Source organism: uncultured Roseibium sp. (genome assembly GCF_947494555.1).
Taxonomy (GTDB): Bacteria; Pseudomonadota; Alphaproteobacteria; order Rhizobiales; family Stappiaceae; genus Roseibium.
In genome coordinates, this window is record NZ_CANLVF010000001.1 from 804,252 (window position 1) to 860,750 (window position 56,499).

Consider the following 56,499-nt stretch of genomic DNA (forward strand, 5'->3'; position numbering starts at 1 on the left):
TTCGACCCGGACCATTGGCAGGCCTGGGCTTTCGGAACCGACCGGTTCAAGCGCTGCGTGCCGCTCATCACCCGGCATATGTCGAGCATACGGCCGGTTGTCGAACGGGACTGCCGGCGGCTGCAAGTGATCAGCTACCGCGAACACGACATTGCGCATGGCTGGATAGAGGCACTTGGCGGTGAACGGGAGGGGCTGCTGCGCGCCTACGGCAGGAATGGCGAGGATTTTTTTGTCTATGGATGGGTGCGCAAAAACGCCGCTTTCGGCATTTCAAGTGACCTTGATCACAGTGCTTGAGAAGCGACAATGTCGAGACTAGAGTGTGCTCTCATTATTATTTTTACGCGCGTTTTCAATTTTTGCATCCTGGAGTTCCAAAGTGTCATTAACAATTGGCGATATCCTACCGACCATTTCGGGCAATGTGACCCAACTTAAGGCCGTGATCCTGGCTGATTTTCGCCAGACGGAAATTAATATTGGCTATCACGCAGGAAGACTGTCGCAAGGCTACACGCTCTTGCTCCTGAAAAGTATGCCGCAGCCGGACGATTTCGAACTGCACGGGACGACCTTGCGTTCCGGCGGCAGGTTCGGCTTGCCGGGTGAAACGCAGGCCCAGGAGGATCTTCGGGGCTCTGTGCATGGCTCCATCCTGCAAGAACGTGGCGCGCATGGATACCGGAACATGCAAGAAGGCGGGCTGAGACATGTTGCGTTAAACGGCCCGGACCGGCTGGTGAAAATATTGCCCACAACGCGTCACGACGGCGGGATGAGCGCAGCGGCGCAGTACCCTATGGGAGGCGGTTTTTTGCAATGGGACCTCAAGAAGCCGGGCCTTCCGTTTCTTTGCGCGGCCGAATTCAGGAGCGACGGAACCGTCAAGACGAAAGATCAGGTATACCGGATCAACTCCGGCGACTTTCTGACTGACTATCCTGAACGGGAAAAGCTGCAGCGGTTTCTGCAGCAGGCGTGAAACCAGAGGAATTCACCCGCTCCCGAACCGATGCTTCCATGTCGTGTAACTCTCACCAACCCGCGAGGGGAGTGGGCTTTGTCTGTTCGCGATCGTGCGGCAGGTGCCTGCGGTCCTGGGGCGCACCAAGCCGTAGCGAAGGCGTGATTTTCATATCCGGAAGCACGCCGCCATCGATTGCCGAAAGCCCCATTTCCGCTTTGCCGGCTTGGTAGCGCTTACATGTCTGTTTGCACACAATCGTGTGCGCGATCAGAACAGACATTGAAGATGATGCCTTGTACATCATGTCTAATTTTTGCACAGTTGCGCGAGTTGAATTCAAAAAAACGCAAGCGCATCAACGCACTTGGCGAGCTCGTTGGGGGGGCATGATGGACGCAATTCTCACAATCATCATTTCATTCGGTATTCTGTTAGCGCTTGGGCTGGTGGTGTTTTGCGTTTTCAAATGGTGGGACATGCCGGTCATTGGCGTCACGCCGGTTCCGCTCTTCACCTTCATTGCCATCCTGTTCACATCCGGACTGGATGTCGGCTTGATCATGTTCCCGCTGGGAGAGTTCCCGACCTATGCCAACACGGCGGAGAACCCCGAGTACGGGTTCACCAATCCGCTGGCAATCGAGTTCGGGTTCTGGGGGTTCCTGATCTGGGGGTTCTACTTCCTGACAAGCTTCTATTTCTGTGCGATTGAACCGCGCGTGAAGTTTTTCGAAATACCGTTCGTTCGGGTCCTCAACAATGTCGTCATTATTGGAACCTGCGCGTTCACCGCGAGCCTGTTTCTTGTCTATCTGCCGTTTTATATCCCTGAAATCGGCGATGGCGAGACAGTGGTTTTAACCTTCTATGTGATTGTGTTCTGCGTGATCCTGGCAGCTGCCTACTCAAGTACGGACATCAAATTCGTCCGGATCCTGAGCGTTGGCTCAACGTTCCTGTTCATCGGGCTGATCGCCCTGATGTGGGCAATCGGAGACCTGGGTCTGTTCGGGCTTGCCGGAACGCTGGCGAATATCGGCGGCTACTTCACGAACCTCCACAAGTTCGTAATTCCGCTGAATGCCTATCACGAGTTCTACCTGTTCTGGTGGTTCGCATGGTCGATCATGATCGGACAATTCACCTCGCGTTTTGTCGGTGGACTAAAAACGCAGCATCTTCTGCTGGCGCTCCTGGTCATACCGTCGATCCCGTTGGCCATCTGGTTCTCGGTCCTTTACCACTACTACACGAACGAGATCAGCACAGCGGGGCTGCTCAATGTCGCGATGGTGGTCGTTGGCGTGACCTTCGTGATCAACTCCCTGGACAGTCTGATCCGGCTCTATTCCGACAATCTGAACATCACGACACAGCGGTTCGGCAAGCTTTGGTACATTGTCGGCAATGTTGCCGTGTTGTTCGGGCTTACGCTGCTGTTCAAGAGCCAATGGCTGCAGATCCAGTGGATCGGCGCTGTTGTGGTCGCGATCTATCTCGCCTGCGTCATCTACATTCTGTTCAAACACCGCGATGGCGTCATGACGATCACAACGTCACCACCGGAAAACGAGTTGGATTTCGAGAAGATCAAGGTCTCGCACTAAACACGGCGTAGCGGCGTTGCTGTTTTGAAAGCGTCGACCGGACGCAGTCGATTGTTGATTTCTTGCCAGACGGCGGGCAGGTTGGGTTGCTCCTGACTGCGCGGGTGCGAGGATGAGGCACGTGGCCCTGTGTCCAGGCTCTCTCGCTCTTTTGCCGTGCGGGCTATTCCCCGCTCGGCAATCGCCAGAGACGCAATGACATCAAACCGTACGGAATGTGATCATGATCGATACAGCCACCCTGATTGCCTATGTCACCATTGTTCTGAGGTTTGTGTTCATTCCCGGACCGGCGACGCTTTTGACCGTGGCGCGGGCGACGAGTTCGGGAACCAGGGTGGGTATTGCGACCGGCGCGGGGATTGCCGCCGGGGACGTGGTGCACACGTTCATGGCGATTGTCGGCGTTTCGGCGATTATCGCGACATCGGCCGTGCTGTTCAGCCTCATCAAATATGCAGGTGCAGCCTATCTGATCTATCTCGGGATCGTCGCCATCCTCGACAAGACGCCGCTGGATCTTGCCCGCGGCAGCGCGCCGATAACAGCGAAGAAAGCCTTCAGCCAGGCCATTATCGCAGAAGTTCTCAATCCGAAGACAGCGCTCTTTTTCCTTGCCTTCCTGCCGCAATTCGTCAAGCCGGAAAACGGCTCGGTAATGCTGCAGCTGACGGTTCTGGGTGCGATTTTCGTGCTGCTGGGGCTCTTGAGTACGGTGGTGTTTGCGGTCGGCGCCGGCAGCCTTGGCGGATTTCTGCGCCGTCACCCGGCGGTGGTGAGATGGCAGGGAAAGGTCGTCGGAACCATCTATTGCGCACTCGGTGCGCGGCTGGCCCTGCAGGAGCGGTGAAGCTGTCATTCTGCTGTCGCCGGACGCATTGAATGTCGGCGCCATGATGCACGCGAACGAGATCTTTTCAGACGAAACCACGACAAAGCGCCTCATTGACGAGCAAGTGCCGGATCTCGCCGGTTTGCCGGTGAAAAAGCTGGAGACTTCCGGTACCGACAATGCGCTCTACCGCGTGGGTGCCGAACACGTGATGCGATTGCCCAGGCGGCCGGAGGCCGTTCCGCTTCTTGCTAAGGAAATCGCGTGGCTGCCGCATTTTGGCGGTCTGCCTCTGGAGGTGCCGGTGGTGTGCTACACCTGCCGGGCGAGCAGGGTCTTTGCGCATGATTTTGCAGTCTTCAAATGGATCAACGGGGAACCGGCGGCAATTGAAGCGGTCGGGAACGTGGAGCAAGCCGCGCGGGATCTGGGCGGGTTCTTGAAGGACCTGCATCGGGTAATTACAGCAGGCGCCCCTGCCGCCGGCAGCGGCAACCACAATCGCGGTGTTGCGCTTGGAGAGCTCAATGAAAAGACCTACCGGTCGATCGAGATCCTTGAAGATGAAATCGATGCAGCGGCGGCAAATGCGCTCTGGCTGGACGCGTGCCATAACCCCTTCCAAGGCCCCGGGTCCTGGCTGCACGGGGATCTGAAAGCGGACAATATGCTCACGCGGAATGGCAGGCTTTGTGCCGTGCTTGATTGGGGACTGTGCGCCGTCGGTGATCCGGCGGCTGACTTTGCCGCAGCATGGTCCTTCGTCGCGCCGGAAGCGCGGGACGCTTTTCGCGAGGCGGCAGGCGCAGACGATGCACAGTGGCGGCGTGCGAAGGGATGGGCGCTATATGGCGCGGTGATCGCGCTCAGTTACTATCGTGGCGGGAAAAATGAACCGCTCTGCCGGCAATGCCGTCAAACGCTGAAGCGGTTGGGGCTTGTGCGGGCAGGCGGTTGATCCCACTGGATCACGCAGCTCAATAGGTGTCGGTCGCCGTGTCGAGCAGGATGTATACTGGAAGCGGAAGCACTTCTCTCTCGCATGGCCTAATACTCTATGCCGGGCCTGACATCTCCTCACTAACGGAAATCAGCAGATCTTCAAACAATAACAACTCTGGTGATGGTGTTGCGGGGATAATCCCTGATGGGTGGTTCTATCGAGTCAATCGAGTTAACGGCGCGACACTTGTCGCCTGGAACGAACTCAGGAAGGCAACATTATGACAAGGTATGGGTTCTATGAGCCGTCTAGAGGCTATTGGCAAACAACAGGTTATCCATCTCAGGAGTACTTAGATCGATATCCTGCCGGTTGGGTCCAAGTGCCTCTCCAACCAAGTGCCGATCATATCTATGATCCGGTGAACAAGGTCTGGCAGCATAGTCCGGCGGCACCGACACAAGAGGACGTCCGTGTTGAGCGCGACCGGCGTCTTGCGCTCGGTTTCGACTACGACTTCGCTGATGCGCGGGGCACTCACACCTTTGCGATGACCGAAAGCGATATGATCGGTTGGGACGAGGTCACCAAAGGTGCCCAAGTGGCCATAAACCTCGGTCGTCACGGCGATCCGTTCAACATCGTTACGGAAACCGGTGCCGCGACAGTGACTGCCAATGAATGGCAGCAGATCCTTGTTGCGATGACTACACTCCGGCAGGTCATTTGGCAGGCAAGTTTCGCGTTGCAGGCAATGGATGCAATTCCATCGGATTATGCTGATGACAGCCATTGGCAAACCCGAACAATCTAGGCTTCGGACCGCATTCATTGGTCGCTTCATTCACAAGAAACTTCAGGATGACAGGTCGCGGTTTGGGTGCGCTTAGGTGCACAACCAAACAGTTCTAATAACTCGAAAAATGGTCCAGACACACCGCCCGTGAGGCGGTTTTTTTGTATCTGAAAGGATCTTCATGAAGACCAGTCACTCTGGCATAGACTTCATCGAGGCGCATGAAGGGTTTGTGTCGCGCGCTTATCTTGATCCAGTCGGCGTTTTGACAATTGGAACCGGCTTCACCAATCGAAGCGGGGTTTTCCGCAAAATGTGGGGCCGGAAGCTCAAGCCTGGCGACACGATCACGCGGACACAAAACCAGCGGATCTTGAAAGAAGCGCTGGCGAATGAATACGAACCACCAGTCGAGTCGGGTACGCCGGCAGATGCCAAACAGCATGAATTTGACGCAGCCGTTTCGGCAACCTTCAACCTCGGCGCACGGTTCATGAGCTGGAAGGCGGCACAGCTATGGAAGGCAGGAAACCGATCCGCTTCAGCGGAGCATTGGGCGAACAATTACAACAAGGCGGGCGGTCGGAAACTGCCCGGCCTTGTCCGCCGGAGGAAGGAAGAGGCGCATCTCTTCCTGACCGGTGAGTATGCCGGTGTCGGTGAGGGAACGCAGCGTAAGGAGATTGCTTCCCGGCCTGCGAAGCCGGATCCGGTCGTCAAGGAGGCTCAAGTGGCATTGAAGCGGTTCGGCTTCGATCCCGGCGAAATTGATGGCTGGATGGGCAGGAACACCAAGGCCGCTGTGATGGCCTATCAGAATACGCACCCGCATCTGACCAATGATGGGATCATTGGACCTGCGACCATGGCGCAACTTCGCAGAGACGGGATTGCGGTCCGCGACGCTGCACAGAAGGGCGGCGGGCTCTCTTTGGTGTCTGGTATCGGCGCAGCTGTTGCTGGTTTTCCTTGGCTCGAGGCTACCGCGTTTGTCGCTGTTCTGGCGGCCATCTACTTTGCCTGGCGCTATCGGGATGTCATCCAGCGTCGTTTCAACAAGCTGTTTCGCCGCGAGGTGGCCTGATGTGGGGCAAGATTACATCCATGTTCCTGGGCGGTCCATTCTCTCGGATCTTTGACAGTGTTGACCACTATGTGAGCAACGACACTAAGCGCCAGGACATCCGGGCCAACGCGGTTAATCGCTATGCGGAGACCGCAGCTGAAGAGCGGGCGGACGCTCGCAGATATCGGGCATTCTGGGTGATCTGGTGCCTGTTCTCCGGGTCGGTCGGGCTTTGGTTTACCGCAATCACCATCGACACGATTTTTGATTTCTCGTGGTCGGTGGCGGACTACCCGCCATCGGTGAAGCCGTATGTCGACACCATTGTTGCCTCAATCTTCGGATCGGGCGGTCTCGTCGCAACGGCACAAGCAATTTCAAGCGCGATCCGGGGGCATCGTTGAACAAGCAAGATATGATTACGGCGCCTGTTGCGCTGACAGCGCTCAGCTGGTCGCAAGTACATAAGGTTGTGGAGTGGATCGCCGGTGAAGCGCAGCTTGTTCTGCCGGTTCTGGGCGCAATCTGGTTGATCGTCCAGATCCTCGCGAAAATTCACAGTACCTGGTTCAAACCATTCAATAGGAAGGATAAATAATATGCCCGCTGAACTGGAAGTGACGATTGCCCCTGTTTCAGGCCGATCGTCAAATGGCTCCGCGATGCCTGCTTTTGACGGCAGTGCAAGCGCCTCTGAAACAATGGTTTCACCTGCAACACCGTCCAACATAACGGCAGGAATGCAGGATTTCGTCCGCCTGGTGAACTCCGGTGACGCGGCGCTTTACGTTGCCCTGGGCAATAGTCCGAACGCTGCAGCAACCCCTCGCTGGTTCCTGGGCGTTGGCCAATCTCTGATCTTGAGCTGTGGTGAAGGTGAAAAAGTGGCGTTTGTCGCGAAGTAAGGTTGGCCGCTCGGTCTCAATAGGATGTTTTCAAATGGAACTTGGTTTTGAATTCGGGTTATCGATCCCATCAGCCGCCGCGAGTGCGCCATCCTTGGCGACAGACAATATGATTTCGTCTCTCGTGATCTCGACGGACGGCTGGCAAGCAACCATGACGATCGATCAAGCGGTCGACGGCGGGACCTATAGTGATCTCAATAACGTCGTTTCGCCTGGGCTCGAACTTACTGTCTTGTCAAAGTCCTGGGATGAGGCAGGCGTCGAGACCAGGCTCCAACGCAAGGTGATCGCGACATCGGTCATTCGTCTACCGTTTCCGAATGGTGCGCTTTTGCAGGAGATGGAAGTCGCAGGCGGCCTCAATGTCGTTATGTCCCTGTCCGACAGGATCTATTCCAACGATACGGTCACCGCGATAGCCGCTGCATCGCTCTTTACCAACAACGGAACAGGTGGAGGCGGTGAAGTCAATTCTGGCGGCACCGTGGCTGTCACGAACAATTCGGCGCTTCCTTACTACACTCCGCAGCTTGCGTGGTTGGAAGAGGAAGATCAGGAAGTCACCTCCGCTTCGTGGGCACCGAAGCTCTGCGTATACCATCGCCACGCACAACAGGGACGGCCTGTTCGTGCGGTCCAATTCATTGCTTCAGACGGAACGAATTCGGTCACCAGCACCGTTTCTACTCTATCCACGAGTCAATTCAGTGCATCGGGTCTCTACGCTAACTATTTCCAACCGAGTTGGGACCTTTCGTCTCTTACAGACGGCGAATACATCACGGTAGATGCGATAATTTTTCCTTGGGTTGGCGATTCCTTCCAAGTATCACTTAATGGTGAAGCGTACCTATCCGGAAACATCTCCACGCTTCGCGCAATCTGCAACATTGGCGGAACCTACTACACACCCGTCTACGTCTTCATCGACGGGATCGGTGCTGGGTCTCCCGACGCGAACACGAACGAGGCGACCGCCCGTGTAAACCCGTTTGCAGACATTTCCAGTGCCGCCGTTGCCGCAAAGGCGGAAAACCTCGTCCAGAATGGGTGGAACAACCTGTCTGGCGTGCGTATGAAGTTCAGCGCGGGCGTCACCTATGAGGGAGCAATGTCAGGCAACATGATCGGCGCGATGGACAAACTCCCCATTTTCGTTTCTGGTGACGATGCCGCATCACGTTGGGGGGATCCGGGTATCCATCACACTTCCGATAACATCCCCCGGAAGATGGTCATTCACGATCTGCGCCTTCGCAAAAACTCGCAACTCATCTGGATGAACGGGAACAACCAGTCATCGAGCTTGCTCGTTGCCAAGAACTGCACATTCGAGCTCAGCGCCGGTCAGGGCGCTTACACAGCTTGGACGCTTCAATTCGGGCGGTGCCAGATAATAAACTGTAGCGGGGGTAATACCGGATTTGGAACTCAGTTCACCTCCAACGTTGGCAATACAACCCTCGTTGCAGGTTGCACATTCTCTCCGGGTACACCTTACAACATTGTCGCTTGTAAGGCAGAAGGTTGGCGGATACTCCCGACCACGGTTCTCGGCTTCCCCAATGGCAGCCTTTGTATGTGGAACTATTTCTCCAAACCGGGGAACAGCGGCCCCGCGCTTTCACTTGAAGACACAGCTGTTGGCTCGATGGGTTGGGCTGCGGTGGGGAATGTGGTCGAGATCCACGGCTCCGTAGGTGTCCAAGCTGCCGTCTACATCTCCGGCGACAGCGACGTGACTTCCATCACGAATATTACCGAGAGCGGTAACACCGTCGTCGGGCAACGCACGAACATCGCGTATCAGGATGATGCGATAGCCTTCGTCCTCAAAGACGTGGTCAGCCGTTTTTCCTATCACTGGCAGTGGAATTGTAAATCGGACTACTTCGACGGCGGCGCTTCGGCCAGGACCGGCAACTGGGCAATTCGTCATGGTGTTGATACGGGTCCTATGGCCATTCGAGCGGTTGCTGACGGCACGAGCTATGGCTATTCGAATTGGCTTGGTGAAGCGCTCGGTGACGCCAAGGCCAACACAGAAGGGCCGAACGGTCATGTCTTTGGTGGAACGTCTACGCTCACCCCGGATTGGGTCAACGATCAATCAAGCGATGTGGTTGGAACGGGCGATGGAGACTATACGCCAGGGCCTTTGAACAACCTGCCAACCATCCCGGCAGGACAAACAGAATTCTTGGTCGATATGTGGGGCCGGTCGATCCCGACTGACGGCACGGCTGTTGTCGGGGCGCTTCAGCCGGCAACGTGAGTTCGTCATATCATGCAAGTTTGAGAGCTCTCCTCCGGTCAGTCATGGTGCCTGCAGTGCCCCGGCGGCACTCCAAATTCCTGCCGGAAGGCGCGGATCATCGCACTGGTGTTCTGGTAGCCGCACCGTGCTGCAATTTCCGCAATGCTCAGTGTCGACAATTCCACCAGGCGGCGCGCTTCGCGAAGTCTTATGCCTTTGTAGACAGACAGCGGCGTCATATTCATCTCGTTTTGGAAGCGTTTCTCAAGTGTGCGCTGGTTTGTCCTAAGTTTGCTGGCGAGGCCGGGGATCGACAAAGGCACCTCGATCGTTCGGCGCATGAGTGTCGTCGCACTTCGCACAAGCGTATCGGTCGACCAACGCTCGAGGGGGTTCTGCATTTCCAGCTTGTCGCCATGCATGAAGAGCGCTGCGATTTCGAGTGCAAACATCGGACTGTGTTCCTGTCTGATCAGTTCCAGCGTCAATTCGAAGGCGGTCGATGCCCCGCCACAGGTCGCAGTGCCCTTTTCAACAACGTAACGATCTTCAACCACATGCACTTCAGGAAAAGTTTCCATGAAACTTGTGATTTCGTCCCAGTGAATTGTCGCCCTTAGACCATCCAACAGCCCCGCTTTCGCCAGCAGCCAAGCACCGGTATCCATCCCGACAAGGTTGGCGAAACGATTGCGTGCCGCACGCAGTGTTTCGCCCATCCTGGGATTTGCCATTTTGGTATAGCCGTAGCTCGGCATTGCGAAAAGATAGTCGCCTTTCGGAGCGAGTTTGGACATGGACAACGTCTCAACGGGCAAGCCGCTGGAAGACCTCACGGTTCCTCCATCCAGACTGAAGTGCTCCCACGTATAGAATGTTTGCCGCGCAATCGTGTTTGCGGCTCGAAAGGGTTCGATTGCATTTGCAAGGCAATGATTTGAAAAGTTTTCAAAAAGAAGCACGCAAACGGAGCGAACTTTAGCTGAATTTTCCGAAAACCGCATATCTTTCTACCAAAACTGCATATCGCTAAATGCTATCTTGTCTCACTCTTCCGAAGCGGAGACAAGAGGAGTTATCAGATGCATTTTGGTCTGGGCGAAGAGCGGGAAATGATCGTCTCGACGGTACGCTCGTTCGTCGAAAATGAGATCTATCCGCATGAAGCTCTGGTTGAAAAGACCGGACAGGTGCCCTCGGAGCTAGGTGAAGAGATTAAGCGGAAATGCATCGACCTCGGGTTTTACGCGTGCAATTTCCCGGAGGAGGTAGGCGGCGCAGGCCTGAGCCATCTCGATTTTACGTTGGTGGAGCGGGAACTCGGGCGCGGTTCGATGGCGCTGACACATTTTTTCGGTCGGCCGCAAAATATTCTGATGGCATGCAAGGGCGATCAACGCGAACGGTATTTGCTTCCGGCCGTGCGAGGCGAGAAAATGGACGCGCTGGCCATGACAGAACCAGACGCAGGCTCGGACGTCCGCGGCATGAAATGTCAGGCGGTGCGTGAGGGGGGCGACTGGGTTATCTCGGGCTCGAAACATTTTATTTCAGGCGCAGAACACGCTGACTTCTTTATTGTTTTTGTTGCGACCGGTGTCGACGACACACCGAAAGGTCCCAAGAAACGGATCACATGTTTTCTTGTTGACGGGGGAACGCCAGGGTTTGAAGTCCGCAACGGATACAACTCCGTCAGCCATCGTGGATACAAAAACTACATCTTGTATTTTGACGGTTGTCGGCTCCCGGACTCTCAGGTCCTCGGTGAGGTCGACGGTGGATTTGCTGTCATGAATGAATGGCTATACGCAACACGCCTTACGGTTGCTGCGATGAGCGTCGGGCGTGCGCGACGCTGTTTCGACCACGCCGTTTCCTATGCGGCAGAGCGTAATCAATTCGGTCAACCCATCGCGAAGTTTCAGGGCGTTGGGTTTCAGGTCGCTGATATGATTACAGAAATCGACGCAGCAGACTGGCTCACGCTTGCTGGTGCGTGGCGGCTTGATCAGGGCCTGCCGGCAAACAGAGAAATTGCCAGCGCAAAACTATATGCGACGGAGATGCTCGCCAGAGTCACTGATACCACCTTGCAAATTCATGGTGGAATGGGGTTGATGGAGGATTTTCCGATTGAACGGTTCTGGCGGGATGCTCGCGTGGAGCGCATCTGGGACGGAACGAGCGAAATCCAGCGGCACATTATAAGCCGCGACATATTCAGACCGCTTGGGGCGTGAGGTATGCGGAGTCTGGAACGTTTGTTTCGCCCCGAATCCATTGTCGTCGTCGGGGGAGGGTTCTGGTGCGAGAACGTGATACGGGAGTGCCGCAAGTCCGGTTTTGACGGCAGGATTTCTGCGGTTCATCCGACGAGAAACGAAATCTGCGGCAGTCCGGTTGTCCGATCGGTTTCGGAGCTTTCCTTTGTTCCGGATGCGGCTTTCATTGGCGTCAATCGACACGCGACAATCGAAACTGTCCGCGCTTTTTCAAAGTCCGGGGCCGGTGGCGCGGTGTGCTTTGCATCGGGATTTCGGGAAGCCTCCGCTGAATTGGATGACGGCGTCTCTCTGCAAAACGCCCTCGTGGAAGCTGCTGGTGGCATGCCGTTTCTGGGCCCCAATTGTTACGGGTTCATCAACGCACTTGACGGCGTTGCGCTTTGGCCCGACCAGCATGGACTTGCAGGTGCGAACAAAGGTGTTGCTATCCTCACCCAGTCGTCGAACATCGCCCTTAATCTGACCATGCAGACGCGCGGTCTGCCGATTGCCTACCTGGTAACGGTGGGAAATCAGGCACAGACGGGTTTGTCTGCGATCGCCGAAGCACTTTTGTCCGATGAACGCGTGACCGCGATAGGGCTTCATATCGAAGGTTTGGACGATCTGGCGGAATTTGCAGGCTTTGCGCAGCGCGCACATGCGCTGGGCAAACCGGTTGTTGTTTTGAAGGTTGGCCGGTCGCAGCAAGCTCAAACAGCAGCCGTTTCTCATACGGCATCGCTTGCTGGTAGCGCGGCGGGGGCGAGCGCACTGTTCAAGAGGCTGTGGTTTGCGGAAGTCACCAGTCTTGCAGCATTTTTGGAGACGCTGAAACTCCTGCACACTGTTGGACCGCTCAGTAACTACAAGATCGCCTCAATGTCATGTTCAGGAGGCGAAGCGAGCTTGATCGCTGACGCGGCCATGGAAAGGCGGCTCGAGTTTCCAGCGTTGAGCGACGCGCAATCAAGAACGCTGCAAGAAGCGCTGGGCGCCAAGGTCGCGCTGGCAAATCCACTCGACTATCACACTTACATCTGGGGCGACGTTGACGCCATGGGACGTGTGTTTTCCGCAATGATGGATAGCGATGCAGCTATGGGTCTTGTCGTTCTTGACTTTCCACGCTCAGACCGGTGTTCTCTGGACGAATGGCTCAAGGTGATCGATGCAGTCGATATCGCCGGGGAAAATACCGGCAAACCAATAGGCATCTTGAGTTCGCTTCCGGAAAACATGCCTGAAGATGTTGCTCTGGAACTTCTCGATAAGGGCATTAATCCTTTTTGCGGTATGGAAGAATCGCTAGCTGCGATCGAAGCTGCGGCTTTTCTTGGAAAGAGGCAGTTGCCTGACGCGATTTTTGTTCCAACGGCACCCAACAAGTCGGTGCATCTCGACGAGGTGCAAGCGAAGAAAATCCTAAAAAAACACGGAGTTGCCATACCAGACAAGGCGGTTGCGCATAGTGGAGAATGCGCCGCGGAAGCCGCGGAGGAAATAGGCTTTCCTGTGGTTCTGAAGGGTATCGGCTTTGCACATAAGAGCGAAGCTGGCGCTGTGAAACTTGATCTGAACTCTATCGAAGATGTTCTTGTTGCCGCGTCCGGGATGGCGACAGACGCCTTTCTTGTTGAAGAGATGGTCGCGGGAGCGCTCGCTGAGCTTCTTGTTGGCGTGATGCTCGATCCAGCCCACGGATATGTTTTAACGCTGGCGGCCGGCGGTGTCCTGACCGAGTTGTTTGATGACAATGTCTCTTTGATCCTCCCTGTCACGCGTGACGAAGTGGATAACGCGTTGGAGGGGCTCAAGATCGCCCGAGTTCTGAACGGCTATAGAGGCAAGCCTGCCTGCAATCGATCCTTGATCATCGACGCGATCATGGCGGTACAGGATTATGTGTTGTCAACAGCGGTCGCCGAAGTCGAAATTAACCCCCTCCTGTGCGGTGAAACGTTTGCTGTTGCCGCCGACGCGTTGATCAGATGCGAGGTCTCATAAGATGAGCAGTCCTTTGAAAGTCCGCAAGGAAAACAAGATACTTGAAGTCACGCTGGACCGGCCGAAGGCGAATGCCATTGATCTGGCAACAAGCAGGATTATGGGAGAGGTCTTCACCGAATTTCGCGACGATCCCGAGCTGCGGGTCGCAATCGTTACAGGCGCAGGCGAAAAATTCTTCTGCCCAGGCTGGGACCTGAAGGCGGCAGCCGATGGAGACGCGGTCGACGGAGATTACGGCAAGGGCGGTTTCGGTGGGTTGCAGGAGCTGAGAGGGCTGAACAAACCGGTGATAGCCGCCGTCAACGGCATTTGTTGTGGCGGCGGACTTGAATTGGCGCTTTCTGCCGATCTTATCCTTGCGGCAGAGCATGCGACTTTCGCACTGCCTGAAATTCGCTCTGGAACAGTCGCAGACGCTGCAAGCATCAAACTGCCGAAGCGCATTCCCTACCATATTGCCATGGAACTGCTTTTGACGGGTCGTTGGATCGAAGCGGATGAAGCCGCACGATGGGGCATGATCAACCACATCTATCCGGCTGAAAGACTGATGGAAGAAGCCTGGAAACTGGCCGACCTGTTGGCGTCAGGACCACCGCTTGTTTATGCCGCGATCAAGGAAGTGGTCAGGGAAGCGGAAGATCTGAAGTTCCAGGATGCGATGAACCGCATTACCAAGAGCCAGTTCGGAACTGTGGAAACGCTTTATCGATCCGAAGATCAGCTCGAGGGTTCCAAGGCCTTTGCCGAGAAACGAGACCCGGTCTGGAAAGGCCGCTAGGAGTAGAGCAATGCCGCTGCAAATGAACAGGAATGTTTTCATAACGTGCGCTGTGACCGGTTCAGGGTCGACCCAGGACAAATCACCACATGTTCCGCGAAGCCCGAAACAAATTGCCGAAAGCGCCATTGACGTGGCGAAAGCAGGTGCTGCCGTTGTGCATTGTCACGTTAGGGACCCCGAGACTGGAGCTCCCTCACGCCGACTCGATCTCTACCGGGAAGTAACGGATCTTATCCGGGCGGCTGACGTCGACGTTGTTCTCAATCTGACAGCGGGCATGGGTGGCGACATTGTCTTCGGATCGACCGAGGCACCTTTGCCGGTCAATGAGAAGGGAACTGATATGATCGGTGCCGCGGAGCGCATGGCTCATATCGCGGAGTGTCTTCCGGAAATTTGTACTCTTGACTGTGGAACCATGAATTTCGCGGAAGCCGACTACGTCATGACGAATACACCCGGCATGCTGCGTGCAATGGGTGCCATGATGACCGAACTTGGGGTGAAGCCGGAGATCGAAGCTTTCGACACAGGTCATTTGTGGTTCGCCAAACAGTTGGTAAGTGAAGGGACGCTGGCATCTCCCGCACTCGTTCAATTGTGTATGGGTGTCCCTTGGGGCGCCCCAAACGATCTGAATACACTTCTGGCGATGGTGAACGCGATCCCGAACGATTGGGCGTGGTCCGCATTCAGTCTCGGCCGTGACCAAATGCCTTACGCCGCAGCCGCTGTGCTGGCAGGGGGAAATGTGCGCGTCGGATTGGAAGACAATCTCTTTCTGGAAAAAGGTGTGTTGGCGACCAACGCCCAGCTGGTTGAAAAGGCGAGGATGGTTATCGAGGGCATGGGGGCGAAGGTCATTGGCCCGCAAGACGTTCGGTCGTTGCTTGGCCTTTCGAAGAGGGCGCCAAAATGAAGGCCTGCATCATTGGTGGTGGCGTGATCGGTGGTGGCTGGGCGGCGCGTTTTCTGCTCAACGGGTGGGACGTTGCGGTCTACGACCCCGATCCTGAAGCGGAGCGAAAGATAAATGAAGTTCTCGCCAACGCGAGAAGAAGCCTGCCTTCTCTTTATGACTGGCTGCTGCCGCCCGAGGGAAAGCTCGTCTTTCATCAAAGACTTGAAGATGCAGTTCTTGATGCCGATTGGATCCAGGAAAGCATACCTGAGAGACTGGAGCTGAAGCACAAGGTTCTCGGCGCGGTGAGCGAGCTGGCACCTGCAAACGCAATCATCGGGTCATCGACTTCAGGCTTCAAACCGTCCGAATTGAACAACAAGGGCGCAAGAGCGATCGTCGCGCATCCCTTCAATCCAGTTTATCTGTTGCCTCTTGTCGAACTGGTAGGCGCGGATGATGTGGCGGCGCAAGCCGCAAAGATCTTGCGTGAGATCGGCATGTTTCCGCTCACCTTGAGAAAAGAAATCGACGCACATATTGCAGACCGTCTGCTGGAGGCTGTTTGGCGGGAAAGCCTTTGGCTTGTGAAAGACGGCGTTGCGACAACAGAAGAAATCGACGAAGCGATCCGCATGGCGTTCGGAATCCGCTGGGCTCAAATGGGAATGTTCGAAACTTACAGGATCGCAGGCGGCGAAGCGGGAATGAAGCATTTCATGGCGCAGTTTGGGCCTGCGCTTGAGTGGCCGTGGACGAAACTTATGGATGTACCTGAGTTCACTGACGAGCTTGTGGATCTGATTGCCGGACAATCCGATGAACAGTCAGGTCACATGACAATTCGTGAACTTGAACGCCAACGAGATGACAATCTGGTTGGCATGATGCGGGCGCTGAAGAAAACCGGCAGCGGCGCGGGTGGCGTCATTAATCGGCATGAGTCTTCGCTATCTGCTCTTGAGGACCCGGATTTACCGGTTACGGGCAGCCGGCAAATCCCTCAAAGCTGGGTCGATTACAACGGACACATGAACGAGGCGCACTATCTTGAAGCAGGCGCAGCGGCGACGGACCGTTTCATGGAGCTTATCGGTGCAGACGCGGATTATATCGCTTCCGGTAAAAGCTATTTTACTGTCGAAACCCATATCCGTCACCTCGACGAAATGCATGCAGGTGAGCGTCTCGTGATTACGACGCAGGTCATGAAAGGTGATGGCAAGAAGCTACATCTTTTCCATTATCTGAAAGGCACAGATGGCAGGCTTGCAGCAACCGTGGAGACGTTTTTGTTGCATGTTGATTTGGCAACCCGTGCCAGTTCTCTTCCAGGAGAGCTTGTCGCCAGGAAACTCGGCGAATTCGCGCAAACGCATGGTCCCATGCCACTTCCAGAAGGTGCAAAGCGATACGTTGGGCAAAAGGGTTAGTTGTCGACTTTCAGGTATCTGCCCTTGTTGTTCACCATGGCAAGGCACGCAAGTGCGATCCAGCCCAAGATCGCGAGTACAGCGATATCGGTATGCATTGCTCAACAGACTGTTCACCAAATTTGGCCTAGTTAGCGAAAAACGGTGAAACTATCTTCAATTAATGAACAAGCGAACCTTCGCTTCAAAATTGGAGAGCAGCATGAGCAACGCAGCGAAAATCATTCTTCATATCAATGCTTCGGCGCGCAAGAACAACTCTGTGACCCGTGAGTTGACCGACACACTGGTCAAGAACCTGGTCGAAAAAGACCAGGAAACGAAGGTTCTGAATAGAGATGTGTCGCAGGGGATCCCGTTTCTTGACGAAGACTGGGTAGGTGCCAATTTCACCGATCCGGCAGATCGTAGCGCCGAGCAGCGCCTGAAATTGTCGCTTTCCGATACGCTCGTAAACGAGTTGAAGTCGGCAGACACAATTGTCATTGGGACGCCAATTTACAACTTCTCTGTCCCTGCCGCGCTAAAGGCCTGGATCGATCAGATCGCACGCGCCCGCGAGACGTTCAAATACACGGAAAACGGGCCTGTCGGGTTGCTTGAAGGAAAGAAGGCCTTTGTTGTTGTTGCCTCCGGCGGCACGAAGGTTGGTTCGGAGATCGATTTTGCTGCGACCTACCTGAAGCACGTTCTTGGATTTGTAGGTATCAACGATGTTTCAATTATCGCGGCTGATCAGCTCATGGCCGATCCGTCGAAGAAACAAACGGCGCTGGAAAAGGCGCTTGAACTGGCTGCATAACCATGGCCACCACTATGCATCTCGCCCGTAAAAGTTCCTTTCCGGGCGGGGTGTAAACCGTCTCACTGAGTGAGACGGTTTACACCCAATAATTGCATAGCATTGCGCGCAAATGTTTACCGTCGGCCAAACACGAAACCGCTGGGCCGAAACATGTTCGTCACATTTTGCTTTCAGCTGTGAAATCCAAAGCCCATTCGGTGCCGGCCGACACCTTCTGGTGCGGCGGGCTCGAATGTGAATGGCTATTTTATTTGTCTATCAACACCAAATCGAGTATTGCTCTACGGCTTTGTTTTTACTCGCATTTCTACGTCAGATCAAATGATCCCGACGACAATTGCAGCCAGAAAAGCAAAAGCTGCAATGAAGGCAATCCTGTTCAGGTTCCGCGCTAGAGTCATCTGTCCGCTCCCGATTACCTCAGTTGACTCCCCAATACTATGACAGTGAATTGATGAAGCGAAGCAAAAAAGATGCTGCATTGCAATGGAGGTAATGCCCGCATTGGTTGCATTGCCTTTGTCGCGCTTTATTAACATCTTGATTGCGAACACATTACGTTTGAGAAAATGAGACGGCATGTGTCCTTTCAAGCCCCAAAAAAATTCGGTACTACATCTCCTGTCATGGCAAATTCTGCGAACAACGGATGTTGAATCTGTATCAATTCACCCCGTCGACAGAGAGCTCGCGGTAGCCGATTGTTAAGATGCTCCTGTTATGTTCACCGGGCGCCTGGCGCAGCGGAGTGCGGATGATCAACCTTTCGAAATTGGCAGAACTGGCAAGAGATACCAGTGCCATCGGCCGGAAAAGCCTGGTCGGTGCACTCACGGATCTTTTCGTCGGCGCTGGCGATGAACGGGACGAACAGATTAGCCTGCTCTTTGGCGACATAGTTTTGAAGGTACTGGGACAGCTCGAAGAAGAAACGCGCATGATCCTCGCCAAGCGCGTTTGTCATGAAGAGGATGCGCCGCGGGACCTCATGGTCAGTTTGGCAAAAGACAAGATCTCTGTTGCCGAGCCTGTCCTTGAAAACTCGCCATCCCTGACAACTGACGATCTCGTGGAAATTGCATCCTCGGCTTCCATGGACCATCTGGGTGCGATCGCGGTCAGAAAGACGGTCGACAAAGCCGTCACGTCTGTGTTGGTCGACCGCGGAGACAGCAGGGTTTTGACAAGGGTCGCCGAGAACGAAGGCGCGGAATTTGCCGAGTCCTCCTTCCTTAAGCTTGTTGAAAAAGCCCGTTCGGACGAATCGATCCAGGCCGCACTCGTTAGTCGCCCAGATCTGCCGGAAGAGGCCGCACACGCCCTGGTGCCGTTCCTTACGAGCGCTTTGAAAGAGCGCATCACTTCGCTCGGCGCTGACAACACGCTCGTTCACCTGCTCGCGCAAAGAGCTGCAACGGAGGTGGCCGCCAGAGCTCACAAGTTGGAGGATGCACGCGAAGAAACAAATGCGCTGATAAAAGATGTCGTCAGCCGTAAAACCGACATCGACGACGCAGTCAAAACCTTCGCGAGATCCGACCGGACGGCTGAACTTGGCATGCTTTTGGCGAAAGTGAGCGAGTTGCCTTCTTCGGCAGTTTCTCAATTGCTGTTCAGTTCCAGCGACAAACCGCTGATTATTCTGTGCAAGGCAAACGGCGTTACAGCGGAAGCCTACAAAGATGTGTTGACCATGCGCGCACGACGGTTGCGCATCGGAGGGCTTGAACTGAACGCCGCCATTCAACGTTATGCGGCCCTAAGTGAAGAAGGTGCAAAGCGTTCGCTGGAGACGTTGAAGAAGTCAGGTGCCAATTTCGGCCTAAAAACAGGCTAATTTCAACTGCCATCGATCTGTTGCCCAACGCTCAGATTTGCTCCCCTCCATGTAGTCCGCAGATAAGGACGAAGCGCTTCAGTTCGTTGACCGCTGCAGCGTTGCTGTTATTGCGGCGGCGGATATCAGAAAACCACCTCCAACTTTGTTTACCAGACGCAGAACAGACGGACTTTTGAGCTTCTGTCCCACCGCAGCCGCCGCGTAGGCATATACCGCGGCATTCAGGATGCCGAGCAACACAAAGGTCGATCCTAGAAGGAAAAGCTGAGGCGCAACAGCGGCCTGAGGCGCTATGAAGTGCGGCAAAAATGCCATGAAGAATATTATGCCCTTCGGATTGAGCGATGTGACCACAAATGCGTGCCAGAATATTTTACGCGGTGGAATATCTTCCACTTCCTGCACTCCCAAAGGTCCGGGGCGGCTTCGCCACATTTTGATGCCCAGCCATATGAGATAGACCGCGCCTACCCACTTCAATGCAGTAAAGGCAGTTGCAGAGGCGGCAAGGATAGCTCCGAGGCCAAGAAGGGATGCTGTTGCGGCCGTTGCGTCTCCGAGGCCGACACCCAGAACACTTGCGAGCGCGGATTTGCGCCCCTGCGTCAAAGCATAACTCACAACAAGCATGATCGTAGGCCCGGGAATTGCCAGCACGACAAGGGTTGCCACAATGTAGGCGGTATATAATTCAATTGTCATTCCAAGGGCCTGAAGCTCTAAGGTGGTTGGGATGCGTGGCACCAGTGATCCACAAATCAGGCGAAGCTGCAAGCGGTGAGGGATAGATGATCAAAATTGTATCGGTTAGCCTGATCGCACTCATGGTCCAACCGGTATTCGTCGTCTTATCCGGCTCAGCGGAACCTTTACCAGCACCAAAGCCTCTGGCCAGTTCCGATAAGCTAAACGAAGAAAAAACCTCACTCCCGTCTCCCAAGCCCAAGTTGAAGAAAAATCCGAAACCCGAAGCAACTGCCGCCACGGACCCAGCTGTGTGCGTCCTGGACGAAACGGAGTTCACGAGTATTCCGGCAATTCGCGGTGAACATTCTGGGGATGCCGGCTGCGGGATCGAGTCGCCTGTAAGACTTTCAAACGTCACCTGGAACGAAAAGTCTGTTCAGTTCAAAGGCGCGGTCACCGTTTCCTGTGAGTTTGCAGAAGTTTACACCACGTGGCTGCGGCAAGACGTGATGCCGTTGGCCGAAAAGCACTTCGAAGGTGGACTGGAGACCGTAAGATCCGGACCAGGCTACCAGTGCCGCCGCCGCAACAATCAGCCAGGTGGTAAGCTGTCTGAGCATGCGCTGGGCAAGGCGGTCGACATTTCGCATCTACAGATGCGCAACGGAACAACTGTTTCGATTGAAGAGGATTGGGGACGGAAAACGAAGCCGGGCCGCTTCCTGGAAGCGCTCCACAAGAGCGCCTGTAAACGGTTCACGACAGTTCTAAGCCCGGAAGGCGATGAATTTCACAAATCACATCTGCACCTGGACATTGGCTGCCATGGTAAAACCTGCACATATCTGATCTGTCAGTGAACCTGAAAGTGGATGTGGTCATCGTGACGTGCAGCAAAACATCCTTGAAATCGAACTTTTCCAAAATCGATATCAAGTGAGTCTCTGAGGTGTGGTTCAAGGAAAATCTTTTCAACGCGCGGGTCATGCGCCAGCCAGGTAATCGCGGCTGTTGTTCGTTGCCGTTCCAGTTGATAGTCCGGCCAAAGCGATTGAAGCCAGGAAAAATTCCATCGCATGGACCATCGGTTCTGTGGGCAAGTGTCGAAGCCTTTCTCAAAATCGAAATAGCCGATTGGCGATGTGGTTTTGCCCGGTAAGTAACCACTTTTGTCGCGGTAGTAGAAGGCCAGATCCAGTTTGTTCCCATCATCGTGTGACAGATGTGGCAACAGCGGAAATCCATCGAAAAACGGAAAGCTACCATCCAGTCCAAGGGTGACAGTGCCTGGAAAGCGTGTCGCTAGGTGAGCGGAAAGATCTTTCGTAACATCGCGCATCTTGCGTGAAACGTAATTTCGGTTGAGAACGCAATAGAGGCTCGATTGCAGTCTGAAAGCGTCGCTAGACCAACAATTCAACGGCACCCTTCCGAACAGCGGTGCTATGAAAACTGTTCCCACGGTCAGAACCCCGTAGACAAAAAGGAAAGTCAGCAGCCGTCGTTTTGCTAGCAGCGATAGGAGCCAGGCCAAGCCGCCGATCTGCGTGAGAATGGTCAGAACTAGAAAAGCGAGAAAGTGTAGCGGGATGCGAAGCATTGCGTATTAGAACGCAACTCGGATCACGGCTGTCAATGCACCGACAAGAATGGGAGCTTGAGCCGGAAAAAACGGCAGCAGGCGGAAAGTCAGTTCGGCTGACGGGTTGCCTGCTGCCGGAAGGTGCGGGGCGAACTCGGAAAGTTACTGGCAGAAACGCTGCTCGCCCCGATAGGTGGTGTAGGTGCCGGTTGAGGGGTTGAAGGACCGGTATTTCGAGGAGCAGTACTGATACCAGGCCGGGCTCCAGGGCTGATAACCAGCCGCTCCATGTACCTGTCCCGGGTAAGGTGCAGGCGGATAGTAGGTCGCCGGTGGCGGCGGCGGTCCGGCATAAGACGGCCGGTTTGCCGCTCCCAGCAGGATAGCGCCGGCTGCAAGGCCGATGACACCGGCTGCGACAGCTGCGCCGACATTGTCGTTCTTTCTGTGGCGCTTGTGGTAGTGGTGGTGGTGGACGCCGTGATGGCCTTGCCAGCCGCGTTTCGGGCCGGCCTCGGCAGTTGCGATTGTCGGAACCAACAATGCGCCGGACAGGGCGACGGCAATCAGGCGTTTGCTCACGTTTTTCATCTGTCTTTCTCCAAGTGCCTGCGCCTTTTTTGTCGGGCGCCTTAGCTGATAGACAGACAATCGCATGGCGGCCCTGAACCGGTTCTGATGTGGCCGTTCATCTTGCGTTCAGGTTTGTGCTGTGGTGTTTCTTACCTTAGTGGGGCACCGATATTCGCTTCCAACGCAGGAGATCAGCGTGAGCACCCAGGACGAAAATGGCCATGAGCCGAAGTCCGTCATTCGGCCAACAGATGACGAAGCGCGACGGACGGTGAAAACCCTGATCCGTAAGGCACGCTTCGGCGCGCTCGCGGCGATTGAGGCCGGCACAGGTCATCCGCTTGCCAGCCGTGTCGCCCTTGCCACGGATCTTGATGGGACACCAGTCATTCTGACGAGCACACTGTCGGGACACACATCCGCTATCTTAGAGACACCTGCCTGTTCTCTTCTTGTCGGCGAACCCGGGAAGGGGGATCCGCTGGCACATCCAAGAACATCCCTTGTTTGCAACGCCAAACAAATCTCAAGGGAAAGCGACACGCATCGCCGCTTGAGGCAACGCTATCTCGCGCGCCATCCAAAGGCCGAGCTTTATGTCGATTTCGGCGATTTCGCCTTTTTCAGGCTCGAACTTGAGCGAGCGAGCCTCAATGGAGGCTTTGGCAAGGCTTTCGCGTTGCAGCGTTCGGATCTTCTGACGGAGTTGGGCGACAGGGACGGGTGGCTGGAAATGGAAGGTGGCGCCGTCGCCCACATGAATGAAGATCATGGCGATGCCGTGAAACTCTACGCCGAGGTCCTGTGCAAGGCGGACACCGCGAACTGGCGCCTTGCGGGGCTTGACCCCGAGGGCCTAGATCTGGTCGCCGGAGACAGGACCGAGCGGCTATGGTTCTCGCAAGCCTTGGACGATCCTCAGCAACTTCGCCCCATTCTTGTTGAGTTGGCTCAGACCGCCCGCGCTGGCTGATTTCGGCCAGATTTCCGCGAGTACAGCCTTCAGAACCGCCTTGTTTTGAAGAAGGCTATCGGTTACAAATCGATCCCGTTTTCAACAGGACTTTTGCTTTGCCTACGCTTTGACCGGTCTTCGCATCCGCTTCGCGCGTTAGCGCGTTTTTGACTTGTTCGTCATGTGGCGGATCGGGACCGGTGTGGCTTGGTCCAGCCGTATTGCATCTCCGATACGCCCGACATTATTGGTATCCAACAAAGCCAGACCGAGCGCTGCAGGTTTTTGCTGCCTATGCGTCCCGACTGCCCGTTGACGGACTTCCTTTCACAGGAAGACCGACGGAATGTCATCTCACCTACATTTCGAATGGACTGTTCTGACCGCCGAAACTCCTCACCTGATTCGTCCCTGCGGTCGGTGCGGCTCAATCCAGTCGTTTGCTTCAACCGGCAAATTTCGCTTGAACGCGAATGGGAATCGTTTGGATGCCTGGCTAATCTACACGTGTCTGGCTTGCGGTCGGCGCTGGAACCGAGCGATTTTGCACAGACGGCCGATCAACAGCGTTTCACGAACGCTTCTTTTGTCCCTCCAAGAAAACGACATCGCTCTTGCCCGTAAAATGGCCATGGCGCCTCCGGACAAATCGGATGGAGAGATCATAGGTCGCAACCGCGAATTCACACTCGAGAAACGGCTGCTCACTCCTAATGGCAGCGAATGCCATTCTTCGCGCCTTACGATCTTGAATCCATCTCGCAATTCCGTCCGTCTGGACAGACTCCTTGCGGCGGGCTTAACGCTCCCAAGGTCGATGGTTCATTCCCTGGCTGCGAAGGGTGCCCTAACGCTTGCTTGCGGTTCCTGCAAAGGGTTGAAACGAAAGGTAGGACAAAAAGTTGAGATCGGATTCCTGTTGTTAGCTCCGGAATGCGTCCCAGACCTCGATCGCAGATTGACAGGTAACACCCGTTCGAACCGCGACAATGCGGATCCTTGACCGGACACCTGTGTCGATCGAGGATCAGCCGCCAATTTAGGCGGCTCTCAAATGGCCGAGAAAGTCGGCCAGACCGCCTTTGATGGCGTTGATCTGCGATGACACGTCGTCGACTTTTCCAACCACTTGCTGCACGTAGTCTCCGGAGACCCGTGCAGCCTGGTTGACTTCTGTGATGTTCAGCGAAATTTCAGCACTGCCCTGTGCAACTTCTGAGGCATTTTGGGCGATCTCAGCCGTCACAGCGTTTTGTTCCTCGATCGCAGATGCAATCCCTGAAACCTGATCACGAATGCCACTCATTGACGTGACTACATTGGCAATCGCGTCGGAGCAGGAAGATGCGCTGGTTTGCAGACCGGCCAATTGTACGCCTATCTGATCCGTCGCATTGCCCGTCTGACTGGCAAGTGCCTTCACTTCAGATGCTACGACCGCAAATCCCTTTCCAGATTCTCCTGCCCTGGCAGCTTCAATGGTCGCGTTCAGAGCGAGCAAATTGGTCTGGTCGGCAATTTCGCTGATCAAATTCAGAACTTGGGTTATCTCCTCTGCCGAACTTGACAGTTGTCTGACTGTTTCGTCGGAGGTAACTGCGTGCTCTGACGTCTGTGTCGTCGATGTGTTCGCGAAACTGATCTGACGACTTATTTCCTGGATTGAGCTTGACAGTTCTTCAGAAGCAGACGCGACAGACTGGACGCAAGCAGTTGCTTCTTCCGCAGCCGCGGCCACGGTTTTGGAGCGCTCCACGGTTTCGTCGCTGTTCCTTGCAAGCAACTGGGCCCCATCCGACAGATCGTGCAACGCCTCAACGACAACTTCGCAACTTGCCATCAGTTTTCCTTCGAGCTCGTCGGCCAACCGCAGTCGCGTTTCGCGCTGGTCAGCCTCAGCCTGGGCTTCCTCTTCGCGGGCCTGCTCCTGAAGCCTCTTCATCTCAATCATATTGTCTCGGAAAGTTTCGAAAGCGCGTGCGACGCGCCCGATTTCATCGCGGGAGCGCACTTTGACGCTCACATCCGTATTGCCGTTCGCAAGCTCAATAAGGCCTCCGGATACCTCGTTCAGCGGCTTCGAGATCATGTAGCGGGCAAAGAGAACAGATCCTGCTGCGCAAAGGACGAACGTACAGATAGAAACAAGCGTGATCTGCCGAAGGGCCTGCTTTTCATGTTCTTCCGCGGACAGGGTTGCCGCGTGTGTAAACCGCTCGATTTCCTCCAAAAGCGCAATGAGCTCCTGGTCAAGCCGTTCCTGTTCTTCTTCTAGCACTTTCAGAAGCTTATTTGCCGAGACGAGGTCGTTTTGTTCGACGAATTGCATAATCTCGTCTACATGCATTTTGTAGGTCGCGTATTCCTCTTCAATGTGCTTGAGCTGATTGACCGCCAACTCAAATTCCGCGCGCTCCGCCTCCGAGCTTGAATTGTTCAACGCGTATTCTGCAAGTTCCTCAGCACGCCTAATTTCGTCCGCTACCTGGACTTCAAGTTTTTCCAGATGAGCCCTCAGGGCGCCGAAGTGCGATTTTTCAGCTTCATCGCTGACGCCGGCGATACGCATTATGCGTTCCACCAGCACCGCCTGTTCGAGTTGATGATTTGTTACATGGCTGATGGCTTCTGTGAGAGGAATGTCCTTTTCCGCTATGTTCGCAAGTTCTTTTCCAATGAGATTCATCTGAAAAATAGCGACCGCGGCGACAACGACCAATCCAATACAAAGGAACGCAACCAGGGAGAGAATTTTTGCTGCAACCGAATTCGCAATCGGATTGTATTTCGGCGTCATCTTCAGTCTCACAATTCGGATAAAGGCCTTGTCAGCGCTGCGATATTTTCCCATTTTGGTCAAACGACCGATAAAGAAACGGTTAAATTTGATTGAATTTGGTTGTATTTTTCCCTTATTGGTAGAAAATCTGGTGGTAAAAAAATCAAGTTACACAAAACAAAACGGCCGCCCAATGAGCGGCCGCAGCAAACTTTCCGATACGCGGACTGATTTATGGGGCGCCCCAGCCTCCAGCCGTTGGTGTCACGACCGTGACAGCTTCGCCTGGTTCAAGGACGGTCTGGTCGCATCCGCTTAGGACCTCCACGGATCCATCGAGGCGGCGCACTTCGGTGCGACCGAGTTCGCCATCACTGCCGCCTGAAAGACCTTTTGGATTGAGCGTCCGGTGAGAAGAGAGGATCGCGCAATCCATTTTCTCCAGGAACCTGACGGTACGTCTCGTGCCATCGCCGGCAGACCACTTGCCCTTACCGCCAGAGTTTTTTCTGATGTGGAAGTCTTCCAGCAGCACCGGAAAGCGGAATTCCAGGACTTCCGGATCCGTAAGGCGGGAGTTTGTCATGTGCGTGTGTACACCGTCTGTGCCCCTGAAGCCGGGTCCTGCCGGTGAGCCCGAGCAGATTGTTTCGTAGTATTGATAGGTGTCGTTCCCGAAGGTCAGGTTATTCATTGTGCCCTGGGCGTTCGCCATCGCCCCGAGCGCTGCAAACACCGCGTTGGTAACATGCTGCGAGGTTTCCACGTTACCTGCAACAACGGCGGCCGGGTAAGACGGCCTGAGCATGCAATCGTCCGGTATCACAATGTGGATTGGCTTGAGGCAACCCGCGTTCATGGGAATGTCGCCTTCGACCATGACCCGGAAACAATAGAGGATCGCCGCCCGTGTGACCGGTTCCGGCGCATTGAAGTTGTTCGGCTGGACAGGCGAGGTGCCCGTAAAGTCCACCGTAGCTTCACGCTTTGTCTTGTCGACAGTGATTTTAACGTGGATTGTCGAGCCTTGATCCGTCGGGTAAGCGTATTCGGAATCCTTGAGCGCCTCGATGACACGGCGAACGCTTTCTTCCGCATTGTCCTGAACGTGACGCATATATGCCTGCACCACGTCGAGCCCGAAATGGGCCACCATTTTTCTTAGTTCCTGAATGCCTTTTTCATTGGCGGCAATCTGTGCGGACAGATCGGCGACATTTTGATGTGGATTGCGGGCAGGGTACGGATGGTCGGTCAAAAGCTCTATCAGTTCTTCTTCGCAGAACCGGCCTTCGTCAACGATTTTGAAGTTGTCGAAAAGCACCCCTTCCTCATCCACATTGGTGGCGCGGGGCGTCATGGAACCAGGAGCCGATCCGCCGACATCGGCGTGGTGACCACGCGAGGCTGACCAGAAGAGAATGTCTTTGCCCTCGTCATCAAAGACCGGCGACACGACGGTGATATCAGGCAAATGCGTGCCCCCGTTATAGGGTGCGTTCAGTGCAAAGACGTCGCCCGGTTTGATCTTTCCCTTGTTGAGCTTGATGATCGTCTCCACTGACCTGTCCATCGATCCAAGGTGGACCGGCATATGGGGGGCGTTGGCAACCAGGGCTCCATTTGCGTCGAACACAGCACAGGAAAAGTCGAGGCGTTCTTTGATGTTGACCGAGTAGGCGGTGTTCTGCAGCGTGACACCCATCTGTTCCGCGATGGACATGAACAGATTGTTGAACACTTCCAGCATGACCGGGTCGGCGTGGGTGCCGATCGCACCAGCGCGTTTGAGCGGTACGATCCGGTTCAGGATGACGTGGTCCTTTGCATTGATCTCGGCCTGCCATCCATCTTCCACCGCGATGGTCGCATGCGATTCGATGATCACCGCGGGGCCGGCAACCTTCATCCCGGGCCTTAGCGCTTCTCGCTTGTAGATGCTGGCGTCGTGCCACGTTCCTTCCGAATAGATTCGGGTTGAGGTGACAGCGGATGCCTTGTCCGTAAAGAGAGCGAGATCCGGCTCCACGAGGCCGGCACCCCCGCCTGCGGTTTCCACTTCAAGCGCCTCAACGACAATCGGTTTGTTTTCGTATGCAAAGCCGAACTGCTTCTTGTGAGCGTCTTCGAAAGCCGCCCGCATTGTTTCAACGCTCTCGAGATGGATCGGCAACGGTGTGTCGGTTCCGTCATAGCGCAAATGCGCAATGGCGACCGTCCTGCGCGCATCAGCCTCAATTTTCTGCTGTTCGAGCTCTGCCTCAGTGACCGCCGCCAATTGATCCTTGAGGGCAAGGAGTTCCGGCATCAGAGCTTCGTCCAGAACCTTGACGACTGCCTGTTGCCTGTCTGCCCGAATGTCGGCAAGCCCCATGCCATAGGCCGAGAGAATGCCTGAGAACGGGTGCAGAATGACAGTTTTCATGCCGAGGCTGTCGGCGACGCGGCATCCGGTCTGCCCCCCCGCACCGCCAAAACAGGTTAAGGCGTATTCGGTCACATCATAGCCACGCTGCACAGAAATTTTCTTGATCGCGTTTGCCATGTTTTCGACGGCGATCTTCAAGAAACCGTCGGCAACTTCTTCAGGGGAGCGTCCATCGCCGATTTCATGGGCAAGGTCAGCAAACTTCTGGCGGACAACGTCGCCATCGAGCGGCTGGTCCTGGTCCGGGCCGAAGATTTTCGGAAAGAATTCCGGAGCGAGTTTGCCGGTCATCAGATTGGCGTCGGTCACGGTGAGCGGGCCTCCGCGCCGGTAACAGGCCGGCCCGGGGTTCGCGCCGGCAGAGTCAGGGCCGGCCTGGAAACGGCCGTCCGTGTAGTGAAGGACCGATCCGCCGCCTGCCGCAACCGTATGGATCATCATCATGGGCGCGCGCATGCGGACACCGGCAACTTCTGTTTCGAACGCGCGCTCATACTCACCATCGAAGTGGCACACATCGGTCGACGTTCCGCCCATGTCGAAGCCGATGATCTTTTCGAATCCGGCCATGCGGGACGTTTCCACGGCTCCAACGACACCACCGGCCGGACCGGAGAGGATAGCATCTTTGCCTTGAAACAGATCGGCAGCCGTCAAACCTCCCGAGGACTGCATGAACATCAGCCTTGGACCCGCACCCAACTCTTCCTGAACCTGGTCGACGTAGCGGCGCAGTATCGGCGAAAGGTAAGCATCGACGATTGTGGTGTCGCCGCGGCCGACGAGCTTCATAAGAGGCGAAACTTCGTGTGAGACCGAAATCTGCGGGAACCCGATATCCTCAGCGATCGTCTTCAGTGCCTGCTCGTGTGCCGGATAGGCATAGGAATGCATCAGGACAATTGCGATGGAGCGAATTCCGTCATCCCACGCGGCTTGCATCATGCCACGCGCATCAGTTTCCTGAAGGGCAATCTCTACGGTGCCGTCAGCCCGGACGCGCTCGGGAATTTCATGAACGCTTTCGTAGAGAAGCTCCGGTTTGATGATTTCCTTGGCGAAAATTTTCGGACGCGCCTGGTAGCCGATTTCCAGCGCATCCCGAAAACCCTTGGTGATGAAAAGTGCCGTGCGTTCGCCCTTGCGTTCAAGCAGTGCGTTGGTCGCAACGGTCGTTCCCATCTTCACGGTTGCGATTTTTTCCGACGGAATGGATTGGCCGCGCTCGACATCAAGAATTTCGCGTATCCCCTGAATGGCAGCATCCCGATAGGCTTCCGGATTTTCCGACAGGACCTTGTGCGGGTGGAGCGTACCGTCGGGTGCGCGCCCGACAATATCCGTGAAGGTGCCGCCACGGTCGATCCAAAAATCCCACTTCGACGTCATGTGTTTCCCCTCTTCAGCCACAAAAATGAACGCAATTTTCCAGGGCGCCAATCTTGTTTAACGCCTTCCTCAATCCAACATTGACATTTTATCGATAAAATGTCGATGAAAAAGTTTCGTAACGCCCGTGCCGTCCAGAAAACGCTGTCTCTCTGGAGGACAAAGCGAATGATTTGAGGTGTCAGTTCTGTTGTGCAGCGTCGGATCTCAGGAGCGTCAGGCCGCTTGCTCCCCATCCAAACGCCTTTGCGGCGGTTTCGTTTTTGCCATCGAAGAATAGCTTTTTTGCCGCTGCAGTTTCTTCTTCGTTGCTGTGAACAAGCAACAGCCACGTCTTTCCAGCATGTTCTGATTTTGTGAGAGCGCTCAGGTCCTCGACGTTTTCCACCGCCTCGAATTGGTTTTCGCCGCGCAGGTAGTAAGACAGAACGGGAGCCGAAAAGCCTTTGTAGAGAAGCAATTTGTCCTCGGGCGCGCGGTTTTCCTCAAGGAATGCTGCGATTGTGCGCCATTCAGGCCGGATCTTGTTGGTCAGCGTAAAGTTCAGCTGCGGAAACGTGAGATAAAGCGCAGCACCGACGAGCGCGACAGACGCTATTCGCGGGGCCTGGCGAGTTGCACCCATCGCCGCAAGCACGATAAGTCCAGGCCAGGCGGCAATAAGATATCGGTCAAACAGTATCGGTTGAAGCAGGACGGAATAAAGATAGGCGAGCAGCAGCGGCCCTATGGAATAGGCGAGGCATACCAGGACCGCTTGTTTGCTCGTTGGCGGGGTGGACTGCTTTGAAATCGGTTTGAAAAATGCAAGCGCGGCACCTGTCAGGGCAAGGCCGACAAGCAGCCAGAACAGCATGAGTGAGCTGGAAAGACCAAAAACCAGTGTCTCAAGAAACTGCAGGTTCGGGTAAGCGATCCAGAAACCTTCGTCTGCGACCGATCGGGCGCGCTCAAATAGAAGATAGAGCCAGGGCAGAAAGAGCGCAGTGCTGATGCCCATGGCGAGCGATGCGACAAATGCATTGGACTTGAGCGGCTTTCGAGTTCTGTGGATCTCAAAAAGCGCCACCGTCCCGCAAACAGCACCGGCGCTTGCAAATCCAAACAGCGCATAAATGTGACTGTAGAGAAAACAGGCCCCTGTGAAAACGAGCGTGGTAAACCAGAAAACGGACGGCCTTTGCAACACTTTCAAGACAGCCAACAAGAACGCAAGGCCGCATGCCGCCAGCAGTGCGTACATGCGCGCTTCGGTCGAATACCAAATGTGAAGTGGCGAAATGGCAAGCAGGGCCGCCGCAAGCAAGCCGGCTTCTCGTCCTTGAAGTTGCTTGCCAATGAGATAAACCAGCCAGACAGAGAGCAGACCAAGCGAAGCAGAAGGCAGTCTCAGCGCTGTTTCACTGTCTCCAAGGACGGGCATCGTCAACCACAAGACAATGTTGTGCAGAGGTGGATAGTTATCCGAGGCAACCAGCGTCAGAAGCTCGGTGATGGATCCATTCGACTGGCTCCAGGACACGGCTTCGTCGTACCACAGGCTCGTGCGATCAAGATTGTGAAAACGCAGAACGGCCGCTATCAACAAAATAGCTGTGAGCAGGATGGCAGTGGCAATGTTTTTCGGAAAATGTTTTTCTGCGCGCTGCACGCCAGCTTGTCCTTCAAGTTTACGAGGCAGTGAACGCTAGACAATCCGGACGCTTGATGGAAGTACATCTTTTATGGAGCCGGAGTTTATCTGTTCATCGCTAAGTGATTGATGCTTTTCGATGTTACCCAATCCGAGGTGAAACGCTTGAGTGAGAAATCAACCCCCAAACCCACCGCGGATGCCAATGCTGGAATCGGTCCTGTCGTATCGGCTGCGCACCTTGCATCCGGTGCAATGCCGGCCCTTTCGGAAATAGAGTTTGCCGTCACAATGATGGTCAACGCCTATCATCGCTGGATGGTGCGCTGTATGGCGGCGAGTGGATCCGAGGGGCTCGGGCCGTTGGATGTACTTGTCTTGCATTCGGTCAACCACAGGGATCGGGCAAAAACGCTCTCCGACATCTGCCTGGTCCTGAACATCGAAGATACCCACACGGTGACTTACGCATTGAAAAAGCTGGAGAAGGCCGGACTCATAAGGTCCGGTCGCCGGGGCAAGGAAAAAACCGCGGAGATTACGCCGTCGGGTGAAAAGGCCTGCCTTGAATACAAACATCTGCGCGAAGCCTTGTTGGTTGAGCCGATGAAGGCTTTGGGCCTCGATGAAAAGGAACTTTCGCGTCTGGCCGCAACATTGAGGCTGGTCTCCGGAAATTACGATCAGGCTGCACGGGCGGCGGCGGCAATGTAGGTGCTTTGATGCCATGGTGCGTTTCTTGTGCATTGCAAACTACAAAATTTCTTGTAGTATCGAAATATGGAACAAGAAACTGCAGTATCCGCGTTGGGAGCGCTTGCGCAGGATGACCGGCTGGCGGCATTCCGGCTACTTGTAAGCTACGGCCCGCTGGGCCTGCCCTCCGGTGTCATCGCGGACAAGCTAAGTGTCCAGCCGACGCGGATGTCCTTTCATCTGACAACATTGGAGCGTGCGGGACTGCTGACCGCCCAAAGGGAAGGCAGGCATATCCGGTACGCGGTTGATTACGGGCAAATGAAAAATCTGCTGACCTTCCTGATGGAGGACTGTTGCGGCGGCAATCCCGTTATTTGCGGCTTTTCTGAAAAAGATACGACCAACTTACCAAGTCCTGAAAATTCGAGAAAATCATGACAATCACGATCTATCACAATCCGAAATGCGGCACGTCCCGAAACACGCTCGCAATGATCCGCGAGGCTGGTGTTGAACCCGATGTTGTCGAATATCTGAAAACGCCACCCAGTCGGGAACGGCTTGTTGAACTGATTTCGCTCATGGACATTTCTGTCCGCGATCTGTTGCGCCAGAAGGGAACACCATATGATGAACTTCAGCTTGCCGAGGACAAATGGACGGACAACGAGCTCATCGATTTCATGATGGAACATCCGATCCTGATCAATCGGCCGATCGTTGTCAGCGACAAGGGTGTCCGTCTTTGCCGGCCTTCTGAAAAGGTGATGGATCTGCTGCCGGGAGACATCGGCTCATTCACAAAAGAAGACGGGCAGGTGGTGGTGTCCGGGGTTTCTAATGACTGATCCTGGAATGCAGTTTTCTGACCTTCCGAACGTTTCCCGCGAGGACATTTCGAACGTTTCAGAAACCCAATTAGCCAATGCCGAACCAATCACCCACGCGCCCCGCGTGCTGCTGCTTTACGGATCCTTACGGGAACGCTCATATAGCCGTTTTCTGGCATTCGAGGCCGAACGGCTCCTCAAGGCGTACGGTGCAGAAACGAGGGTTTTCAATCCATCCGGGTTGCCGTTGCCAGACGACGCGGACGCAAGTCATCCCAAAGTCACGGAGTTGCGTGATCTGTGTGCCTGGTCGGAAGCCCATGTCTGGTGTTCTCCGGAGCGCCATGGAGCGATGACAGGTGTGATGAAGTCGCAAATTGACTGGATACCTTTGAGCACCGGTGCAATCCGGCCGACACAAGGCAAGACACTTGCTTTGCTGCAGGTTTCAGGCGGCTCGCAATCCTTCAATGCGGTCAACCAGATGCGTGTTCTTGGCAGATGGATGCGTATGGTGACGATCCCAAACCAGTCTTCGGTTCCCAAAGCCTACCTGGAGTTTGACGATGAGGGCAGAATGAAGCCGTCACCGCTCTATGACCGGGTCGTGGATGTCGTCGAGGAATTGGTGAAGTTCACGCTCATGGTGCGTGGCCGTTCGGACTATCTGGTCGACCGGTATTCGGAGCGCAAGGCTACCCGGGAAAAGAATAGCGCCGCGTCGTTAGCAGCTCGGGATGCGGTTGCCTGAACATAGCGAACTGAAAAGCGCCGCATCCCACGGCGTAATTTCGTGCTGTCGGTCAGCTTGTAACGCTACCGGCTTTTTCGTCGGACGACGGTTGAGCTGAAGCAAGCGTGGCGAATTGCGCAAGCTTTGGTGAAAGCTTGATCTTGGGTTTCTGTGTTCCTTGCCCGCGTTTTTGCGGGAACCAGAAACCGCCCGACGTGTTCTGCGGAAACACTGGGTAAGCGGCCTCATGCCGTTCAACTTTGTCCGGTTTACCGAACATGTACCCTTGTACGAGGTCGCAACCGGCAGCACTCAGAAGGATGGCCTGTTCTTCCGTCTCTACGCCTTCAGCCGTAATCGTGACGTTCAACGACCGGCCCAGTCCGACGATAGATGTCACGATCGCGTCGGTACCGGAATCCTTGCCGAGATTTTGAACAAAGGTCTGGTCGATCTTGATTTTGTCGAAAGGGAATAGGCTCAGATAACTGAGTGAAGAGTATCCCGTGCCGAAATCGTCCATCGCGATCGAAACGCCCATGTCGTGTATTTGCCGGAGCGTTTCAATCACGGCGTCGGTGTTTGAGATCAGGAGGCTCTCGGTAATCTCGATCTCAAGACGGCTTGGATCCAGTCCGGAGTTCTGCAGGGCCTGGGCGACACGTTTTTGCGTCTCGCCGGCAACGAACTGAGCTGCTGAAACGTTGACGGCAACGCAGCGGCTTTGATCTTCCCAGAGCATTGCCTCGCGGCATGCGTTGTTCAGAACCCACGTACCAATGTCGTCGATCAGGCCGCAGTCCTCCGCTATCGGTATGAAGAGATCCGGTCTGATTTCACCCTTGGCAGGATGTTCCCAGCGCACGAGGGCCTCGTAGCCGCGCAAAGCGCCGTCACGCAAGGTATACTGGGGCTGGTACACCAGCTTGAACTGGTCAAGCTTGAGCGCTTTGACCAACCCGTTTTCGACTTCCTTGCGTTTCTGTGCTTCCGCGTCCAGACCCGGCGTGTACCAGGAGAAAGTTGAACGTCCGCTGTGCTTGGCGTTGTAAAGTGCAAGGTCGGCGCAATGCAGAAGCCTGGAAACGCGCCATGATCCGTCCGTCGCGCGCGCAAGCCCGATGGAAAGGGACAGCTTAATTTCTCTTCCGTCGATGATACAGGGGGAAGTCGTCGCGGCAATCATGTCTGCTGCAAGTCTTGTCATGCGCGCCGGATCGGAGACGGATGTGAGCAGCACAGCAAATTCGTCCCCCGAAAGGCGTGCCACCAGGTGTTTATGGAACACGGTTTGCAGCCGCTCGCCGACGATCTGCAGAAAGACATCGCCTATTCCGTGGCCATGCGTATCGTTGATTTCCTTGAATTTGTCGACGTCAATCAGCATTACGCCAACATTTGATGCTTTTGCCTGCGCGTGGCGGAGTGCCCCCGCCAGACGAGCATTGAAAACGGCGCGATTAGGCAAGCCCGTCAACGTGTCATGATGGGCAAGGTATTGAATGTTGCTGTTGGTTCGAACTTGATCGTAGAACCTCATCCAAAGCAGGATTGCGGCGAACGCAAATGAAATAAGGCACAGCACGCTGATCGAGGCGCTGATTGACCAGATCAATCCGGACAGGCTTTCGAGAATTTCTGATTGCGTGACAAGCAATACCGCGCTGGGCGCAAATGCTTCCGACGGACCCGGATTGTAGACAACAACGGCAGTCGTTCCAAAGGCACCGAACCATGTCATGTCGGGAATGACCGACAGCGGTTTTTTCGAATTGAACGCGGCCCAGGCATGATTCAATGCTCGAACCGAAGAAATCTTGTTTGTCGAAAGCCAATCGATTTCCGCGAAGGCTGGCAGACTCGAATCTTGCTCGACAGCAGTTACAGGAAACACGACTTCTGTATCGAGGATCATGGAGTCCGCGTACTTGTGCTTCAGGACAGCATGAAGCTTGACCATCATTTCGGGCGAGACGGCCGGAGCGGCATTGGACGTGAGGGGCAGCGTCAGGCGCAATCCCTGGAGCGTGCTTTCAGGCCCGTTGACCTTCGGAATGGCGTAGGAATTCAGAATATCCTGGATGCCGGCTTGCTGATGCACGTAATCCTGTTCAAGCGCACCGACCAGCAACCAGTGTGTCAGCAGGCGATTGCTCACATAAACGCCAAGCGCCAGTATCAGAACCAGCGTCATCGAAATGAAGAATATGACAATGTTGCTTCTTACGAGTGGGAGCGCCATCCGGCTCGGTACCGTTCATCAAACACGTGTCTTACGATCCTAAGCAGAAATCCTTTAACCATCATGAATATCGGGAAATTCTGCAATGCCTTTGTGATCGACGTTCCGCTAAGTAAAAATCGGACGTAGTTTCAGGAAAGTGTGTTTCATGAGGGCCCGGTTCTAGTCAAAAGTAGTGACTGCCGATAAGAGTCTTTGGAGACTTCGATTCGCCTTGAACCCTTGAAGCGAACCGAAACGGGTTTTGGTCACGGCGGGAGCTTTTATTGAGCGTCTGGAGTAGCATCGGCAGTATTGTCAGCGCGATCGGATCGGGCGGCGCGCAGATGGTCGACAGGCTTGTCCAACTCGTTCTGGCACGACCGGAAGGGACGCGCACCGTCGGTTTCACCGTGGCGATGATTGCCCTGTCGGCAAAGATGGCGAAAGCGGACGGCGTTGTCACGACCGATGAAATTCTGGCATTTCGCGACCTTTTTGAAGTTCCTCCCAATGAAGAACGGAACGTCGCCAGGCTTTTCAATCTGGCACAGGAAGACGTTGCCGGATTTGAGGTTTATGCCAAGAAACTGGCAGACCTCTTCCCATATGACCGGAAAACGCTTCTCGATATCCTCGACGGTCTGTTTCACATTGCCAAAGCTGACGGGGTCGTTCACGAGAGCGAAATTGGCTATCTTTCGAGAGTGGCTGCGGTATTCGGGCTGGATGACCGGGAGTTTTCAAAAGTTCTGGCAAGGCATGTGCGAAGCGATGGAAATCCTTATGAAGTTCTCGGGATGGGTCCGGAGGCGAGTGATTCAGACCTGAAGGCTCAATACAGGCGTGAAGTCCAGGAAACACATCCTGACCGGCTGATTGCCAGAGGAGTACCGGAAGAGTTCGTGCGAATCGCGAACGACCGGTTGGCGACACTCAATGATGCCTGGGCCAAGATCTGCGCGGAAAGAGGCATATGAGCGTTGCAACTGATACGGGCGTGAAGGCAACTGTCCATCCTTCGCCGAACCACGGCGAAAGAGCCCAAGGCGCGCCCATTGACATGCTTGTCATTCATTATACGGGAATGCGGTCTGCTGAAGAGGCCGTGCAGCGGTTGTGCGACCCTCGTTCGGAAGTCTCAGCCCACTATCTGGTTTACGAAGATGGTTCCATTTTGCAGTGTGTGCCTGAAGCCCGACGTGCTTGGCATGCCGGCCGCAGCTTCTGGAAAGGGGAAAAGGACATCAATTCCCGCTCCATAGGCGTTGAAATCGTCAACCCTGGACACGAGTTTGGATATGCGGCCTTTCCGGACGCACAGATCGAAGCGTTGGTGCCGTTGCTGCGCGATATCTGCCAGCGCCACGACATACTGCCCTGGATGGTACTTGCGCATTCCGACATTGCGCCGGAGCGCAAAGAAGATCCGGGCGAACTGTTTCCATGGAACCACCTCGCCCAAGCGGGGGTCGGACTTTTCGTCGAACCCCATCCGATTGTCGCTGGTCTGCTCATGCAGGAAGGTGATAGTGGACAGCCCGTGGAGGCGCTGCAATCCATGCTCGGGCTTTACGGCTATGATATCGACATCAACGGTGTGTTCGATTCCAAAACGAAGCAAGTTGTTACGGCATTCCAGCGACATTTCAGGCAAGACAAGGTCGACGGTGTTGCAGACCATTCAACGATTGAAACTCTCAATTCGCTCTTGCGGAAATTGCCGTCGTTTTCTGTTTAGGACCTGCCAAAGTTAGAACGAAGACCAGTTTTGTTCTGTTGCGGCGCAGCATTTTTGCGCCGGCGCTATTGCACTGCGTCACATATGTTCTCGCCATTGTCGGGAATTTGCCGGAAACCCGGCGTGTTTTTGTCACAAAGCAAAGAACTCGACAAATTTGGGCCTGAATTACTGGTAAAATGCTGTCATAATTTGAAACAAAACGTGATTGGACTGCGCTAAATTTCGTCTCACCGGTCCTGCATTCCTCCGCCCCGATTTCAACCGCAACGAAAACCAAAAGGGCTGGACGAATGTTACGGTCATTCAAGAAACTTACTGGGGCGCTTTGTCTTTTCGCCTTCGCCACGTCAACTGTCGCACCCGTCGCTTTGGCGGCAAGCTCCGGTGCAGATCCAATTCCGCACGTAATCGATCCTGCGAAGATGAAAAAAGACTCTGAGGTTCTCGCGTCGCGAGAACAGGTCGGTTCAGGCTCTGACCCCATTTTACACGTCATAGAGCCAAAGACGGAAACAACGCCGGGCAAGACAGCCAAATCAACCGCCTCCAAAAAGAAAAAGACGGCGACCAAGGCCAACGTCAACGCGAAATCTAAAAAAGCCGCAAAATCGAAGGCGCAGTCGTCATCGAAAACTGTTCAGGCCCGGAAGTCACCGGCGAAACAAGCCGAATTTGCCAGATTGATCCGCAAGGCGGCAACAAAGCACGGGGTTCCGGTACAGATCGCCAAAGCCGTTGTCGAAATTGAAAGCAACTTCAACCCGAGGGCGCGCGGGCGCGCGGGTGAAGTCGGTCTGATGCAGATCAAGCCTGCTACGGCACGCGGGATCGGTTACCGCGGTTCTACGAAGGCACTCTACGATCCTGAAACCAACATCGAATGGGGCATGAAATACCTGGCGGGTGCCCACCAGAAAGCGAACGGCGACCTGTGCGGCACGATACTGCGCTACAACGCGGGTCACTATGCCAAGCGCATGAACCCGGTGAGCCGCCGGTATTGCAGCAAGGTCAAGCGGATCATGGCGTCCAGCTGATTGCGTGACAGGTCGGTCACCTCTGATCCGGTATGCAGGTAATCCGGACCCGACTTACAAGGCTAAACCCCGCTGGATTGACAGCGGGGTTTCTTGTTTGAGCTTCTGCTACCTCAGGCAAACTTCCGTCTGGCCGCCGGAATGGACTGCGGTATCGGGGTCTCATCAGAGACATCATAGGCGTTGAAAGGCTGGCCAAGCGCGATCGTGATCGGCACCACGCCGGCCCAAATGTCTGTTCCCAGGTCCATTTTGTCATCGACCGGTCCGCCGGTCCTGACTTTTGTGCTCGCGTGCTCAATGTCCAGCGCGAGGACGCCCGTTGCTTTGTGTTCCTTCGGTATCATGTCCCGGCATTCGTCCCAGCGGCCCGGCAGCAGGTGGTCTGTTATCGCTGCGAGCGCTTCGATCTGTTCATCGCGGTCTTCGACCAAACGCGCGGTGCCGTGAACAATGACACAGCGATAGTTCATTGAGTGATGGAAGGCCGAGCGGGCGACAACCAGGCCGTCGAGAAGAGTTACGGTCAGGCTGGCTGGAACGCCTTTCGCATTGTCCTTGACGATCCGTGTCGTGCTAGCGCCGTGGATATATAGACGGTTGTCGATCCTGGCATAGGCCATCGGTATCACCATCGGTCGGTCTTCATGGATGAAACCGCAATGGGCGACCATTCCTGAATCCAGGATCTCATAGGCAAGCGTGCGATCGTAGCTTCCCCGGTTCATTTGGCGGATCTTGGCGTAACCCGGCTTGTCCGCGGTCTGACGCTTTTCCATTGTGGACATTGTTTTCTCCTGAAACGGCAAGACTTGTCCTGACCGGTTTCTCCGATAAACTGGACTTGCAAAAGGTCCGGTTTCGAAAAAATGAAAGAACCAGTTATTCCTGACGGTGTCCTTACCCTGGACCGTTCAGGTCAAATCCCGCTTGCCGAGCAGATTTATCGCGGCTTCCGTGCAGCCGTGCGTGCTGGGCTTTTGACGTCCGGGACCAGACTGCCGTCCACGCGGCGGCTCGCGGTGTCCCTCAGCGTGGCGCGAAACACAGTGAATGCGGCCTATGATCTTCTGCAGGCCGAAGGCATCATTTCAGTCAGGGCCGGAGCTGCGCCCCGGGTCACAGAAGATCTGCCGCCGGAAGGCAGTCTTGCCCGACTTGGGTCGCCTTCAAATTCCTTGAGCCTGTCGAGACGCGGCCGGCAAATGTCGCGAAACGTGCGCGGTGAGGGATGGGCGTACAGGCAGGGCGCGCTGCAACCAGGTGCGCCGGCATTGGACAGCTTTCCGTATGAAGAATGGGGAAGGTGTCTGCGCCGCGCCGCGCGAATGGAAAGAAGTGCCGATCTTCAATATCAGAACTACTCAGGCGTTCCCGCGCTCAGGTCAGAGCTTGCCCGGCATCTTGCCGCGGAACGCGGTGTACGTTGTCAGCCGGAGCAAATCCTTGTCACCAGTTCGATGCAGGCAGGTCTGTCGCTCTTGTCGCTGGCCCTTTCGGAACCCGGGGACGATGCGTGGTTGGAGGAGCCGGGCTATCTGGGTGCCCGCACCGCATTTGAGGTCGCAGGTCTGAACATCCGGCCGCTTCCGGTAGACCAACTTGGTGCAGACGCGGAACGCATGCCTACTTCCTCTAAGCTTCCAAAACTGATTTACGTGACACCGTCACATCAGTATCCGCTGGGAAACAGAATGCCGCTCCGGCGACGGCTGTCGCTTCTGGAAGTCACAAGTTCGAGCGGTGCGGTTATTCTTGAAGATGACTACGACAGTGAATTTCTGTTTTCCGGACGGCCCGTCGCAGCGCTTTATGGTCTCGCCGATGAAGGGCAGGTGATTTATCTCGGCACGTTTTCGAAAAGCCTGATGCCGGGCCTTCGCCTGGCATACTGCGTCGTTCCGTCGAAATTGGTTGAGCCGTTGGAACAACTCATGCGCAATATGGGGTGTGCAGCCAGCGTACAGGTTCAGGTCGCTCTGGCCACATTCATGGACAGTGGCGCTTACCAGAAACACATGAAACACATCCGGAAAGTCTACGAGGAGCGTGGAATGCTCCTCGTCCGCACACTCATGGAGCGGCTCGGCAACCGCATTGAGGTGGAGCTTCCAAGCGGAAATGTTCAGATCGCGGCACTGTTTCGCGAGCCGGTTGACGATATTGCGCTCGCAGTTGCCATGCAAATACACGGGTTTGCCGTTTCCCCGTTGAGCAATTGTTATCAGGGGGAGAACCGCCGGTCCGGGCTGATAATCGGATTTGCCGATGCAAATGCCGAGCAGATCAGCAAAGGAGTCGATCGATTGGGGACATTGCTCGGAGACGGAACCTTCACAAGAGACGTCTGACTAGATGCGCATTTTAGGCACGTCGCCGCGCACAATCAGGTTTGCCTCCGTCGCAGACAGGATTTCGTCGACCGTGGTATCCGGTCCGGCTTCCTTCAGGACGAGCCCGTCGGCGGTCGGCTCAATGACGGCCATCTCCGTCACAACAAGACTCACCCTGCGCTGGGCAGTCAGAGGCAAACTGCATTCATGCAGGATCTTCGGTTTTCCCTTCGCGGTATGCACCATGGCAACGATCACCTGCTTTGCGCCGGCGACGAGGTCCATTGCACCACCCATCCCGGGTACCATCTTGCCCGGCACCATCCAGTTTGCGAGATATCCGCGCTCGTCGACCTGCAGACCGCCCAGGACTGTCATGTCGAGGTGCCCACCGCGGATCAGACCGAAGCTCATGGCGCTATCGATCGATGCAGCACCTGGAACTGCAGTGACGAAACCGCCGCCCGCGTCCGTCAGATCCGGATCTTCCATTCCTTCCGGAGGGCGGGCACCAAGGCCGATCACGCCGTTTTCGGCCTGGAAAAAGACGTGAACTTCCTTCGGCAGGTAGTTGGCAACCATGGATGGCAGCCCAATGCCGAGGTTCACCAGCGTGTCGGGCTTTATTTCCTGAGCAACGCGGCGAGCAATGATTTCTTTAGCTTCCATCAGGCTGTCTCTCCAGAAGATGGTCGACGAGAATACCGGGTGTTTTGACACTGTCCGGCGAGATAACGCCAACGGGCACAATCGACTGCGGCTCGGCAATTACTGTCTTTCCGGCAAGGGCCATGATCGGATTGAAATTATGCGCCGTGAGCGAGTACTCCAGGTTGCCGACATAATCTGCCTGATGGGCTGCAATCAGCGCAAAGTCGCCATGGATCGGTTCTTCAAGGAGAAAACGTTGGTCGTTGACAGTGACAATCTGCTTGCCGTTCTCAACCAGGGTACCCAATCCTGTTGGTGTCAGGATGCCGCCAAGGCCAACCCCGGCGGCCCGTATTCTTTCAACGAGTGTCCCTTGTGGAACCAGATCAACGTCGATTTCGCCGGAGATCATTTTCTGCTGGGTTTCAGGGTTGAGGCCAATGTGGGAAGCGATCACCCTGGAAAGGCATCCAGCAGTAACAAGCTTGCCGATGCCCTTGCCGGGCATTGCGGTGTCGTTCGCGACAAGGGTCAGATTTTTCGCCCCTCGCTCCACAATGGCATCAATCAGCCGGTGCGGTGATCCAACACCCATGAAGCCGCCAATGAGGAGTGTTGCGCCATCCGGAATAAGCTCGGCAGCGTCTCCTGCCGTCATTGATTGTTTCATCAGTGCGTCCCCGCAATTCGATGTGTCGGTATGACGTTATACCAATCTCAAGAAATAAGGACCTATCTGATGGCGCTGTTCCGGTTTGCCGGCAAGGCGCTTTGTGCAGGACGGCCTGGTTGGCCGTTCAAACAAGGCAACGCTGTCCGGAGAGCCGGAACAGGCCACCGAAGGTCGGGTTTGAAGGCTGTTCTGCCGCGTCGCAGGTTTTGGACGATAAACCATATCGCCCTGCAACCTGCTCCTTGCCGAACAGCCTTCAAACACGGTCAGATCGGTTCTTATTTCTTGAGCTTGGTATTAACCGCTGATTGGCGACATGAAAAATGAAGATTGTGCAAAGCAGTATTTTTACGCAGCTGCATACCGCGAAAGCTCGGCGGCACCAGGCGGTCAGCCCGGATCTGCTTCAACGCATTTCGCGGAGTAATCTGCTGCCGCAAGAATTTTTTCCCGGTTCTGTCCGTTGCGTGCCAGCGCATTGAGCCCGAGCAGGCTGGACAGAGTGAACGCCGCAATCTCGTGGGCCCTGTCGGTCTGTACGTTACAATCTTGCCGCGTAAGCGTGTTGATAATGCGGGTTTCAAGCGTTTTCATGCGCTCTCGCACCGCAGCGGCGTCGTTGCCCGCCTCACTGAATTTCAAAGACGACGAAGACGTGAGCAAAAGGCATCCGCGTGGTGTGTTTTCGGTCATGAATGTGCCGACATGACGGATCAGTTGCGCGACAGCTTTCAGTGGGTCCTTTTCCGTCTCTAACGAACGGAGCCCGAGTTCCGTGGCTTCCCGCCAGTATTTTGCCAGAACAGCTTCGAAGACATCGTCCTTGCATCCGAACGCGGCATAAAAACTGCCGCGCTTGATCCCGGCCGCATCCTGCAGGTCGTCCACCGAAGTTCCCTGATAGCCCTTCGTCCAAAAGACATCGACGAACGCATCAAGGGCCTTGTCCATGTCGAATGATTTTGGGCGTCCTGCCATTTTTCCTCATTCACGACGGGCTCTGGCGACCTGGTCGCCAGAGCCTTGCGTGCTTACTCTGCTGCCGCGGCAGCCGGTTTCCAGTCGAATTTCTGGAACGGTGCGTCAATCGGCGTGTCCGCCAGATGGTTTACGTAATTTGACATGACTTTCTGGGCAACGCCAAGCAGGATGTCGAGAACCTGGCGTCTGGTGTATCCGGCTGCCAGAAACGCGTCCACGTCTGCGTCGGAAACAACACCGCGTTGGCGGACAACTTTCAAAGTGAACTGTCGCAGCGCCTCGAGTTTGTCGTCTTCAAGCGGAGCGGCGTTTCTCAAGCTCTCGATGACGCCATCATTGACCTTTTGCATGTGGGCGATCGCAGTATGCGCCGGGACACAATAGTGGCAATCGTGCTCAACGTTGATCGTCATCCAGACAACGGTTTGCTCGGCAACGGAAAGGCTTGTCTGCTGAAAGAGTTCATGAAGTTTCTGATAGGCCTCCAGGTGCTGCGGGGATTCTGCCATCACGGCGTGAAGGTTCGGGATCATGCCGAAGGCTTTCAGAGAATTGTCCAGAAGCGGGCGGCTATCTTCAGGTGCGGTTTCCTGATTGTGAAGCGTGAATTCAGTCATTTGAATCTCCTGTTTGGGCGCCGGGCGCCAACTACGCCGAACACCGGCAACAGCCATGTGGGTATTCTGTACTATATAGTCAAAAATTAAATCGAGCGTAGCATTCCCGGAATTCTGCGGTTTTTGGTAGTGTTCAATCAAACGTGAATGAGAAGCTCACGGGCCGTTGCGCCAGGAACAACCAAAAAGCGCGCGATGAGATGACGCTTGGTCCTCTTCGAATTCAGATCCGTTTGAAAATGAAGCAACGAAAAAGCCGCACTTCGATCTGGTTCTCCGTGCAAGTTGGCACACAAACAAGAAGTTCTTGTTTTGCCATTGCATTTGCTTGACCTCCAGTGGAAAGCCACTTAAGTCCGCTAGCGCCAGTCGGCCGGACAGCCGCTGCCGCACGTGCCGAAAGGCCGCGGGGGAGGAAAGTCCGGGCTCCATGGAAACACGGTGCCGGGTAACACCCGGCGAGGGTGACCTTAGGGAAAGTGCCACAGAAAGCAAACCGCCCCGGCGTGCCGGGGTAAGGGTGAAAGGGTGAGGTAAGAGCCCACCGCGCCTCTGGTAACAGCGGCGGCACGGTAAACCCCACCGGGAGCAAGACCGAATAGGGACAACGCGGCCCGGAAGCTATTCCGGGCCAGGCCGGTTTCCAGGCCAGTTGTCCGGGTTGGTTGCGAGAGGCCCCTGGCAACAGGTGTCCCAGATGAATGGCTGTCGCGTCCGCGCAAGCGGGCCATACAGAACCCGGCTTACAGGCCGGCTGGCATTACCTTCTTATTCCGCTGCGTATTGCGGTGTGCTGGCCAGAAACGCGCCATAGGCGTCAGCGTTTGGATAGGAAAACTGTTCGGCGAGCGGGTTCGACCGTTTGGTCTTGGCGGCTCCCATGTCCGACAGCAACTCATCGAAATGCCGGAAATGAAAGGGTGCTGAACAAAGGCCTCCGTAAACCTTGGCAGCCGGACGTTCCTTTCGGCGCCACTCAAGCATTTCCTCAATGTTCCTTTTCATGTCAGTTTCCGTTGGCTGGTTTGCCAGCTTGCCATCGGCATATCGAACGAGCCAGTTCGCAATCATTTCCGCCGAAAGGATCGTGCAGAAGCTGGAATTGAAACCGACGAAACCCATGTCGGGCAGATCCGGGTTCACCGCCAGCCTGTAGACGCGGTACTGACCGTCAGGCTCTATCAGCTTTTCCTGGTACTCCTTTGCGAGATAGGGAACGCCGAGTTTCCAGCCAACGGCGAGGATCGACAGGTCGCAGGGCACTCTTTCACCCGTTGTCAGGACAATATGGTCCTCTTCGTATCGCTCGTATGTCCCTCTGACAGGTTTGATCGACCCGTCCTTGAAGCCCTCGAAAAGGCCGGGAGTGACTATGGGAAGCGAACAGGAGGCATCCTTTTCGATTGGTCCATCCGGCACCATGTCCCATTTTTTCAGGCCGAGCTGCAGCTTGAGCAAGGTTTCAAGGCCGCGGAAGTTTGCCCAGATCAGCGGCTTGAAGGCGGTAAAGAGAGCTTTGCCGAGGGGCGATCGTCCCCAGCCGTTGAACTGATCTTCCTGGGCGCGCATGTAAAGCAGCCGTTTGAAATTGATGCCACCGACAAAATACGGCACACGCCAGACGGGTTCGCGGTACACCAGCGTCACCGACTTTGCCCCGTTGGCAGCGGCATTGACGGCTATGTCGGTCGCGGATTTCGATCCGCCCAACACGACGACATTCTTGCCATTCACCGCTTCCGGGTCTGTGTATTCCGAACTGTGGATGACCTTTCCGCCTCCGCTTTCGAAAGCCTCCTGGCCGGGATGAGTAAGGATGTTCTTGTCAGAAAACTGTCCGGTACAAACGGTCACGAAATCAAAGTCCTGAGTCCGTGGAGCACCGCCGGCCTTGAGTGTGAGCGTCCATCCGGGTTGCCCGTCCCTCCTGCGATCCATGGCAAGGACATTCGTATTCAGCTGAAACAGTCTCGCCAGTTTGTGCTTGTTGGCATAGGCATGCAGATAGGCATGAACCTGTGGTCCTTTCGGCCATTCGGGATAGTCGTCCGGCATGGCAAGATCGGTGTACCGATAGAGATCCTTAGGGGATTGGGTCTGAACACCGGGATAAGACCGGGAAAGCTCCCAAACACCGCCGAAATCGTGGCTTCGCTCAAAGCCGAACACCCGGTGGCCGCGTTCATCGAAGGCCTTTGCCGCGGCAAGGCCGCTCACGCCGCCGCCAATAATTGCGACGTTTTTGCGTTTCGTCATCTCGGTTTCCTCCTGTGGCTCGGGGACCTGCTCAAGCCTGATCCGGCGGCGGGAGGAAATCGACCTCGTGCAGGGCGGACAATCTGACCAGCTCCTGTGGATCGGTAACGCCGTTGAGGGCACCAAAAAGGTCGAAAAGCTTGCGTGCCGGCGCGACACCAAAGACACAGGTTGCCGTCTTGCCGGATCGGTTGAAGATGCCATGGGCCTCGCCCATGGGCATGCGCACCGTGTCACCGGCCTTCGCGACATGTGTCTCGCCGCCCATTTCAATCTGCAATTCTCCATCCAGCATAATGATCCATTCGTCCTGCGTCGGGTGGATATGCGGCGGCACGAACGTTTCGGCCGGAACAACTGCGTGCCAGATAAAGGCATTGGCGCTATGGACCTTGGGCGTATAGGTATGCCCAACAACGTTCCAGCTGACGCCGTCCAAGCCCGAGTCCGTGGGTGTGATGCCAGGTCCGCTTTGCATTTTGTTCCCCTCCATTTTGCAATGTGTTGGCAGGAAAATGCTAAACCGCGCGCCCCGGATCGTTTTATCCAGATTGCGAAAAAATCTGACCTGGAGCAGCGATATGCCGCGAAGACGCCCGCATTTGCTTGAATGATTTGCCTGCTGGCGGCATGATTTTGACATGCTCCATGCCGCGCCCAGACATCCTTTGCGTGATTTCCGGTGTTTTGAAACGTCTGACGTTGACGAAGCGCGGGAAATCGTTGCACGCAACTTTTGCAGTCACCGGCTGGACCGTATGTCTTCAGGGGATCGCTTCGACGCCTGCCAGAACAGGGTCGACGGCAACCGGCTTTCCCTGAATTACATTCGCTATGGAGCCGATGTGACCATCGACCCAGGAGAATTGTCGGACTTCTTTCTGATCCAGATACCGATCGCGGGTGCGGCCAACGTCCAAAACGGCACGCGCTCGGTCTGGTCGACGACATCAACGGGTGTGGTTTTGAACCCGGACCGGAACACCACGATGCGTTGGTATGCCGGATGCGAGCAGGTGTTGCTGCAGATAGAGAAGTCCTACATGTTCGAGATTGCTGCCCGGATGACGGGTGTCGAGATCAACACCGTTCGGTTTCTCCCTGGCCTCAATTTGAAAGATGCGCCAATCGCCACGTGGGCAAACTGCCTACGCGGCTTGTTTGGTGCTGCTGAAACCGGGGAAGCTTTCGTGGAGCCAAACCATTTGCGGCAGCGGCACTTGGAAGAAGCTCTGGTCTCGTCATTGCTTGAAGTGCAGCAAAGCACGGTTTCACATTTTTTAGCTGACGAGCCAACGGGGGCTGCGCCCGCGATCCTGAAAAGAGCGCTGAACCTGATCAACGAACGGTTTGATCTGGGTCTTAGCCTTCTCGATATCTGTGTGTACGCCGGGACGACCCCCCGCAATCTGCAGATCCTGTTCAAGCGGGAGCTTGGGTGCAGCCCAATGGAAAAGCTGCAGGATGTTCGTTTGGATTTCGCAAGGCACCTGTTGTTGTCCGAAGGCGGCAATCTCTCCATTGCAGAAATCGCCGAAAGATCCGGACACCGGCACGCCGGGCGGTTCTCTCTTGCCTACAAGGCACGTTTTGGAGAGCCGCCACGAACAACGTCACGGTCCGGTCTGTTTGACTAGGTTGTTTTGACAGGCGTGCTTTCTGCAAAATACAACTCGGTTCGAATTTTGCGATAAATTATGGAAGAAATTTTCTTTTCAAGTGTTTTATGTATTCGTAAATTCTTCTTGAGTTTAATTATGATTAAATTGTGTCTAATGGGCCTTTTTATCGTCATTAACATTTAATGTTTTGTCCATGTTGCTATCCTTGTTCCTTCCTAACCTTGATTCGGGATTATCAATACAGGTGGGAAAGATATGGAAGGGACTTTCGAAGACTTTTTGGCAGCACTGCTGGCATTTGAGTCCGGATGGGACAGGGACCGCTACGACGCTGGTGTCATTCAGGATTGGCAACTCGATCAATGGGCAGGTGGCGCGGTCGAGACACACTTTCCGCAATACAGCAGCTGGTCGCAGCTGACCGATCCTGAGTGGGAGGCAATGGCTTACCGCTCGATGAACTCGCTCGGGTTTGTCGGTTTTCAGTTCGGCGAGGCGCTGTTGATTGATCTTGGTTATTACGATGATGACGTCTTTTACGGCAACGGCGCATCGACCAACAGCTGGGACGGAAATTGGACAGGCAAAAACGATGTGAATTCGCTGGAAGATTTCACGACCAAAGACGCTCAGAATGTCGCGATCCAGGAAGCGTTTGGCTACAATTTGCAGGTGCTGGAAAACCAGCTCGGCAATAGTGGGCAGTCACTGAGCGATTTCATCGGCCAGACAGCAAGCTACACCCAAAACGGCGAAACCGTCACGGTTGAACTGACACTGACCGGAGTACTTGCTGCTGCACATTTGCGTGGCGCCTGGGGCACGGCGTCCCTGCTGCAAAGCGGTGCTGTCAGCACGGACGAATATGGCACGTCGATCCTGCAATACATCGATCAATTCGGCGGGTACGATGCGCCTTCGATTGAGCAGATGATCGCATTTTACGAGGACCGGCTGAACGGCGACGAGGGTCTTGGCACTCCGGGAGAAACACCGGTGACAGGCGATCCGGGTTTGGATGGCGGCAATGGTGGCGCCGGTGTCACTGAAACTGATGCCGATGTCGTGATCACGTGGGCATGGGGGCAGGATGAAGTGGTCAACGGGTTTAATCCCGCCACAGACACGATCTTCATTGACTGGATTGGCGCCGCGGATCTCGACATATCCGAAACGGCCACAGGCGTCGTGTTCTCGGTTCCGTCGAACAACCAGACGACAACGCTGGGCAATATTCGACTGAGCGACCTGAGTGCCGCGAACTTTACGATCCTCGACGCCTCGGCGGCAGAAGAGGTCTTGGCGCTTGTCGGCGATGGAGCCGGAACGCCCGACACCCCCGACGAACCCGGCACGCCCGATGAGCCGGATACGCCAGACGGGCCCGATGTGCCCGATGAGTCGGATACACCGGTATCTCCGGCAACACCGGGCAGCTGGAATGGCACTGCCGGGGTCGCAGCAGCTACGGCAACCCTTGTTGTCACATGGGCATGGGGGACAGACCGGACTGTCTCCGATTTTGATCCCGCGAGCGACACGATCTTCATCGACTGGTTTGGCCCGGATGCGATCGATGTTTCGGAAGATGGCGGCAACGTCGTCTTCACAATGACCGCCAACAATCAGACGCTCACACTTGCCGGCTTGTCGTTGAGCGACCTGGCGCCGTCGAACTTCACCATCATGAGCGAAGTGACCGGCCAGGAGATCTTAAGCCAGGTTGGAACCGATCCGGTCGATCCTGTCGACCCTGTAGACCCTGACGTTCCGGGAACACCGGATCAGCCTCAAATGATCATGATCATGCCGAACAGTCCATCACGTGTGATTGACGACTTTGATCCGGCATCTGACATGATCCACCTTGAAGCCGGCGTGATTGCCGAGCGGCTGGAATTTGCCGATTATCCGGCGACGATTGCAGATACCGCGGACGGGTTGACCATCCGTGTGCTCACGTCGACCGGGGAAATTGCCAGCGAGACACTGCTTGTGGGTGTTGATGCGTCAGATCTAACGATGAACAATTTCATGGTTGCCGAGGAGTCTGCGCTTAACGAGGTCGCCAGCCTGCTGGGGCAATCAGTGGTCACTCCGGACACAGGCGGTTTCGATGTTGTCTATGACACGGACGGGTCCAATCCGCCGGTGCCGACCGGTGTGAGCGACCAGGGCGGGGTCAAATGGGCGGCGGATTTCGGGGCGGACGACATTGTCGGTTTCAACCCGGCTGCAGACGAGATCGACTTCGGCAATGCATCGGTTCATGGGCTCATCCTGACGATGACGCCGAATGGTGAACCGGTGATCGACAATCCGTGGGGTCCCGACATGCAAATCCTGCAAGGCGTTCTGCTTGCTGAAATGTCCATGGAGAACTTCGGCGTCGTCGGCAACGAACATTTGCGGCAGGATATCGGCGGTCTCCTGTCCTGGGTGACCAATGTCGGTCCTAGAGAAGCTGATACGGTCTACCTCAGGTCGCACGAATACGGTGTTTCAGAAGTGATCGACGGGTTTGATCCGGCGACGCAGAAAATCAGTTTTCTCTATTTCGGAACGCGGGAACGGTTGAGCGTCGAAGATACGCCCGAAGGCATGGTGATCAGTTCTCTTCCGAGCGGGCAGAGTTTTGTGTTCACCGGTGTTTCGAAAGCAGATCTTGTCCCGGGCAATGTTGAGTTCCACCACGATCAGGTCATGGAAGACAATCTCGAGGCACCGTTTGGGTTCGATCAGAGCGATGTAACGCTGGTTTCGCGGTCCGCCTTGCTGACGCCGGATGCGCCAACAGGTGAAACGACGGACGGGCATCAGACGAGGGAAGGGGTTGGCGCAGTATCTGATCCGGATCAGCCTGTGATACCCGACGAGCCGGATGCGCCAAGTGTTCCGGCCCCGGGCGATGATATTGTTTTCGGAGATGGACAGGATACGTTGCTGGTGACCTGGGACTGGGGTCGGCAGTTTGCCGTAAAGGCCTTCAATCCGGCGGAGGATGTCATCAATTTCAGCAGCCTGTCGGCATCCGATGTTGTGATCGAGGAAACGGGCAGCGATCTGAAGATCTCGGTGAACAACAACGGCGGGCACGCATATGTGCTTGAAGGCATCCAGGCAGAAGATCTTTCGATCGCCAATCTGACCGCTGCAAACTGGAATTCGGTCATTTCCGAAGCCGGTGGCGTCACTGAGCAACTGGAAAGCCTGGGCGCTGCCGATCAGCTCATCTGAGCGATACAAACTGAATTCAAACGAAGACCGCCGCGCCTCAGCGCGGCGTTTTTTGTTCTCCACAGGTCATTTGAAAGACCAAATGGTTAGGCAGTATTTGCCGGGTCGCGGATGCTCCGAACCCAAAACCTCCGTATTCCTGCGAATCCGATTCTCTCATTCTGTCAAGGCTTCATTAAGCATGTTCCGACTAACCTCGACCGACGGGGTCGTGAGCGATCAAATCGAGCCAGAATCCATGAGATTCCATTGACTGCCCATGTCTTCCCATGGTATCCCATAAATACCCAGAAAGGGGAGTGCGGACCCATTTTTGCCGGGTCTGGGACATCGAATTCGCGGCTCAGTTTGAGCCAAAAATTGCAAATTGCATGTCCTTGGCCGCGCATTGGCCGTTTCTTCTTAAGGGTGTTTTGGGGATTTCGACGGGAGGGCGCCCGTCTGAAGGGGATTGATGTCCGGCTTTGTTTCGCATTTTACCAACCGGCTCGATGCCAAGGGTCGCGTGTCGATCCCGGCACCCTTCCGGTCGGTCTTGGCGAGAGACGGCTTTGAAGGTCTTTACTGCATCACCTCTGCGCATTGCGACGCTGTTGACGCTGGTGGCAATGAGCTGCTGGCCGAGATCAATAAGCGCTCAGAAGCATTTGCAAAACTTTCGCCGGATCATGATGCGCTTGCCGTCGCCCTGTTCGGTGCGAGCGAGAGCCCGAAAATCGACGGGGATGGCCGCATGACCATTTCCGACATGATCCGCGATCACACCGGCATCAGCGACCAGGTGACCTTTGTCGGCATGAATTACAAGTTTCAGATCTGGGAGCCGGAAAAGTTTCGTGAGTACCGTGCTGAGGCCCAAAGGCGCGCGCTTGCGATGCTGTCGGGGAATGCCCCCGCACCTTCACAAGGAGAGCCGACATGATGGCGCTTGGCGACAGGGATGCAGCTTCTGCCGCAGGCGGACCCGAGCGTCACGTGCCGGTTCTCCTCAGTGAGGTCGTTGAGTGGCTGGATCCAAAAGCTGAAAACGTCATCATTGACGGCACTTTTGGTGCCGGTGGCTATTCCCGCGCCATTCTTGCGCTCGGCGCCCGCGTCATCGGCATCGACCGCGATCCGGACGCCATAGCTGCAGGGCAGGTGGTGGCCGACGAGGCCGGCGGGAACCTGATGCTGGTTTCGGGGCAATTTGCCGATCTGGAAGAGCATGCGCGTGCGCTGGGCTTTGACGAGGTCGATGGTGTTGTCCTCGATCTCGGTGTTTCCTCCATGCAGCTCGACGAAGCCGAGCGCGGCTTTTCCTTTCTCCGTGACGGGCCGCTCGACATGCGCATGGAGCAGGCCGGGCCGTCAGCGGCAGATGTCGTAAACGACCTTCCGGTCCGCGATTTGATCAGAATTATCGGGCTCCTTGGCGAGGAGAAGCGTGCAACGTCTGTTGCGCATGCAATCGACAAAGCGCGCAAGGAAAAACCGTTTTCACGTACGCTGGAACTTGCCGAGCTGATTGAAAAAGTGCTCGGGCGTTCACCCAAAAAAGCGCAGATCCATCCTGCGACACGTACATTTCAGGCGCTGCGGATCTATGTGAATGGTGAACTGCACCAGGCGGCAAAGGCGCTGGGTGCGGCGGAGCGAATCCTGAAGCCGGGTGGCCGTCTCGTTCTCGTCAGTTTTCACTCTCTGGAAGACCGGATCGTGAAGAGGTTCTTTCAAGACAGAACGCGGATTCGAGGCGGCGGATCCCGGCATATGCCCGAAGAAGAGGTTCCGCCGGCGACATTTGAGCTGCTGACACGCAAGGCGGTTGAAGCAAGCGCGCGCGAAACGGATACCAATCCGCGTGCGCGGTCGGCCAAGCTCAGAGCCGGGCTGCGAACTCAAGCGCCGGTTCGCGAATTGGATATCCATGCCGCCGGCGTACCGCGCCTGGCAGAGTTTCATGGGTTAGGGGGCTGAAGATGGTGCGAACGCTGAACATCTTGTTCATTCTCGCAGTCGTGATCGGTGCTGCGACAGTTTACGACATGAAGCTGGCTGCAACCAAATCGGCTGAAAAGGTCGCCGATTTGCAGCGCCAGATTGACGAAGAAAGAAATGCGATCCGGCATCTCAAGGCGGAATGGAGCCTCTTGAACAAGCCTGACCGCCTGCAGGGTCTCGTCGAGCGCTACAACGACTATCTGCAGCTCGAAGCGCTGGACGTGAAACAGATTGTGGCCCCTAAGGATCTACCAGCGCGTCCTGTCATGCTCGAGCCGATTGGCGGCTCCAACCAGATGGGCGGCTATGCCGGCTCATCGACTTCAATCCGGTGAGGGGCTGATTAATGACGATCGTAAGCGAGCCGGCAAGCTTTCTCCAGGTGAAGCGCACCAATCCTCGAGCAGTGCGTGGGTCGATATCTTCAAGTGCTGTGAAGTCACGTGTCTATGTGGCCATGCTGGCTTTTGCATGCGTCTATGCGGCGATCGCGGGGCGACTGGTACTGCTTGCGCAGATGGAGGAGGCGCCGTCCCGTGCATGGATCTCTGCCCAGGACTCCGTTTCCGCCTCCCGTCCCGATTTGATCGACCGGAATGGTGAAATTCTGGCGACTGATATCAAAACCGCTTCGCTTTATGCTGAGCCGCGCCGTATCCTGGACGTGGACGAGGCGGTCGAAGGATTGATCCGGGTTTTGCCGGAACTGGACGAGAAACTGGTTCGGCGCCGTCTGGAGAGCGGCGCGGGATTTGTCTGGCTGAAGCGTGAAATGACGCCGCAAAAAGCGGATCAGATCCACAATCTCGGACTTCCAGGTATTGGCTTTCTTTCTGAAAACCAGCGTTTCTATCCCGGTGGCCCGACGGCCGGTCACATCGTCGGCTCGGTGAATGTCGACAACCAAGGTCTTGCCGGGATCGAAAAATACATCGACGACGAATGGCTTGGCGATCTGCAATCGCTCGGCTTTGCCTCCGGAAGGTCGATGGAGCCGGTCCGGCTGTCCGTAGACCTTCGGGTTCAACACGTTGTACGCGACGAGCTGGTCAAGGCGATGGAGCGATACAGGGCAATTGCGGCTGCGGGTATCGTTCTGGATGCAAAGACGGGCGAAGTCGTCGCGATGTCGTCTTTGCCGGACTACGATCCCAACGACAGATCTCAGGCTCTGGAGCGTGACCGCCTGAACCGGGCGACCGGCGGCGTCTTTGAGATGGGGTCGGTGTTCAAGGCTTTTACCACGGCGATGGCGCTGGATTCCGGTTCAGTCTCAATAAATGACAGCTTTGATGCGACACGGCCGATTCGCGCGGCAGGGCGGACGATTACGGATTTCCACGGGAAAAACCGCATTCTGTCCGTACCGGAAATCTTTATCTATTCCTCCAATATCGGCACCGCGAAAATGATGCTGGCAACAGGGGTTGCCCGTCAGAAGGAGTTTCTGGAAAGGCTGCACCTGACCAATCGGTTGAAGACCGAGTTGCCGGAAAACGCAGCGCCGCTGCTCCCGCCCAAGTGGAATGAACTTGCCGCCATGACCATCTCCTTCGGGCACGGATTGTCGGTGACGCCAATGCAGACGGCTGTCGCGGCCGCTGCAGTCGTCAACGGTGGCACACTTCTGCCGCCCACCTTCATGCCACGCTCGGAGGAAGATGCGCAAGCCGTTGGAAAACAAGTCATATCTCCGGATGTAAGCCGTATGATGCGGTACTTGTTCCGGCTGAATGTGCTGTCCGGATCCGGGCGTCGTGCGGACGTGCCGGGCTACACGGTCGGCGGCAAGACCGGCACTGCCGAAAAGATTGAAAACGGGCGTTACGTCAATAACAAACGCCGCAATTCCTTCCTGTCGGCCTTTCCGATGGATGATCCGAGATATGTGGTTCTGGTGGTCATCGATGAACCAAAATCGGAGCGACAGGGTATCGGGGCGACGGCAGGCTTGAATGCCGCGCCGACGGTTGGCGCGATTGTCAGGCGCTCTGCGCCGATGCTTGGAGTGATGCCGCGGTTCGGCAAAGGGGATGAACCGATCGAAATTTCCTATTAAGGAGACACTGAAGAAACAAAGGGCACCGGCGGGGTCGCAGCCGTTAACCGGTCCCAGGTTTTCAAAACGACGACGCACACATTGAACGATCAGGTGAGATGGATCTTGCATACTTGGCCAGTGGCATTCCGGTGCCCGATGCGGCAAAGGAACTGAAAATATCCGGCCTGACGGCTGACAGCCGGAAGGTGGAGTCCGGATTTCTTTTTGCTGCCTTCAAGGGAGCGGCCGTAGACGGTATGCGTTTCGCGCCGGATGCAGTTGCAGCCGGAGCGGCCTGTGTCTTGTGTGCGGATGAAGCGCAAGAGAAAGTGCGCGCAAGTGTTCCTGCAAGCACGGTCGTGCTAGCGGCAAGCGAACCACGTCTGGTGTTTGCTAAAATGGCTGCCAGATTCTTCGGTGCGCAGCCTGACGTCATTGTAGCCGTCACAGGAACAGCAGGAAAAACCTCCGTTGCCCATTTCGTCCGGCAGATTTTTCAGGCGGCAGGGCATCCCGCGGCAAGCCTGGGCACTCTCGGAACGGTGAAGCCCGACGGGGTAAGCTACGGCGGCCTGACGACGCCCGATCCTGTTGCCCTTCACAGGGAACTCGCCGAACTGGAACGCGAAGGCATAAACCATGCGGCGATGGAGGCGTCTTCGCACGGCCTGGACCAGTTTCGGCTCGACGGTGTGCGGCTGACTGCTGCGGCCTTCACCAATCTCGGCCGCGACCATATGGACTATCACGCGACGATCGAAGACTACTTGCGTGCGAAGCTGCGCCTGTTTGAGGACCTGCTCCCCGATGGAGGCACTGTCGTCGTCGATCCGGCGGAGAAATATGCCGACCGGGTTCTGGAGGTCGCGCAGCGTCGAGGATTGCCGGTCATTACCGTTGGTGAAACAGGAGAAAGCCTGAAACTGACAGGCATGCAGCCGCACGGGTCCGGGCAGGAGCTGACGCTGCAAACCATGCGCGGCGAATACAAGATCACATTGCCCCTGATCGGGCGTTTTCAGGTCTCCAACGCGCTCATTTCGGCCGGCCTGGCAATTGCAGCCGGGACTGATATGGGGCTGGTGCTCAGGTCGCTGGAAAATCTCAAGGGAGCGCCCGGACGGCTCGAACTCGCCGGGAAAACCGCATCGGGTGGCTTGGTCTTTGTCGACTACGCGCACAAACCGGATGCACTCGACAACGCACTGGCGGCGCTCAAGCCCTATACGACTGGCAAGCTTTCGGTCGTCGTTGGAGCAGGCGGCGACCGGGATCCCGGAAAAAGAGCCCTGATGGGTGAAGCTGCTGCGCGCCATGCCGATCTGGTGATCGTTACTGACGACAATCCGCGATCGGAGGATCCGGCCGCTATCCGCAAGGCCGTCATTTCCGGTGC

52 protein-coding genes and 1 other RNA gene (2 of these 53 running past the window's edge) are annotated in these 56,499 nt (G+C 55.6%); 37 read left to right on the plus strand and 16 right to left on the minus strand.

Annotated features, from left to right (window positions below; translation table 11 throughout):
* Positions 1 to 300 carry the 3' portion of a hypothetical protein gene (locus Q0915_RS03595; RefSeq protein WP_299473373.1) on the plus strand. The gene continues 162 nt to the left of window position 1, outside the view, so 300 of the gene's 462 nt are visible here — the last part of the coding sequence; its start codon lies off the left edge, out of view; its stop codon occupies positions 298 to 300.
* Between the two features lie 82 nt (positions 301 to 382).
* Positions 383 to 985, plus strand: a complete 603-nt coding sequence (locus Q0915_RS03600; RefSeq protein WP_299473376.1) for a hypothetical protein — start codon at positions 383 to 385, stop codon at positions 983 to 985.
* Positions 986 to 1,037: 52 nt separating this feature from the next.
* Here Q0915_RS03600 and Q0915_RS03605 read toward each other — a convergent pair whose 3' ends face one another.
* Complete coding sequence (locus Q0915_RS03605; protein ID WP_299473379.1) at positions 1,038 to 1,250, minus strand: hypothetical protein; 213 nt, start codon at positions 1,248 to 1,250, stop codon at positions 1,038 to 1,040.
* 109 nt (positions 1,251 to 1,359) lie between these two features.
* Between Q0915_RS03605 and Q0915_RS03610 the strand changes: the two genes are divergently transcribed.
* The 9 genes from Q0915_RS03610 (at position 1,360) to Q0915_RS03650 (ending at position 9,397) form a co-directional block, all read left to right on the plus strand.
* Positions 1,360 to 2,577, plus strand: a complete 1,218-nt coding sequence (locus tag Q0915_RS03610; protein ID WP_299473382.1) for a BCCT family transporter — start codon at positions 1,360 to 1,362, stop codon at positions 2,575 to 2,577.
* Positions 2,578 to 2,800: 223 nt separating this feature from the next.
* Complete coding sequence (locus Q0915_RS03615) at positions 2,801 to 3,427, plus strand: LysE family translocator (RefSeq protein WP_299473385.1); 627 nt, start codon at positions 2,801 to 2,803, stop codon at positions 3,425 to 3,427.
* A complete protein-coding gene (locus Q0915_RS03620; RefSeq protein WP_299473388.1) occupies positions 3,399 to 4,367 on the plus strand; it encodes an aminoglycoside phosphotransferase family protein in 969 nt (322 codons plus the stop codon). The genes Q0915_RS03615 and Q0915_RS03620 overlap by 29 nt, the downstream gene beginning before the upstream one ends.
* 367 nt (positions 4,368 to 4,734) lie before the next feature.
* Positions 4,735 to 5,166 carry a hypothetical protein gene (locus Q0915_RS03625; RefSeq protein ID WP_299473390.1) on the plus strand — a complete coding sequence of 144 codons (432 nt, stop codon included), beginning with the start codon at positions 4,735 to 4,737 and terminating at the stop codon, positions 5,164 to 5,166.
* Between the two features lie 163 nt (positions 5,167 to 5,329).
* Positions 5,330 to 6,232 carry a peptidoglycan-binding protein gene (locus tag Q0915_RS03630; RefSeq protein ID WP_299473392.1) on the plus strand — a complete coding sequence of 301 codons (903 nt, stop codon included), beginning with the start codon at positions 5,330 to 5,332 and terminating at the stop codon, positions 6,230 to 6,232.
* Positions 6,232 to 6,618, plus strand: coding sequence for a hypothetical protein (locus Q0915_RS03635; RefSeq protein WP_299473394.1), 387 nt, complete (start codon positions 6,232 to 6,234; stop codon positions 6,616 to 6,618). The genes Q0915_RS03630 and Q0915_RS03635 overlap by 1 nt, the downstream gene beginning before the upstream one ends.
* Positions 6,615 to 6,812: a hypothetical protein gene (locus tag Q0915_RS03640; RefSeq protein ID WP_299473397.1), complete on the plus strand. Its 198-nt coding sequence runs from the start codon at positions 6,615 to 6,617 to the stop codon at positions 6,810 to 6,812. The genes Q0915_RS03635 and Q0915_RS03640 overlap by 4 nt, the downstream gene beginning before the upstream one ends.
* Before the next feature lies 1 nt (position 6,813).
* Positions 6,814 to 7,119 (plus strand): hypothetical protein, encoded by a 306-nt coding sequence (locus Q0915_RS03645; protein WP_299473400.1) that lies wholly within the window; start codon positions 6,814 to 6,816, stop codon positions 7,117 to 7,119.
* Positions 7,120 to 7,153: 34 nt separating this feature from the next.
* A complete protein-coding gene (locus Q0915_RS03650) occupies positions 7,154 to 9,397 on the plus strand; it encodes a hypothetical protein (RefSeq protein ID WP_299473403.1) in 2,244 nt (747 codons plus the stop codon).
* 38 nt (positions 9,398 to 9,435) lie between these two features.
* Here the strand turns inward: Q0915_RS03650 and Q0915_RS03655 are convergent, their stop codons facing one another.
* Positions 9,436 to 10,176, minus strand: a complete 741-nt coding sequence (locus Q0915_RS03655; protein ID WP_299473406.1) for a helix-turn-helix domain-containing protein — start codon at positions 10,174 to 10,176, stop codon at positions 9,436 to 9,438.
* Between the two features lie 285 nt (positions 10,177 to 10,461).
* On the opposite strand from Q0915_RS03655, the gene Q0915_RS03660 reads away from it, so the two are divergent.
* From Q0915_RS03660 to Q0915_RS03690, 7 genes are all read left to right on the plus strand, one after another.
* Positions 10,462 to 11,622, plus strand: coding sequence for an acyl-CoA dehydrogenase family protein (locus Q0915_RS03660; protein ID WP_299473408.1), 1,161 nt, complete (start codon positions 10,462 to 10,464; stop codon positions 11,620 to 11,622).
* Positions 11,623 to 11,625: 3 nt separating this feature from the next.
* Positions 11,626 to 13,653: an acetate--CoA ligase family protein gene (locus Q0915_RS03665; protein WP_299473411.1), complete on the plus strand. Its 2,028-nt coding sequence runs from the start codon at positions 11,626 to 11,628 to the stop codon at positions 13,651 to 13,653.
* Position 13,654: 1 nt separating this feature from the next.
* Positions 13,655 to 14,437 carry a carnitinyl-CoA dehydratase gene (locus Q0915_RS03670; protein WP_299473414.1) on the plus strand — a complete coding sequence of 261 codons (783 nt, stop codon included), beginning with the start codon at positions 13,655 to 13,657 and terminating at the stop codon, positions 14,435 to 14,437.
* A gap of 10 nt (positions 14,438 to 14,447) precedes the next feature.
* A complete protein-coding gene (locus Q0915_RS03675; protein WP_299473417.1) occupies positions 14,448 to 15,359 on the plus strand; it encodes a 3-keto-5-aminohexanoate cleavage protein in 912 nt (303 codons plus the stop codon).
* The gene (locus Q0915_RS03680; RefSeq protein WP_299473420.1) at positions 15,356 to 16,774 is read left to right on the plus strand and encodes a carnitine 3-dehydrogenase; all 1,419 of its coding nucleotides are present in this window, start codon (positions 15,356 to 15,358) and stop codon (positions 16,772 to 16,774) included. The genes Q0915_RS03675 and Q0915_RS03680 overlap by 4 nt, the downstream gene beginning before the upstream one ends.
* A gap of 202 nt (positions 16,775 to 16,976) precedes the next feature.
* Complete coding sequence (locus tag Q0915_RS03685) at positions 16,977 to 17,576, plus strand: NAD(P)H-dependent oxidoreductase (protein ID WP_299473423.1); 600 nt, start codon at positions 16,977 to 16,979, stop codon at positions 17,574 to 17,576.
* Positions 17,577 to 18,333: 757 nt separating this feature from the next.
* A complete protein-coding gene (locus Q0915_RS03690; RefSeq protein ID WP_299473426.1) occupies positions 18,334 to 19,416 on the plus strand; it encodes a DUF2336 domain-containing protein in 1,083 nt (360 codons plus the stop codon).
* Positions 19,417 to 19,494: 78 nt separating this feature from the next.
* Here the strand turns inward: Q0915_RS03690 and Q0915_RS03695 are convergent, their stop codons facing one another.
* Positions 19,495 to 20,121: a LysE family translocator gene (locus Q0915_RS03695; RefSeq protein ID WP_299473429.1), complete on the minus strand. Its 627-nt coding sequence runs from the start codon at positions 20,119 to 20,121 to the stop codon at positions 19,495 to 19,497.
* 86 nt (positions 20,122 to 20,207) lie between these two features.
* Between Q0915_RS03695 and Q0915_RS03700 the strand changes: the two genes are divergently transcribed.
* Positions 20,208 to 20,966 (plus strand): extensin family protein, encoded by a 759-nt coding sequence (locus Q0915_RS03700; protein ID WP_299473432.1) that lies wholly within the window; start codon positions 20,208 to 20,210, stop codon positions 20,964 to 20,966.
* On the opposite strand, the gene Q0915_RS03705 is transcribed toward Q0915_RS03700, so the two are convergent.
* Positions 20,960 to 21,706, minus strand: coding sequence for a hypothetical protein (locus tag Q0915_RS03705; RefSeq protein ID WP_299473435.1), 747 nt, complete (start codon positions 21,704 to 21,706; stop codon positions 20,960 to 20,962). The genes Q0915_RS03700 and Q0915_RS03705 overlap by 7 nt on opposite strands.
* Before the next feature lie 144 nt (positions 21,707 to 21,850).
* Positions 21,851 to 22,279 (minus strand): BA14K family protein, encoded by a 429-nt coding sequence (locus tag Q0915_RS03710; RefSeq protein ID WP_299473438.1) that lies wholly within the window; start codon positions 22,277 to 22,279, stop codon positions 21,851 to 21,853.
* Positions 22,280 to 22,457: 178 nt separating this feature from the next.
* Between Q0915_RS03710 and Q0915_RS03715 the strand changes: the two genes are divergently transcribed.
* Both Q0915_RS03715 and Q0915_RS32065 read left to right on the plus strand, forming a co-directional pair.
* On the plus strand, positions 22,458 to 23,234 hold the full coding sequence (locus tag Q0915_RS03715; RefSeq protein ID WP_299473441.1) for a HugZ family protein: 777 nt from the start codon (positions 22,458 to 22,460) through the stop codon (positions 23,232 to 23,234).
* 328 nt (positions 23,235 to 23,562) lie between these two features.
* Complete coding sequence (locus Q0915_RS32065) at positions 23,563 to 24,219, plus strand: DUF1062 domain-containing protein (RefSeq protein WP_366525225.1); 657 nt, start codon at positions 23,563 to 23,565, stop codon at positions 24,217 to 24,219.
* A 36-nt stretch (positions 24,220 to 24,255) separates the two neighbouring features.
* Here Q0915_RS32065 and Q0915_RS03720 read toward each other — a convergent pair whose 3' ends face one another.
* The 3 genes from Q0915_RS03720 to Q0915_RS03730 all read right to left on the minus strand — a co-directional run bounded on the left by Q0915_RS03720 (position 24,256) and on the right by Q0915_RS03730 (position 31,463).
* A complete protein-coding gene (locus Q0915_RS03720) occupies positions 24,256 to 26,013 on the minus strand; it encodes a methyl-accepting chemotaxis protein (RefSeq protein WP_299473444.1) in 1,758 nt (585 codons plus the stop codon).
* Between the two features lie 214 nt (positions 26,014 to 26,227).
* Positions 26,228 to 29,812: a hydantoinase B/oxoprolinase family protein gene (locus Q0915_RS03725; protein ID WP_299473447.1), complete on the minus strand. Its 3,585-nt coding sequence runs from the start codon at positions 29,810 to 29,812 to the stop codon at positions 26,228 to 26,230.
* Positions 29,813 to 29,993: 181 nt separating this feature from the next.
* Positions 29,994 to 31,463 (minus strand): glycosyltransferase family 39 protein, encoded by a 1,470-nt coding sequence (locus tag Q0915_RS03730; protein ID WP_299473450.1) that lies wholly within the window; start codon positions 31,461 to 31,463, stop codon positions 29,994 to 29,996.
* A gap of 237 nt (positions 31,464 to 31,700) precedes the next feature.
* On the opposite strand from Q0915_RS03730, the gene Q0915_RS03735 reads away from it, so the two are divergent.
* From Q0915_RS03735 to arsH, 4 genes are all read left to right on the plus strand, one after another.
* Complete coding sequence (locus Q0915_RS03735; protein ID WP_299474674.1) at positions 31,701 to 32,159, plus strand: winged helix DNA-binding protein; 459 nt, start codon at positions 31,701 to 31,703, stop codon at positions 32,157 to 32,159.
* A 66-nt stretch (positions 32,160 to 32,225) separates the two neighbouring features.
* Positions 32,226 to 32,582 carry a helix-turn-helix domain-containing protein gene (locus tag Q0915_RS03740; RefSeq protein WP_299473453.1) on the plus strand — a complete coding sequence of 119 codons (357 nt, stop codon included), beginning with the start codon at positions 32,226 to 32,228 and terminating at the stop codon, positions 32,580 to 32,582.
* A complete protein-coding gene (gene arsC, locus Q0915_RS03745; RefSeq protein WP_299473455.1) occupies positions 32,579 to 32,992 on the plus strand; it encodes an arsenate reductase (glutaredoxin) in 414 nt (137 codons plus the stop codon). Before Q0915_RS03740 ends, arsC begins: the two co-directional genes overlap by 4 nt.
* On the plus strand, positions 32,985 to 33,725 hold the full coding sequence (gene arsH, locus Q0915_RS03750) for an arsenical resistance protein ArsH (RefSeq protein ID WP_299473458.1): 741 nt from the start codon (positions 32,985 to 32,987) through the stop codon (positions 33,723 to 33,725). The genes arsC and arsH overlap by 8 nt, the downstream gene beginning before the upstream one ends.
* Before the next feature lie 52 nt (positions 33,726 to 33,777).
* Here arsH and Q0915_RS03755 read toward each other — a convergent pair whose 3' ends face one another.
* A complete protein-coding gene (locus Q0915_RS03755; RefSeq protein ID WP_299473461.1) occupies positions 33,778 to 35,949 on the minus strand; it encodes an EAL domain-containing protein in 2,172 nt (723 codons plus the stop codon).
* 266 nt (positions 35,950 to 36,215) lie between these two features.
* Between Q0915_RS03755 and Q0915_RS03760 the strand changes: the two genes are divergently transcribed.
* From Q0915_RS03760 to Q0915_RS03770, 3 genes are all read left to right on the plus strand, one after another.
* Positions 36,216 to 36,908: a DnaJ family molecular chaperone gene (locus tag Q0915_RS03760; RefSeq protein WP_299473464.1), complete on the plus strand. Its 693-nt coding sequence runs from the start codon at positions 36,216 to 36,218 to the stop codon at positions 36,906 to 36,908.
* On the plus strand, positions 36,905 to 37,669 hold the full coding sequence (locus Q0915_RS03765; RefSeq protein ID WP_299473467.1) for an N-acetylmuramoyl-L-alanine amidase: 765 nt from the start codon (positions 36,905 to 36,907) through the stop codon (positions 37,667 to 37,669). Before Q0915_RS03760 ends, Q0915_RS03765 begins: the two co-directional genes overlap by 4 nt.
* 425 nt (positions 37,670 to 38,094) lie before the next feature.
* Complete coding sequence (locus Q0915_RS03770) at positions 38,095 to 38,709, plus strand: lytic transglycosylase domain-containing protein (protein WP_299473469.1); 615 nt, start codon at positions 38,095 to 38,097, stop codon at positions 38,707 to 38,709.
* A 113-nt stretch (positions 38,710 to 38,822) separates the two neighbouring features.
* Here the strand turns inward: Q0915_RS03770 and Q0915_RS03775 are convergent, their stop codons facing one another.
* Positions 38,823 to 39,497 (minus strand): pyridoxamine 5'-phosphate oxidase family protein, encoded by a 675-nt coding sequence (locus tag Q0915_RS03775; RefSeq protein ID WP_299473472.1) that lies wholly within the window; start codon positions 39,495 to 39,497, stop codon positions 38,823 to 38,825.
* A gap of 81 nt (positions 39,498 to 39,578) precedes the next feature.
* On the opposite strand from Q0915_RS03775, the gene Q0915_RS03780 reads away from it, so the two are divergent.
* Positions 39,579 to 41,060 carry a PLP-dependent aminotransferase family protein gene (locus Q0915_RS03780; RefSeq protein ID WP_299473475.1) on the plus strand — a complete coding sequence of 494 codons (1,482 nt, stop codon included), beginning with the start codon at positions 39,579 to 39,581 and terminating at the stop codon, positions 41,058 to 41,060.
* Here the strand turns inward: Q0915_RS03780 and Q0915_RS03785 are convergent, their stop codons facing one another.
* The 4 genes from Q0915_RS03785 to Q0915_RS03800 form a co-directional block, all read right to left on the minus strand.
* Positions 41,061 to 41,711, minus strand: a complete 651-nt coding sequence (locus Q0915_RS03785; RefSeq protein WP_299473478.1) for a 3-oxoacid CoA-transferase subunit B — start codon at positions 41,709 to 41,711, stop codon at positions 41,061 to 41,063.
* Positions 41,701 to 42,363, minus strand: coding sequence for a 3-oxoacid CoA-transferase subunit A (locus Q0915_RS03790; protein ID WP_299473482.1), 663 nt, complete (start codon positions 42,361 to 42,363; stop codon positions 41,701 to 41,703). Before Q0915_RS03790 ends, Q0915_RS03785 begins: the two co-directional genes overlap by 11 nt.
* Positions 42,364 to 42,756: 393 nt before the next feature.
* Positions 42,757 to 43,344: a TetR/AcrR family transcriptional regulator gene (locus tag Q0915_RS03795; RefSeq protein WP_299473485.1), complete on the minus strand. Its 588-nt coding sequence runs from the start codon at positions 43,342 to 43,344 to the stop codon at positions 42,757 to 42,759.
* Positions 43,345 to 43,397: 53 nt separating this feature from the next.
* Positions 43,398 to 43,964 carry a carboxymuconolactone decarboxylase family protein gene (locus Q0915_RS03800; RefSeq protein ID WP_299473488.1) on the minus strand — a complete coding sequence of 189 codons (567 nt, stop codon included), beginning with the start codon at positions 43,962 to 43,964 and terminating at the stop codon, positions 43,398 to 43,400.
* 365 nt (positions 43,965 to 44,329) lie between these two features.
* Between Q0915_RS03800 and rnpB the strand changes: the two genes are divergently transcribed.
* Positions 44,330 to 44,726, plus strand: an RNA gene (gene rnpB, locus Q0915_RS03805) — RNase P RNA component class A.
* Positions 44,727 to 44,732: 6 nt separating this feature from the next.
* Here rnpB and Q0915_RS03810 read toward each other — a convergent pair.
* Together Q0915_RS03810 and Q0915_RS03815 are read right to left on the minus strand one after the other, a co-directional pair.
* Positions 44,733 to 46,220, minus strand: coding sequence for an NAD(P)/FAD-dependent oxidoreductase (locus Q0915_RS03810; protein ID WP_299473491.1), 1,488 nt, complete (start codon positions 46,218 to 46,220; stop codon positions 44,733 to 44,735).
* Between the two features lie 31 nt (positions 46,221 to 46,251).
* Positions 46,252 to 46,698, minus strand: a complete 447-nt coding sequence (locus Q0915_RS03815; protein WP_299473493.1) for a cupin domain-containing protein — start codon at positions 46,696 to 46,698, stop codon at positions 46,252 to 46,254.
* 163 nt (positions 46,699 to 46,861) lie between these two features.
* Between Q0915_RS03815 and Q0915_RS03820 the strand changes: the two genes are divergently transcribed.
* From Q0915_RS03820 to Q0915_RS03850, 7 genes are all read left to right on the plus strand, one after another.
* Positions 46,862 to 47,857 carry a helix-turn-helix domain-containing protein gene (locus Q0915_RS03820; protein ID WP_299473496.1) on the plus strand — a complete coding sequence of 332 codons (996 nt, stop codon included), beginning with the start codon at positions 46,862 to 46,864 and terminating at the stop codon, positions 47,855 to 47,857.
* 240 nt (positions 47,858 to 48,097) lie between these two features.
* Positions 48,098 to 51,079, plus strand: a complete 2,982-nt coding sequence (locus Q0915_RS03825; RefSeq protein WP_299473499.1) for a hypothetical protein — start codon at positions 48,098 to 48,100, stop codon at positions 51,077 to 51,079.
* A gap of 454 nt (positions 51,080 to 51,533) precedes the next feature.
* Positions 51,534 to 52,001 carry a division/cell wall cluster transcriptional repressor MraZ gene (locus Q0915_RS03830; RefSeq protein ID WP_299473502.1) on the plus strand — a complete coding sequence of 156 codons (468 nt, stop codon included), beginning with the start codon at positions 51,534 to 51,536 and terminating at the stop codon, positions 51,999 to 52,001.
* Positions 52,001 to 53,038, plus strand: coding sequence for a 16S rRNA (cytosine(1402)-N(4))-methyltransferase RsmH (gene rsmH, locus Q0915_RS03835; RefSeq protein ID WP_299474677.1), 1,038 nt, complete (start codon positions 52,001 to 52,003; stop codon positions 53,036 to 53,038). The genes Q0915_RS03830 and rsmH overlap by 1 nt, the downstream gene beginning before the upstream one ends.
* 2 nt (positions 53,039 to 53,040) lie before the next feature.
* A complete protein-coding gene (locus Q0915_RS03840; protein ID WP_299473505.1) occupies positions 53,041 to 53,397 on the plus strand; it encodes a hypothetical protein in 357 nt (118 codons plus the stop codon).
* A gap of 11 nt (positions 53,398 to 53,408) precedes the next feature.
* Positions 53,409 to 55,121 carry a penicillin-binding protein 2 gene (locus Q0915_RS03845; protein WP_299473508.1) on the plus strand — a complete coding sequence of 571 codons (1,713 nt, stop codon included), beginning with the start codon at positions 53,409 to 53,411 and terminating at the stop codon, positions 55,119 to 55,121.
* A 98-nt stretch (positions 55,122 to 55,219) separates the two neighbouring features.
* On the plus strand, positions 55,220 to 56,499 hold the 5' portion of the coding sequence (locus Q0915_RS03850; RefSeq protein ID WP_299473511.1) for a UDP-N-acetylmuramoyl-L-alanyl-D-glutamate--2,6-diaminopimelate ligase. It continues 190 nt past the right edge of the window; 1,280 of the gene's 1,470 nt are visible here — the first part of the coding sequence; it begins with the start codon at positions 55,220 to 55,222; the stop codon falls past the right edge of the window.

What these genes read in the sequence shown, in the direction of transcription:
- Q0915_RS03605 (WP_299473379.1), bottom strand. Translation starts at nt 1,250, where the DNA reads ATGTCTGTTCTGATCGCGCACACGATTGTGTGCAAACAGACATGTAAG.
- Q0915_RS03610 (WP_299473382.1), top strand. Translation starts at nt 1,360, where the DNA reads ATGGACGCAATTCTCACAATCATCATTTCATTCGGTATTCTGTTAGCG.
- Q0915_RS03615 (WP_299473385.1), top strand. Translation starts at nt 2,801, where the DNA reads ATGATCGATACAGCCACCCTGATTGCCTATGTCACCATTGTTCTGAGG.
- Q0915_RS03630 (WP_299473392.1), top strand. Translation starts at nt 5,330, where the DNA reads ATGAAGACCAGTCACTCTGGCATAGACTTCATCGAGGCGCATGAAGGG.
- Q0915_RS03635 (WP_299473394.1), top strand. Translation starts at nt 6,232, where the DNA reads ATGTGGGGCAAGATTACATCCATGTTCCTGGGCGGTCCATTCTCTCGG.
- Q0915_RS03645 (WP_299473400.1), top strand. Translation starts at nt 6,814, where the DNA reads ATGCCCGCTGAACTGGAAGTGACGATTGCCCCTGTTTCAGGCCGATCG.
- Q0915_RS03650 (WP_299473403.1), top strand. Translation starts at nt 7,154, where the DNA reads ATGGAACTTGGTTTTGAATTCGGGTTATCGATCCCATCAGCCGCCGCG.
- Q0915_RS03655 (WP_299473406.1), bottom strand. Translation starts at nt 10,176, where the DNA reads ATGTCCAAACTCGCTCCGAAAGGCGACTATCTTTTCGCAATGCCGAGC.
- Q0915_RS03660 (WP_299473408.1), top strand. Translation starts at nt 10,462, where the DNA reads ATGCATTTTGGTCTGGGCGAAGAGCGGGAAATGATCGTCTCGACGGTA.
- Q0915_RS03665 (WP_299473411.1), top strand. Translation starts at nt 11,626, where the DNA reads ATGCGGAGTCTGGAACGTTTGTTTCGCCCCGAATCCATTGTCGTCGTC.
- Q0915_RS03670 (WP_299473414.1), top strand. Translation starts at nt 13,655, where the DNA reads ATGAGCAGTCCTTTGAAAGTCCGCAAGGAAAACAAGATACTTGAAGTC.
- Q0915_RS03675 (WP_299473417.1), top strand. Translation starts at nt 14,448, where the DNA reads ATGCCGCTGCAAATGAACAGGAATGTTTTCATAACGTGCGCTGTGACC.
- Q0915_RS03680 (WP_299473420.1), top strand. Translation starts at nt 15,356, where the DNA reads ATGAAGGCCTGCATCATTGGTGGTGGCGTGATCGGTGGTGGCTGGGCG.
- Q0915_RS03685 (WP_299473423.1), top strand. Translation starts at nt 16,977, where the DNA reads ATGAGCAACGCAGCGAAAATCATTCTTCATATCAATGCTTCGGCGCGC.
- Q0915_RS03690 (WP_299473426.1), top strand. Translation starts at nt 18,334, where the DNA reads ATGATCAACCTTTCGAAATTGGCAGAACTGGCAAGAGATACCAGTGCC.
- Q0915_RS03695 (WP_299473429.1), bottom strand. Translation starts at nt 20,121, where the DNA reads ATGACAATTGAATTATATACCGCCTACATTGTGGCAACCCTTGTCGTG.
- Q0915_RS03700 (WP_299473432.1), top strand. Translation starts at nt 20,208, where the DNA reads ATGATCAAAATTGTATCGGTTAGCCTGATCGCACTCATGGTCCAACCG.
- Q0915_RS03705 (WP_299473435.1), bottom strand. Translation starts at nt 21,706, where the DNA reads ATGCTTCGCATCCCGCTACACTTTCTCGCTTTTCTAGTTCTGACCATT.
- Q0915_RS03710 (WP_299473438.1), bottom strand. Translation starts at nt 22,279, where the DNA reads ATGAAAAACGTGAGCAAACGCCTGATTGCCGTCGCCCTGTCCGGCGCA.
- Q0915_RS32065 (WP_366525225.1), top strand. Translation starts at nt 23,563, where the DNA reads ATGTCATCTCACCTACATTTCGAATGGACTGTTCTGACCGCCGAAACT.
- Q0915_RS03720 (WP_299473444.1), bottom strand. Translation starts at nt 26,013, where the DNA reads ATGACGCCGAAATACAATCCGATTGCGAATTCGGTTGCAGCAAAAATT.
- Q0915_RS03725 (WP_299473447.1), bottom strand. Translation starts at nt 29,812, where the DNA reads ATGACGTCGAAGTGGGATTTTTGGATCGACCGTGGCGGCACCTTCACG.
- Q0915_RS03735 (WP_299474674.1), top strand. Translation starts at nt 31,701, where the DNA reads ATGCCGGCCCTTTCGGAAATAGAGTTTGCCGTCACAATGATGGTCAAC.
- Q0915_RS03740 (WP_299473453.1), top strand. Translation starts at nt 32,226, where the DNA reads ATGGAACAAGAAACTGCAGTATCCGCGTTGGGAGCGCTTGCGCAGGAT.
- arsC (WP_299473455.1), top strand. Translation starts at nt 32,579, where the DNA reads ATGACAATCACGATCTATCACAATCCGAAATGCGGCACGTCCCGAAAC.
- arsH (WP_299473458.1), top strand. Translation starts at nt 32,985, where the DNA reads ATGACTGATCCTGGAATGCAGTTTTCTGACCTTCCGAACGTTTCCCGC.
- Q0915_RS03755 (WP_299473461.1), bottom strand. Translation starts at nt 35,949, where the DNA reads ATGGCGCTCCCACTCGTAAGAAGCAACATTGTCATATTCTTCATTTCG.
- Q0915_RS03765 (WP_299473467.1), top strand. Translation starts at nt 36,905, where the DNA reads ATGAGCGTTGCAACTGATACGGGCGTGAAGGCAACTGTCCATCCTTCG.
- Q0915_RS03770 (WP_299473469.1), top strand. Translation starts at nt 38,095, where the DNA reads ATGAAAAAAGACTCTGAGGTTCTCGCGTCGCGAGAACAGGTCGGTTCA.
- Q0915_RS03775 (WP_299473472.1), bottom strand. Translation starts at nt 39,497, where the DNA reads ATGTCCACAATGGAAAAGCGTCAGACCGCGGACAAGCCGGGTTACGCC.
- Q0915_RS03780 (WP_299473475.1), top strand. Translation starts at nt 39,579, where the DNA reads ATGAAAGAACCAGTTATTCCTGACGGTGTCCTTACCCTGGACCGTTCA.
- Q0915_RS03785 (WP_299473478.1), bottom strand. Translation starts at nt 41,711, where the DNA reads ATGGAAGCTAAAGAAATCATTGCTCGCCGCGTTGCTCAGGAAATAAAG.
- Q0915_RS03790 (WP_299473482.1), bottom strand. Translation starts at nt 42,363, where the DNA reads ATGAAACAATCAATGACGGCAGGAGACGCTGCCGAGCTTATTCCGGAT.
- Q0915_RS03795 (WP_299473485.1), bottom strand. Translation starts at nt 43,344, where the DNA reads ATGGCAGGACGCCCAAAATCATTCGACATGGACAAGGCCCTTGATGCG.
- Q0915_RS03800 (WP_299473488.1), bottom strand. Translation starts at nt 43,964, where the DNA reads ATGACTGAATTCACGCTTCACAATCAGGAAACCGCACCTGAAGATAGC.
- Q0915_RS03810 (WP_299473491.1), bottom strand. Translation starts at nt 46,220, where the DNA reads ATGACGAAACGCAAAAACGTCGCAATTATTGGCGGCGGCGTGAGCGGC.
- Q0915_RS03815 (WP_299473493.1), bottom strand. Translation starts at nt 46,698, where the DNA reads ATGCAAAGCGGACCTGGCATCACACCCACGGACTCGGGCTTGGACGGC.
- Q0915_RS03820 (WP_299473496.1), top strand. Translation starts at nt 46,862, where the DNA reads ATGCTCCATGCCGCGCCCAGACATCCTTTGCGTGATTTCCGGTGTTTT.
- Q0915_RS03825 (WP_299473499.1), top strand. Translation starts at nt 48,098, where the DNA reads ATGGAAGGGACTTTCGAAGACTTTTTGGCAGCACTGCTGGCATTTGAG.
- Q0915_RS03830 (WP_299473502.1), top strand. Translation starts at nt 51,534, where the DNA reads ATGTCCGGCTTTGTTTCGCATTTTACCAACCGGCTCGATGCCAAGGGT.
- rsmH (WP_299474677.1), top strand. Translation starts at nt 52,001, where the DNA reads ATGGCGCTTGGCGACAGGGATGCAGCTTCTGCCGCAGGCGGACCCGAG.
- Q0915_RS03840 (WP_299473505.1), top strand. Translation starts at nt 53,041, where the DNA reads ATGGTGCGAACGCTGAACATCTTGTTCATTCTCGCAGTCGTGATCGGT.
- Q0915_RS03845 (WP_299473508.1), top strand. Translation starts at nt 53,409, where the DNA reads ATGACGATCGTAAGCGAGCCGGCAAGCTTTCTCCAGGTGAAGCGCACC.